This is a genomic window from Leucobacter fengyongliangi (genome assembly GCF_052386045.1).
In genome coordinates, this window is sequence record NZ_JBQTGS010000002.1 from 1 (window position 1) to 51370 (window position 51370).

General features: G+C 62.8%; 61 protein-coding genes and 1 pseudogene. 47 read left to right on the forward strand and 15 right to left on the reverse strand.

Going from position 1 to position 51370, the window contains the following annotated elements; genetic code table 11:
• Nucleotides 1-113 precede the first annotated feature (113 nt).
• Nucleotides 114-404, reverse strand: a pseudogene (locus ACTNFK_RS12700) (alpha/beta fold hydrolase); the annotation flags it as partial.
• A 107-nt stretch (nucleotides 405-511) separates the two neighbouring features.
• Nucleotides 512-1962 (reverse strand): IS3 family transposase gene (locus ACTNFK_RS12705; protein WP_223309011.1). Its coding sequence is split into 2 segments (ribosomal slippage): nucleotides 512-1587 and nucleotides 1587-1962, totalling 1452 coding nucleotides; the frame shifts between segments, so codons are not numbered across the junction.
• A 486-nt stretch (nucleotides 1963-2448) separates the two neighbouring features.
• Here ACTNFK_RS12705 and ACTNFK_RS12710 point away from each other — a divergent pair.
• Nucleotides 2449-3000 (forward strand): putative antibiotic biosynthesis monooxygenase, encoded by a 552-nt coding sequence (locus ACTNFK_RS12710; protein WP_190265273.1) that lies wholly within the window; start codon nucleotides 2449-2451, stop codon nucleotides 2998-3000.
• A 21-nt stretch (nucleotides 3001-3021) separates the two neighbouring features.
• On the opposite strand, the gene phtC is transcribed toward ACTNFK_RS12710, so the two are convergent.
• Nucleotides 3022-3756 carry a 3,4-dihydroxyphthalate decarboxylase gene (gene phtC, locus ACTNFK_RS12715; RefSeq protein ID WP_417512578.1) on the reverse strand — a complete coding sequence of 245 codons (735 nt, stop codon included), beginning with the start codon at nucleotides 3754-3756 and terminating at the stop codon, nucleotides 3022-3024.
• Nucleotides 3757-3922: 166 nt separating this feature from the next.
• On the opposite strand from phtC, the gene ACTNFK_RS12720 reads away from it, so the two are divergent.
• The 7 genes from ACTNFK_RS12720 (at nucleotide 3923) to ACTNFK_RS12750 (ending at nucleotide 9412) form a co-directional block, all read left to right on the forward strand.
• Complete coding sequence (locus tag ACTNFK_RS12720; RefSeq protein ID WP_417512579.1) at nucleotides 3923-5374, forward strand: aromatic ring-hydroxylating dioxygenase subunit alpha; 1452 nt, start codon at nucleotides 3923-3925, stop codon at nucleotides 5372-5374.
• Nucleotides 5371-5958 (forward strand): 3-phenylpropionate/cinnamic acid dioxygenase subunit beta, encoded by a 588-nt coding sequence (locus ACTNFK_RS12725; RefSeq protein ID WP_417512580.1) that lies wholly within the window; start codon nucleotides 5371-5373, stop codon nucleotides 5956-5958. Before ACTNFK_RS12720 ends, ACTNFK_RS12725 begins: the two co-directional genes overlap by 4 nt.
• Nucleotides 5955-6260, forward strand: coding sequence for a hypothetical protein (locus ACTNFK_RS12730; RefSeq protein ID WP_435937745.1), 306 nt, complete (start codon nucleotides 5955-5957; stop codon nucleotides 6258-6260). The genes ACTNFK_RS12725 and ACTNFK_RS12730 overlap by 4 nt, the downstream gene beginning before the upstream one ends.
• Before the next feature lie 16 nt (nucleotides 6261-6276).
• Complete coding sequence (locus ACTNFK_RS12735; RefSeq protein ID WP_417512581.1) at nucleotides 6277-6471, forward strand: ferredoxin; 195 nt, start codon at nucleotides 6277-6279, stop codon at nucleotides 6469-6471.
• Nucleotides 6471-7706, forward strand: a complete 1236-nt coding sequence (locus ACTNFK_RS12740) for an NAD(P)/FAD-dependent oxidoreductase (protein ID WP_417512582.1) — start codon at nucleotides 6471-6473, stop codon at nucleotides 7704-7706. Before ACTNFK_RS12735 ends, ACTNFK_RS12740 begins: the two co-directional genes overlap by 1 nt.
• A gap of 47 nt (nucleotides 7707-7753) precedes the next feature.
• Nucleotides 7754-8542 carry an IclR family transcriptional regulator gene (locus ACTNFK_RS12745; RefSeq protein ID WP_417512583.1) on the forward strand — a complete coding sequence of 263 codons (789 nt, stop codon included), beginning with the start codon at nucleotides 7754-7756 and terminating at the stop codon, nucleotides 8540-8542.
• A gap of 84 nt (nucleotides 8543-8626) precedes the next feature.
• The gene (locus ACTNFK_RS12750) at nucleotides 8627-9412 is read left to right on the forward strand and encodes an aldo/keto reductase (RefSeq protein WP_417512584.1); all 786 of its coding nucleotides are present in this window, start codon (nucleotides 8627-8629) and stop codon (nucleotides 9410-9412) included.
• A gap of 67 nt (nucleotides 9413-9479) precedes the next feature.
• Here ACTNFK_RS12750 and ACTNFK_RS12755 read toward each other — a convergent pair whose 3' ends face one another.
• Together ACTNFK_RS12755 and ACTNFK_RS12760 are read right to left on the reverse strand one after the other, a co-directional pair.
• The gene (locus ACTNFK_RS12755) at nucleotides 9480-10043 is read right to left on the reverse strand and encodes a cytochrome b/b6 domain-containing protein (RefSeq protein ID WP_417512585.1); all 564 of its coding nucleotides are present in this window, start codon (nucleotides 10041-10043) and stop codon (nucleotides 9480-9482) included.
• A gap of 21 nt (nucleotides 10044-10064) precedes the next feature.
• Nucleotides 10065-11515 (reverse strand): IS3 family transposase gene (locus ACTNFK_RS12760; RefSeq protein WP_223309011.1). Its coding sequence is split into 2 segments (ribosomal slippage): nucleotides 10065-11140 and nucleotides 11140-11515, totalling 1452 coding nucleotides; the frame shifts between segments, so codons are not numbered across the junction.
• Between the two features lie 236 nt (nucleotides 11516-11751).
• Here ACTNFK_RS12760 and ACTNFK_RS12765 point away from each other — a divergent pair.
• The 6 genes from ACTNFK_RS12765 to ACTNFK_RS12790 all read left to right on the forward strand — a co-directional run bounded on the left by ACTNFK_RS12765 (nucleotide 11752) and on the right by ACTNFK_RS12790 (nucleotide 14677).
• Entirely contained in the window at nucleotides 11752-12015 is a 264-nt protein-coding gene (locus ACTNFK_RS12765; RefSeq protein ID WP_047523849.1) for a hypothetical protein, read from the forward strand.
• Nucleotides 12016-12019: 4 nt separating this feature from the next.
• Nucleotides 12020-12355, forward strand: coding sequence for a ribbon-helix-helix domain-containing protein (locus ACTNFK_RS12770; RefSeq protein ID WP_047523845.1), 336 nt, complete (start codon nucleotides 12020-12022; stop codon nucleotides 12353-12355).
• A gap of 262 nt (nucleotides 12356-12617) precedes the next feature.
• Nucleotides 12618-12860 (forward strand): antitoxin VbhA family protein, encoded by a 243-nt coding sequence (locus ACTNFK_RS12775; protein WP_047523843.1) that lies wholly within the window; start codon nucleotides 12618-12620, stop codon nucleotides 12858-12860.
• Nucleotides 12860-13720 carry a Fic/DOC family protein gene (locus tag ACTNFK_RS12780; protein WP_047523841.1) on the forward strand — a complete coding sequence of 287 codons (861 nt, stop codon included), beginning with the start codon at nucleotides 12860-12862 and terminating at the stop codon, nucleotides 13718-13720. The genes ACTNFK_RS12775 and ACTNFK_RS12780 overlap by 1 nt, the downstream gene beginning before the upstream one ends.
• Nucleotides 13721-13722: 2 nt before the next feature.
• On the forward strand, nucleotides 13723-14292 hold the full coding sequence (locus ACTNFK_RS12785; RefSeq protein ID WP_231555071.1) for a recombinase family protein: 570 nt from the start codon (nucleotides 13723-13725) through the stop codon (nucleotides 14290-14292).
• Between the two features lie 187 nt (nucleotides 14293-14479).
• Nucleotides 14480-14677 (forward strand): hypothetical protein, encoded by a 198-nt coding sequence (locus ACTNFK_RS12790; protein WP_052193758.1) that lies wholly within the window; start codon nucleotides 14480-14482, stop codon nucleotides 14675-14677.
• Here the strand turns inward: ACTNFK_RS12790 and ACTNFK_RS12795 are convergent.
• Complete coding sequence (locus ACTNFK_RS12795) at nucleotides 14600-14932, reverse strand: hypothetical protein (protein WP_047523838.1); 333 nt, start codon at nucleotides 14930-14932, stop codon at nucleotides 14600-14602. The two genes, ACTNFK_RS12790 and ACTNFK_RS12795, sit on opposite strands and share 78 nt — an antisense overlap.
• A 266-nt stretch (nucleotides 14933-15198) precedes the next feature.
• Between ACTNFK_RS12795 and ACTNFK_RS12800 the strand changes: the two genes are divergently transcribed.
• The 4 genes from ACTNFK_RS12800 to ACTNFK_RS12815 are packed head-to-tail and all read left to right on the forward strand — an operon-like array spanning nucleotide 15199 to nucleotide 19867.
• Nucleotides 15199-15543, forward strand: a complete 345-nt coding sequence (locus ACTNFK_RS12800; protein WP_435937624.1) for a MobC family plasmid mobilization relaxosome protein — start codon at nucleotides 15199-15201, stop codon at nucleotides 15541-15543.
• A 4-nt stretch (nucleotides 15544-15547) separates the two neighbouring features.
• Complete coding sequence (locus tag ACTNFK_RS12805) at nucleotides 15548-17272, forward strand: relaxase/mobilization nuclease domain-containing protein (RefSeq protein ID WP_047523835.1); 1725 nt, start codon at nucleotides 15548-15550, stop codon at nucleotides 17270-17272.
• Nucleotides 17272-18150, forward strand: coding sequence for a DUF3801 domain-containing protein (locus ACTNFK_RS12810; RefSeq protein ID WP_047523833.1), 879 nt, complete (start codon nucleotides 17272-17274; stop codon nucleotides 18148-18150). The genes ACTNFK_RS12805 and ACTNFK_RS12810 overlap by 1 nt, the downstream gene beginning before the upstream one ends.
• 4 nt (nucleotides 18151-18154) lie before the next feature.
• A complete protein-coding gene (locus ACTNFK_RS12815; RefSeq protein ID WP_047523831.1) occupies nucleotides 18155-19867 on the forward strand; it encodes a VirD4-like conjugal transfer protein, CD1115 family in 1713 nt (570 codons plus the stop codon).
• Here ACTNFK_RS12815 and ACTNFK_RS12820 read toward each other — a convergent pair.
• Nucleotides 19864-20172 (reverse strand): hypothetical protein, encoded by a 309-nt coding sequence (locus ACTNFK_RS12820; protein WP_435937623.1) that lies wholly within the window; start codon nucleotides 20170-20172, stop codon nucleotides 19864-19866. The two genes, ACTNFK_RS12815 and ACTNFK_RS12820, sit on opposite strands and share 4 nt — an antisense overlap.
• An 83-nt stretch (nucleotides 20173-20255) precedes the next feature.
• Between ACTNFK_RS12820 and ACTNFK_RS12825 the strand changes: the two genes are divergently transcribed.
• The 26 genes from ACTNFK_RS12825 (at nucleotide 20256) to ACTNFK_RS12950 (ending at nucleotide 41987) form a co-directional block, all read left to right on the forward strand.
• Nucleotides 20256-20459, forward strand: coding sequence for a hypothetical protein (locus tag ACTNFK_RS12825; RefSeq protein ID WP_047523827.1), 204 nt, complete (start codon nucleotides 20256-20258; stop codon nucleotides 20457-20459).
• 12 nt (nucleotides 20460-20471) lie between these two features.
• Nucleotides 20472-21317, forward strand: a complete 846-nt coding sequence (locus tag ACTNFK_RS12830) for a VirB6/TrbL-like conjugal transfer protein, CD1112 family (RefSeq protein WP_081997066.1) — start codon at nucleotides 20472-20474, stop codon at nucleotides 21315-21317.
• Between the two features lie 3 nt (nucleotides 21318-21320).
• Complete coding sequence (locus ACTNFK_RS12835) at nucleotides 21321-21872, forward strand: PrgI family protein (RefSeq protein WP_435907659.1); 552 nt, start codon at nucleotides 21321-21323, stop codon at nucleotides 21870-21872.
• 67 nt (nucleotides 21873-21939) lie between these two features.
• Nucleotides 21940-24201: a VirB4-like conjugal transfer ATPase, CD1110 family gene (locus tag ACTNFK_RS12840; protein WP_086991025.1), complete on the forward strand. Its 2262-nt coding sequence runs from the start codon at nucleotides 21940-21942 to the stop codon at nucleotides 24199-24201.
• 6 nt (nucleotides 24202-24207) lie between these two features.
• On the forward strand, nucleotides 24208-25818 hold the full coding sequence (locus tag ACTNFK_RS12845) for a M23 family metallopeptidase (RefSeq protein WP_435907660.1): 1611 nt from the start codon (nucleotides 24208-24210) through the stop codon (nucleotides 25816-25818).
• Between the two features lie 13 nt (nucleotides 25819-25831).
• The gene (locus tag ACTNFK_RS12850; RefSeq protein ID WP_435907661.1) at nucleotides 25832-26452 is read left to right on the forward strand and encodes a hypothetical protein; all 621 of its coding nucleotides are present in this window, start codon (nucleotides 25832-25834) and stop codon (nucleotides 26450-26452) included.
• Nucleotides 26453-26463: 11 nt separating this feature from the next.
• The gene (locus ACTNFK_RS12855) at nucleotides 26464-27189 is read left to right on the forward strand and encodes an FHA domain-containing protein (RefSeq protein WP_435937622.1); all 726 of its coding nucleotides are present in this window, start codon (nucleotides 26464-26466) and stop codon (nucleotides 27187-27189) included.
• Nucleotides 27186-28442 carry a MinD/ParA family ATP-binding protein gene (locus tag ACTNFK_RS12860; RefSeq protein ID WP_435937621.1) on the forward strand — a complete coding sequence of 419 codons (1257 nt, stop codon included), beginning with the start codon at nucleotides 27186-27188 and terminating at the stop codon, nucleotides 28440-28442. Before ACTNFK_RS12855 ends, ACTNFK_RS12860 begins: the two co-directional genes overlap by 4 nt.
• Before the next feature lie 186 nt (nucleotides 28443-28628).
• Nucleotides 28629-28868, forward strand: a complete 240-nt coding sequence (locus ACTNFK_RS12865) for a hypothetical protein (RefSeq protein ID WP_330194013.1) — start codon at nucleotides 28629-28631, stop codon at nucleotides 28866-28868.
• A gap of 261 nt (nucleotides 28869-29129) precedes the next feature.
• Nucleotides 29130-31160 carry a bifunctional DNA primase/polymerase gene (locus ACTNFK_RS12870; protein WP_435937620.1) on the forward strand — a complete coding sequence of 677 codons (2031 nt, stop codon included), beginning with the start codon at nucleotides 29130-29132 and terminating at the stop codon, nucleotides 31158-31160.
• A gap of 406 nt (nucleotides 31161-31566) precedes the next feature.
• Entirely contained in the window at nucleotides 31567-31857 is a 291-nt protein-coding gene (locus tag ACTNFK_RS12875) for a hypothetical protein (RefSeq protein WP_435937619.1), read from the forward strand.
• A 42-nt stretch (nucleotides 31858-31899) separates the two neighbouring features.
• Nucleotides 31900-32313, forward strand: coding sequence for a hypothetical protein (locus ACTNFK_RS12880; RefSeq protein WP_435937618.1), 414 nt, complete (start codon nucleotides 31900-31902; stop codon nucleotides 32311-32313).
• 355 nt (nucleotides 32314-32668) lie between these two features.
• Nucleotides 32669-33574, forward strand: coding sequence for an ArdC family protein (locus tag ACTNFK_RS12885; protein ID WP_435937617.1), 906 nt, complete (start codon nucleotides 32669-32671; stop codon nucleotides 33572-33574).
• A 311-nt stretch (nucleotides 33575-33885) separates the two neighbouring features.
• The gene (locus ACTNFK_RS12890; RefSeq protein ID WP_047524888.1) at nucleotides 33886-34092 is read left to right on the forward strand and encodes a hypothetical protein; all 207 of its coding nucleotides are present in this window, start codon (nucleotides 33886-33888) and stop codon (nucleotides 34090-34092) included.
• A 32-nt stretch (nucleotides 34093-34124) separates the two neighbouring features.
• On the forward strand, nucleotides 34125-34385 hold the full coding sequence (locus tag ACTNFK_RS12895; RefSeq protein ID WP_435937616.1) for a hypothetical protein: 261 nt from the start codon (nucleotides 34125-34127) through the stop codon (nucleotides 34383-34385).
• Nucleotides 34386-34459: 74 nt separating this feature from the next.
• Nucleotides 34460-34663 (forward strand): hypothetical protein, encoded by a 204-nt coding sequence (locus ACTNFK_RS12900; RefSeq protein ID WP_190265267.1) that lies wholly within the window; start codon nucleotides 34460-34462, stop codon nucleotides 34661-34663.
• 363 nt (nucleotides 34664-35026) lie between these two features.
• Nucleotides 35027-35278, forward strand: a complete 252-nt coding sequence (gene nrdH / locus ACTNFK_RS12905) for a glutaredoxin-like protein NrdH (RefSeq protein WP_047523863.1) — start codon at nucleotides 35027-35029, stop codon at nucleotides 35276-35278.
• A gap of 29 nt (nucleotides 35279-35307) precedes the next feature.
• A complete protein-coding gene (locus ACTNFK_RS12910; RefSeq protein WP_047523862.1) occupies nucleotides 35308-35499 on the forward strand; it encodes a hypothetical protein in 192 nt (63 codons plus the stop codon).
• Complete coding sequence (locus ACTNFK_RS12915) at nucleotides 35496-36041, forward strand: thermonuclease family protein (RefSeq protein WP_190265268.1); 546 nt, start codon at nucleotides 35496-35498, stop codon at nucleotides 36039-36041. The genes ACTNFK_RS12910 and ACTNFK_RS12915 overlap by 4 nt, the downstream gene beginning before the upstream one ends.
• An 88-nt stretch (nucleotides 36042-36129) precedes the next feature.
• Nucleotides 36130-36489, forward strand: coding sequence for a single-stranded DNA-binding protein (locus ACTNFK_RS12920; RefSeq protein ID WP_086991045.1), 360 nt, complete (start codon nucleotides 36130-36132; stop codon nucleotides 36487-36489).
• Nucleotides 36490-36577: 88 nt separating this feature from the next.
• The gene (locus ACTNFK_RS12925) at nucleotides 36578-37369 is read left to right on the forward strand and encodes a ParA family protein (RefSeq protein ID WP_190265269.1); all 792 of its coding nucleotides are present in this window, start codon (nucleotides 36578-36580) and stop codon (nucleotides 37367-37369) included.
• Nucleotides 37362-37757: a ParB family protein gene (locus ACTNFK_RS12930; protein ID WP_190265270.1), complete on the forward strand. Its 396-nt coding sequence runs from the start codon at nucleotides 37362-37364 to the stop codon at nucleotides 37755-37757. Before ACTNFK_RS12925 ends, ACTNFK_RS12930 begins: the two co-directional genes overlap by 8 nt.
• Before the next feature lie 13 nt (nucleotides 37758-37770).
• Nucleotides 37771-38136 carry a hypothetical protein gene (locus tag ACTNFK_RS12935; protein WP_190265271.1) on the forward strand — a complete coding sequence of 122 codons (366 nt, stop codon included), beginning with the start codon at nucleotides 37771-37773 and terminating at the stop codon, nucleotides 38134-38136.
• Entirely contained in the window at nucleotides 38136-38321 is a 186-nt protein-coding gene (locus ACTNFK_RS12940) for a hypothetical protein (protein WP_064846211.1), read from the forward strand. Before ACTNFK_RS12935 ends, ACTNFK_RS12940 begins: the two co-directional genes overlap by 1 nt.
• Nucleotides 38322-38332: 11 nt before the next feature.
• Nucleotides 38333-38515, forward strand: a complete 183-nt coding sequence (locus ACTNFK_RS12945) for a hypothetical protein (RefSeq protein WP_047523852.1) — start codon at nucleotides 38333-38335, stop codon at nucleotides 38513-38515.
• A gap of 343 nt (nucleotides 38516-38858) precedes the next feature.
• Nucleotides 38859-41987, forward strand: coding sequence for a DUF5979 domain-containing protein (locus ACTNFK_RS12950; RefSeq protein ID WP_435937615.1), 3129 nt, complete (start codon nucleotides 38859-38861; stop codon nucleotides 41985-41987).
• A 223-nt stretch (nucleotides 41988-42210) separates the two neighbouring features.
• Here the strand turns inward: ACTNFK_RS12950 and ACTNFK_RS12955 are convergent, their stop codons facing one another.
• Nucleotides 42211-42405: a hypothetical protein gene (locus ACTNFK_RS12955; RefSeq protein ID WP_445117225.1), complete on the reverse strand. Its 195-nt coding sequence runs from the start codon at nucleotides 42403-42405 to the stop codon at nucleotides 42211-42213.
• Between the two features lie 152 nt (nucleotides 42406-42557).
• On the opposite strand from ACTNFK_RS12955, the gene ACTNFK_RS12960 reads away from it, so the two are divergent.
• Nucleotides 42558-43571 (forward strand): IS3 family transposase, encoded by a 1014-nt coding sequence (locus ACTNFK_RS12960; RefSeq protein ID WP_033105176.1) that lies wholly within the window; start codon nucleotides 42558-42560, stop codon nucleotides 43569-43571.
• A gap of 533 nt (nucleotides 43572-44104) precedes the next feature.
• On the opposite strand, the gene ACTNFK_RS12965 is transcribed toward ACTNFK_RS12960, so the two are convergent.
• From ACTNFK_RS12965 to ACTNFK_RS12975, 3 genes are all read right to left on the reverse strand, one after another.
• Nucleotides 44105-44263 carry a hypothetical protein gene (locus ACTNFK_RS12965; RefSeq protein WP_005054937.1) on the reverse strand — a complete coding sequence of 53 codons (159 nt, stop codon included), beginning with the start codon at nucleotides 44261-44263 and terminating at the stop codon, nucleotides 44105-44107.
• A 307-nt stretch (nucleotides 44264-44570) separates the two neighbouring features.
• Nucleotides 44571-45485: an alpha/beta fold hydrolase gene (locus ACTNFK_RS12970; RefSeq protein ID WP_445117226.1), complete on the reverse strand. Its 915-nt coding sequence runs from the start codon at nucleotides 45483-45485 to the stop codon at nucleotides 44571-44573.
• A gap of 16 nt (nucleotides 45486-45501) precedes the next feature.
• Nucleotides 45502-46224, reverse strand: a complete 723-nt coding sequence (locus tag ACTNFK_RS12975) for an alpha/beta fold hydrolase (protein ID WP_251448496.1) — start codon at nucleotides 46222-46224, stop codon at nucleotides 45502-45504.
• Between the two features lie 190 nt (nucleotides 46225-46414).
• Here ACTNFK_RS12975 and ACTNFK_RS12980 point away from each other — a divergent pair, with 190 nt between their 5' ends.
• Nucleotides 46415-47671 (forward strand): integrase catalytic domain-containing protein, encoded by a 1257-nt coding sequence (locus ACTNFK_RS12980; protein ID WP_435935689.1) that lies wholly within the window; start codon nucleotides 46415-46417, stop codon nucleotides 47669-47671.
• 96 nt (nucleotides 47672-47767) lie between these two features.
• Here ACTNFK_RS12980 and ACTNFK_RS12985 read toward each other — a convergent pair whose 3' ends face one another.
• On the reverse strand, nucleotides 47768-47962 hold the full coding sequence (locus tag ACTNFK_RS12985) for a hypothetical protein (RefSeq protein ID WP_445117225.1): 195 nt from the start codon (nucleotides 47960-47962) through the stop codon (nucleotides 47768-47770).
• 152 nt (nucleotides 47963-48114) lie between these two features.
• Between ACTNFK_RS12985 and ACTNFK_RS12990 the strand changes: the two genes are divergently transcribed.
• Nucleotides 48115-49128: an IS3 family transposase gene (locus ACTNFK_RS12990; protein WP_033105176.1), complete on the forward strand. Its 1014-nt coding sequence runs from the start codon at nucleotides 48115-48117 to the stop codon at nucleotides 49126-49128.
• A gap of 533 nt (nucleotides 49129-49661) precedes the next feature.
• On the opposite strand, the gene ACTNFK_RS12995 is transcribed toward ACTNFK_RS12990, so the two are convergent.
• The 3 genes from ACTNFK_RS12995 to ACTNFK_RS13005 form a co-directional block, all read right to left on the reverse strand.
• A complete protein-coding gene (locus ACTNFK_RS12995; RefSeq protein WP_005054937.1) occupies nucleotides 49662-49820 on the reverse strand; it encodes a hypothetical protein in 159 nt (52 codons plus the stop codon).
• Nucleotides 49821-50127: 307 nt separating this feature from the next.
• Entirely contained in the window at nucleotides 50128-51042 is a 915-nt protein-coding gene (locus ACTNFK_RS13000; RefSeq protein WP_445117227.1) for an alpha/beta fold hydrolase, read from the reverse strand.
• Between the two features lie 16 nt (nucleotides 51043-51058).
• On the reverse strand, nucleotides 51059-51343 hold the full coding sequence (locus ACTNFK_RS13005) for an alpha/beta fold hydrolase family protein (protein WP_445117228.1): 285 nt from the start codon (nucleotides 51341-51343) through the stop codon (nucleotides 51059-51061).
• Between the last annotated feature and the right edge of the window lie 27 nt (nucleotides 51344-51370).

A 51370-nucleotide genomic window follows, 5' to 3' on the forward strand; every position in this document is an offset into this window, starting at 1 on the left:
ATGACGACGGTGTTGTCATCGGTCTGACTCGCAAGCGCCTTCACCGCTGCGACCAACGGATCGGGTAGCACGTCGTTAATGGTCTCGCCGTCGCGCAGCACCCAGGCGTCGACGAAGACGACCCGGCCGATGCGCTCGGGCATCGCCTCGGCGACGAGCTGGATAAGCGGACCTCCGCCGCTATGACCGACGAGCACGATGTCGAGCTGGTTGAGCGCTCTTACCTGATCGATCAGATCGCGCGCCATCATGCTCATCGTGACGCCGGAGCGGTCCACGGCACCGTCTTCGAGACCGCGCAGCGTCGGCGCGAACACCTCATGTCCTTTGCCGCGCAATTCGTCGGCGACGCCGTCCCACGCCCAGCCGCCTTGCCATCCGCCGTGCACCAGTACGATCTGCATTGATCATCCTCTTCGCATAGTTATCTGCTGAGCAGAAATTGTTTCCAACCAGAAGACACAATAGCTTGCGCGGCGGAATTTGTCAAGGCGAGTGAGGCCGGTGGGTGTTAGGCGGCGAGTTGGATCTCGTCGGTTGGTGGCTGGTTGATCCACGCGGCCGGGTCTCGGTCGAGGATCTTCGGTCGCGTCTGTCGCGTCGTGAACCGTTCGGGGTGGGCGCGGCGGGCGGCCTCGAGTGTGGCGTCTCGGTCGCGGTCGATGGCGTCGGCGTGCCCGTAGTGCACGTCGGCGGGCGTGTGCATGCCGATGCCGGTGTGCCGGTGGTGGTGGTTGTAGGCGTGCACGAATTCGTCCAGGAACTGCCGTGCGTGGGCGAGGGAGACGAACCGGTCGGGGAAGACGGGCAGGTACTTCATCGTCTTGAACAGCGCTTCGGAGTAGGGGTTGTCATTGGACACGTGCGGTCGGGAGCGGGACGCGGTCACGCCGAGATCGGCGAGCAGGGTGCGGACGGTCTTCGACGTCATCGAGGGGCCGCCGTCGGAGTGCACGACCTCGGGGGTGCCGTGGATCCCGAACGCGTCGGTCATCATCTCCTTGGCGAGTAGGCCGTCCTCGCAGGCGTGCACGATGGCGCCGACGATGTAGCGGGAGAAGATGTCGATCATCACGTACGCGTCGTAGTACGTGCCTTTGACAGGGCCGGCGAGTTTCGTGATGTCCCAGGTATAGACCTGCCCGACGGCGGTCGCGATCAGCTCCGGCACCTTCCGCGGCGGATGGGTCGCGAGCCGGCGCCGCTCCCGTACCTGCGTGTGCTCGCGCAGCACCCGATACATGGTCGAGACCGAGCCCACGTATTCGCCGCGCTCGAGCAGGATGGGATAGATCTGCAACGGCGGCTTGTCGACGAACTCGTCACTGTTGAGCGTGGACAGCACCAGCGACCGCTCGACGCTCGAGAGCTTGTTCGCTGGGGCAGGACGAGCCGACGGCGGCTCGGGGTCCGGTCGGCGTGCGCGGGAGGCGGCGCGGGTCGCGGTCGCACGCGCCACGCCGGTCAGGGCTGCCGCCTGCCGGGTCGGCACGTCCGCGGCGGCCAGTTCGACGTAGGTGTTCATGAGCGCTTCCCGCGCCGCGGGTCGGTGTCCGCGCTCTCGGAGATCTGCCCCAAGAGCGCGTGCGCTTTTCCCATGATCTCCAACGCCGTCCGCGTCATCGACAACTCCACCTCGGCCTTCCGCAGTTGCGCCTTCAACCGGGCGTTCTCGGCCTGCGCGGCGCTGGGACGACCGACCGCTTCGCCGGGGTTCTTGCCCTCCAGCAGACCCGCGTCGCGCTGCTTGCGCCACTCCGAGATCAGCGACGAGTACAGGCCATGTCGGCGCAGGTATCCCGCGCCCTCACCCGTCTCGCACGCGACCTCGTACTCGGACAGGTACTGCAACTTCTGGCCCGGCGAGAACGAACGCCGACGCGTCGGCCCGTCCGGGATCGAGGGTGCGCTCACGACTCCATCATCGGCCGCGACGACCGCGACCGGGGAACTCAAACTCATCAGATTGGTGATCCTTCAACTCGCCCCACGAGGCGGACTTGCTATAAACCGGTGGACTCACTCAACCCTGACACGTAGGGGGGGGATTAGTCCTCAGAGTGATACACCGAATATCCAGTCGGCATCTTCGCCTGTGCCCCGGTTAGGCTGCCAGGTCTAACCTTCCCTGTAGTACGCGAGTGTCGCGCCATTGCAGATCTGCACTGACCCGGCCCCATGGCTCGAGCTCGCGCCCACAACTGGCCGGTTACAAACAGCACTTAAGCCCTGTCCGTGGTGGATACGAGTGCGCCCGTCGCACGATTCCCCCCAACGGCATATCTAGCAACTCATGCGTCCTGCTCCATCTTGTCTCCTGAGCCCGGACACCAGTGTCGACGATGCGTTATGGCACACCGAAGGACTCACGGTTTGAGCGCAGTCGACCGATCTCCTGGTTTCGGGTCTCGACCAATAGCTGAGTTATGCTATCCATGATTCGGCATCATGGACTCAAAAACTCTTCCCGTACTCGTCATCATCTCTCGACGCGCCTCTCCCGGCCGCGAATCAGAACTTCGTGACTGGGCTGACGAGCTCTGTCGACGGGCCGCGCGATTTCCCGGCTACATCACATCGAGTGTGCGCGACACTCAACAGAAGTCCGTAACGACGGTAATCGTTGAATTGGGTTTCAGCTCGGCCTATCAGCTCATCGCTTGGGAGGAGAGTGAAGAACGTCTCGGACATCTCGACACGGCAGACGAACTCACCCAGGGAAACCCCATACCGCTGACGATAGAAGGACTCGAAGGTTTCGCCGACACGATGCGTGCCGGCGAAAGAAAAGCTCCCCGATGGCATACGGCTCTTGCGGTCTGGATCGCCCTCTATCCACCCGCCGTTCTCTCGGCATACCTTTTGAGTCCGAAACTCCACGCCCTGGCGATACCGGTGCAACTCCTCATCACCACACCGCTCACAGTGGCGACCGTTATCTGGGTGACGCTACCACTCGTGGACCGGCTTCGCGTGGCAATAAGGAGGCGTCGGCCCTGACCTGGATCGAGCGATCTGATATCAGCGGATCAAACGATTGTCATGTTCAAGAGCGGCAAGGTGAAACCGCCATACGTTGTCGTCATTGAAGGCCGATCCTAGGTCAGGAAGATCACGCAAGTCGTCTTCGTCAATATCCGGAGCGGCCGCCCCGGCGGCCATCACCCGCAACTGAATCTGGGCAAGAGAATCTATATTGATGGCCCGGATGACCGCTTCAGGAACGGTGCGGCCAACGGTCGTTAATCCGTGTCCTTTCAGTAGGCAGACAGGTTTGTCCGCCATGGTTGCCACCATGGCGTCGGCACGCTCAGCATTCCTGATTAGCGCGGAACTCGGGTGGATCGGGATCCCCATCCGCGCCATGCGCATGGCCGGGATATTGAAGGATCCGACGATGGGTCGCAGCGCCTCCCCCGTCAAGGTGAATGCCACGATCGCCGGCGGGTGAGCATGCACAACCGCCCGCACTTCGGGGTTGCGCGTCAACACACCAAGGTGCAGAGGAAGTTCATTGGGAGCGGAGTACCCCTGTGGCAAGTCATGAGCCCCGTCCATTCCGACGCTGTGGATGTCACTCACCTCAGTGAAGGCTAGACCACGTTCCTGCGGACCACGACAGCGCACAAGCACCGTTTCATCGTCGATTCGAAGACTGACATGGCCGAGAATGTCGTCGACGAGTCCCCGTTGTGCGAGCACTCGACATGCGTTAGCAACGAGGGTGCGTTCCTGTAACAGATGGGCAGAGACCATGCTAACTCCCTTTCAGAGGCCTGTTCATGTCCGAGAATAACAGAGATAGATTCTGACTTGCAGAGTAATCCGTTTAGACGGCGTCTTGCACTTCGGTGACGGAGGGGGTATATTTCTGCCAGGCAGATAGCTTCTCTTTCATTGGCCGCGATCGCAGGGAGCCCACATGGAACACAACTCCACCATTTACGATGAAATAAGGGCGGGGATGATCCCTGCCCACATTTACAACGATGAAGCGGTCTTTCAGAAAGAAAAATCGAACCTCTTCAGTCGTGCGTGGCTCTTCGTGGCTCACGAGTCAGAGATCCCGCAACCTGGCGACTACGTAGTACGCAAAGTTCTCGATGACTCGTTCATCGTTGTTCGGGATGAGAAGGGAGAGATCAAAGCGCACTTCAATATGTGCCTCCATCGCGGCATGCAGGTCTGCCGGGCAGAGATGGGCAATGCTTCGCATTTCCGGTGCCCATATCACGGCTGGTCCTACCGCAATGACGGCCGAATCATCGGACTTCCGTTCCATCAGGAAGCCTATGGCGGGGAAGAAGGTTTCAGCCGTAAAGGTGCGACGTTGTTGCCAGCACCAAGCCTCGACAGCTACAACGGCCTGATCTTCATCAGCATGGATCCTGATGCTCCCCCACTGCTCGAGTACCTTGGTGACTTCACCTTCTACCTCGACTACTACACAAAGCAGTCCTCCAGTGGGATCGAACTGCGGGGGCCACAACGGTGGCGTGTCAACGCGAACTGGAAAATCGGCGCGGAGAACTTCGCTGGCGATATGTACCACACCCCTCAGACCCATACCTCGGTAGTGGAGATCGGTCTCTTCCGCGAGCCAAAGGCGGAGAAGCGAAAAGACGGCAATACCTATTGGGCTGGCAACGGCGGTGGCACCACCTACAAACTCCCACCAGGAAACGTCGAGGAAAAGCTTAGATACGTCGGCTACCCACAGGAGATGGTGGACCGGATGAAGGAGGTGTGGACACAGGAGCAACTCGACGTCATCGGAGAGAACGGCTTCATGATTTCGGCCGCCTCCGCTTTCCCTAACATGAGCTTCGTGCACAACTGGCCCGTGGTTGAAGATGGCGAAGACGTTCTACCATTCATCTCCATTCGCACCTGGCAGCCGATCAGCGAGAACGAGACCGAAGTGCTCTCCTGGTTCGCTGTCGACGCTGAAGCTCCGGAGGAGTTCAAGGAACTTTCATACAAGGCGTATCTGATGTGCTTCGGCTCCACGGGCATGTTCGAGCAAGATGACGTAGAAAATTGGGTCTCACTGACCAACACGGCCAAGGGCTCAATGGCCCGCCGGCTGCTCCTTAATGGACGGATGGGCATGCTGAAGGACGGCTCACCGGTCGTCGCCCCCCTCACCTCGGAGGAGTTCGCAGGCCCCGGCGAAGCCCATGTCGGCTATGGCGAGTACAACCAGCGCCACCTACTGAACCGCTGGGCGGACTACCTCGAGGATGAACCCACCGAGCCCTCACGTCCGACGGTGGTCGGACTCATCCGAACGACCCCGTCGGCACTGGCTGCAGAACAAGCACTCGCTGCAGAACAAGCGGCAGACTCGGACCCGAAGCGGGCGTCATTATGACTCTCATCGGAGCGGACCTTTCGGCGCAAGCGGTTCTCGGCAAGAATGCCACCAAAGCCAGCAAAGTGGGAGCGTCACTATCGTTCGGTGACCCTCGCCATCTTGAGTTGTCCAGGTGGCTGGTCGATGAGGCCTACACGCTCGATGACCAGCGGTACGAAGACTGGCTCGAGACACTCACAGACGATATCCATTATTTAATGCCCGTGCGTGTCACAACGGCACTGGGTGCCGGCTACTCCACAAGCCCCAAGATGGCGCACTGGGATGAGAACAAGTACTCTCTCAGTCGCAGGGTGGCACGGTTCCTCACCGAACACGCCTGGACCGAGGATCCTCCCTCGCGTCTGCGGCACTACATCACGAACGTCCGGGCGTTCGAGACCGATGTCGAAGGAGAGCTCATCGCCGATTCGGCCGTTCTGCTCTTCCGGAGCCGGGGTGACACCAACCCGGCCTCAACAATCTCCGCGCAGCGCGAGGACGTTTTTCGGTTCGTGGATGGTCAGTATCAACTAGCTCGCCGGGTGATCATGATCGATGAATCAGTGCTTCGTACTCAGAACTTGGCGATCTTCCTATGACACTCGAGTGGGAGGGTGCTGAACAGGATCGTCTGGCGGCAATCGAAGCTGCGGAACACCGGCAGCGCTTGATAGCGAGAACGCGGGGGATACCGTTGGTGATCGCGAATGAGTTCTCGGAAATCAGAGTGTCACACGTCGAAACTCGCAACGGTTCAAGACTGCTCATCGAGTCCCCGAAGTCGGGCCAGTGGGTCGCGCTCGACCCTCTCGAGTTGGAAGCACTGACCTGGCAGACGACGCAAACTTTCTCGGAGATGATCGCGTCGCCATTCGAACCGATGTTCCCCGAGACCCATTGAACTAGGAGAACAACACATGGCGACCATCAAAGCCAACCTAGGTGCCTGCCAGGGCTACGCCAACTGTGTCATCGGCGCCGAAGACTACTTCGATATCGACGATGACGGAATAGTCGTAGTGCTGAAAGCCGAGGTGCCAGAATCAGACCGCAAAAGGGTCGAAGAGGCAGCCCGGAGCTGCCCGGTTTCCGCACTCATGGTAGTCGACTAATGCCCACCGTAGTCATCGTGGGCGCCTCAGTTGGCGGGATCAAGACAGCGCAGTCGCTGCGACTCGAAGGATATTCCGGTGAGATCATCTTGATCGACTCAGAGAGCGTCCCCGCCTATGATAAGCCGCCCCTCTCGAAGGCTTACCTTCAGTCCGGCGCGGCTCCGCACGAAATAGCGCTGCTCAGACCGGATGAGATCGCAGGCCTCTCCGCCGAATTCAAGCTCGGGTCTCCGGCGGTGGGGATGGACACCGAGGCACGCACTGTGACCCTTGAGTCGGGCGAAGCCGTCCGCTACGACGCTCTAGTCATCGCGACCGGGGCGCGAGCACGCCGCTCCCCATGGGGAGATGGTCCTGGCATCCATGTACTTCGGACCATGGCCGATGCGGACCGTCTCCGCAACGAGCTCCGGCCTGGACGGCGCCTATTGATCATCGGTGCCGGATTCATCGGCGCAGAGGTGGCATCGACGGCTCTCAACCATGGCGTCGTCGTCACAATGGTTGATCCCCATCCCGCACCGATGTCTCGCGTCCTCAACGAGGCCGTAGGAAACATATTCGCCACCAAACACCGGAAGGAGGGCGTCTCCACCGTTTTCGGCCACACCGTATCGAGCGTGACCAGAGCCGGAGACACATTCGAGGTTGAATTGAGCAACGGCGAACTACTATGGGCGGATAGCGTGCTCGTCGGAATCGGCGCGGTTGTCAACACCGAATGGCTCGCGTCGTCACATCTAGTCTTAGAAAACGGTGTGCTTTGCGGTCCCACATTAAACGCGATCGGAGCCGATCGCGTCTTTGCCGTTGGCGACATCGCGCGTTGGACGAGCGCAACGAACAATGAGGTGCTGCGGCTGGAGCACTGGACTAATGCCGTCGATCAAGCCAAGACGGTCGCACACAACATCGTGCATCCTGACGACCTCGTCGAATATGAGACGGTCGAGTACGTATGGAGCGACCAGTTCGACTGGAAAATCCAGGTGGTGGGGAGAACCGGTGCCTCCGACTTCGATATTCTCGGTGATCCTGCCGACGGCAAATTCGCAGTGTTGTATACAGCCGCAGATTCAACCTTGATGGGCGCAGTAGTGGTGAACTGGCCGCGCGCGCTCATTGCATGCCGTCGGGCTGTCGCCAATCGACGAGTTACAGACGACGTCAGCACGGAGTTGTCGGCCAATCTTTCCGCCTCCCGCGTCTCGCTTTCAGCTACGGCGCGCTAGATCGACCGGGGTGGATAGTGCGCGACCGAGCCAGTACAGTTTCTGAGGTGCAGAAATATGTGACGAAGCCCTCCTCCGAAGGAACACCACCCCAGTATCCAATCGAATCGGTCGACAACGCACTGAAATTGATCTTGCTCCTCGGAGAGGAATCGGAGATCCGACTAACAGATGCGAGCACCCATCTGGGAGTAGCCTCCTCAACAGCACACCGGATTCTCGCGATGCTGTCATGGCGAGGCTTCGTCCGTCAGAATCCCAGCACCAAAATGTACGGCCCTGGCCCTGCACTAACGACAGTTGCCTTCTCAGTGCTCCGCCGAATGGACATACCGCGCATCGCACAGCCAGTCCTCGACGATTTAAGCACCCTTCTAGGCGAGACGAGCCACATCGGAACGCTGGAAGGAAGCCGTGTACGCTTCCTGGCGGTTTCCGAACCCGCGGCCGCAGTACGCGTTGCATCCCGAATCGGAACAAACCTGCCAGCACACTGCACCTCGACCGGAAAAGCCCTTCTGGCAACTCTCAGCGAGGAACAGCTGCACAGGCTGTACCCGAACGAGGCGCTCGATCAGGTGACTGCGCACTCCGTGTCCACGAGGAACGAGTTGGAGCGACAGCTCGAGAAGGTGCGACGGGACGGGTACGCCACGAATCGCGAAGAAAGCGAGAACGGCGTCGCATCGGTGGCCGTCGCCGTGCCCAGCTCGAACGGTGCGACGCTCGCAGTGAACGTATCGGCACCTGTGCATCGTCTTCCTACCGCCAAGTTCCGCGCATTCAGCCGTGTCCTGAAGGAAGCGGTCTCTAGTTTGTCCGAAATGCTCGGGTAAACGGCTTGATAGTCGCTGCCAAGAAAGGGCATCGTGATTTCTTCTGAGAGAATCCCTCTCCTCCACGGCCACTCCATTCCTCGCGTGGGCCTCGGCACCTGGCCGCTGCTGGGTGAGGAGTGCGAGGAAATGGTCTCTACCGCGTTGGCGAGTGGATACCGGATGATCGATACTTCCCATAAATATGCCAATGAAGACGCAGTAGGTCGAGGTATCCACCGGTCCGCTGTGCCGCGGGACGAGATCTTTGTGACCAGTAAATTCAACAAAGAGGACCACAGCGTCGACGGCGTGCACCGAGCGTATGAAGAAAGCCTCAAGCGTCTCGGGCTGGAATACCTCGACCTCTTCCTCTGCCACTGGCCGGTACCGTGGGAAGACCGATATGTTGATGCCTGGAAGGGACTCGTTTCTCTAGTCGAGCAAGGCCTGGTGAAGGCGATCGGTGTGTCGAATTTTAAACCTGACCACATCGATCGAATCGTGGCAGCGACGGGTTATGTGCCCGATGTAAACCAGATCCAGCTCAGTGTCGATCTCGCACGCGCAGAGACCCGAAAATATCACTCTAGGCACGGCATCCTGACAGAGAGTTGGAGCCCGTTGGGGCGCGGCGCCCAGCTCCGTGAACTACCCCAGATCGTCGAGTTGGCAGAGAAACTCAAACGTTCCCCCGCCCAAATTTTGCTCCGCTGGCATGTGCAGCAGGGAATCGTGCCGATCCCCAGATCATCAAACGCCGATCAAATGCAACAGAACATCGCATTGTTCGATTTCGAGATCCCTGAGACGGATCTGGTTCAGCTCGAAGGTTTGGATCGAGGCGAAGCGGCCGCCCGCGACTCCAATGAACCCGAGAACGGACACTAACCCAGCCCTCTCCGGTTGAACGGCGAGAGGAGTATTGGGCCGCGATGGGTGAGCGCATCCGTTGCCATCAGCGCGCAGACACCGTTCCGAACAGCTTCGCGATCGGAGCCAACACCATGGGTCGGGCCGCAACCCAGGCTGCGGCGATCACCACGAGGGCTGCGACAAGGAACCAGAACCCGGTCCAGTTATCGGCATACGCATTCGGGTCGACAGACCCCTGCGCGGCGAACATGTGGTTCAGGTTGCGCAGAGCGCCGGTCGCAAACACGAGGAAAACGTGCACGGCGATGAAGGCAACGAAGTAGAGCATCACCGGGAAGTGCAGCGCACGCGCCCACTCGATCGGGTAGGCCTTATTGAGCTTCTCAGCGTTCTTTGGCCACATGCCACTCATCCGGAACCCGGTAACGGCGGCGAGGGGAGCGGCAAGGAAGATCGTCACGAAGTAGGCGATCTGCTGGATCGAGTTGTAGTTGACCCAGCCGTTCTCGGTCGGCCAATCCAACGAGATGTACTGCAGCACCGCGGAGAGCGCGTTGGGGAAGACTTCCCAGCTGGTGGGGATCACCCGCATCCACTGTCCGGTGACGAACAGCAGCACGATGAAGACGACACCGGAATTTGTCAAGGCGAGTGAGGCCGGTGGGTGTTAGGCGGCGAGTTGGATCTCGTCGGTTGGTGGCTGGTTGATCCACGCGGCCGGGTCTCGGTCGAGGATCTTCGGTCGCGTCTGTCGCGTCGTGAACCGTTCGGGGTGGGCGCGGCGGGCGGCCTCGAGTGTGGCGTCTCGGTCGCGGTCGATGGCGTCGGCGTGCCCGTAGTGCACGTCGGCGGGCGTGTGCATGCCGATGCCGGTGTGCCGGTGGTGGTGGTTGTAGGCGTGCACGAATTCGTCCAGGAACTGCCGTGCGTGGGCGAGGGAGACGAACCGGTCGGGGAAGACGGGCAGGTACTTCATCGTCTTGAACAGCGCTTCGGAGTAGGGGTTGTCATTGGACACGTGCGGTCGGGAGCGGGACGCGGTCACGCCGAGATCGGCGAGCAGTGTGCGGACGGTCTTCGACGTCATCGAGGGGCCGCCGTCGGAGTGCACGACCTCGGGGGTGCCGTGGATCCCGAACGCGTCGGTCATCATCTCCTTGGCGAGTAGGCCGTCCTCGCAGGCGTGCACGATGGCGCCGACGATGTAGCGGGAGAAGATGTCGATCATCACGTACGCGTCGTAGTACGTGCCTTTGACAGGGCCGGCGAGTTTCGTGATGTCCCAGGTATAGACCTGCCCGACGGCGGTCGCGATCAGCTCCGGCACCTTCCGCGGCGGATGGGTCGCGAGCCGGCGCCGCTCCCGTACCTGCGTGTGCTCGCGCAGCACCCGATACATGGTCGAGACCGAGCCCACGTATTCGCCGCGCTCGAGCAGGATGGGATAGATCTGCAACGGCGGCTTGTCGACGAACTCGTCACTGTTGAGCGTGGACAGCACCAGCGACCGCTCGACGCTCGAGAGCTTGTTCGCTGGGGCAGGACGAGCCGACGGCGGCTCGGGGTCCGGTCGGCGTGCGCGGGAGGCGGCGCGGGTCGCGGTCGCACGCGCCACGCCGGTCAGGGCTGCCGCCTGCCGGGTCGGCACGTCCGCGGCGGCCAGTTCGACGTAGGTGTTCATGAGCGCTTCCCGCGCCGCGGGTCGGTGTCCGCGCTCTCGGAGATCTGCCCCAAGAGCGCGTGCGCTTTTCCCATGATCTCCAACGCCGTCCGCGTCATCGACAACTCCACCTCGGCCTTCCGCAGTTGCGCCTTCAACCGGGCGTTCTCGGCCTGCGCGGCGCTGGGACGACCGACCGCTTCGCCGGGGTTCTTGCCCTCCAGCAGACCCGCGTCGCGCTGCTTGCGCCACTCCGAGATCAGCGACGAGTACAGGCCATGTCGGCGCAGGTATCCCGCGCCCTCACCCGTCTCGCACGCGACCTCGTACTCGGACAGGTACTGCAACTTCTGGCCCGGCGAGAACGAACGCCGACGCGTCGGCCCGTCCGGGATCGAGGGTGCGCTCACGACTCCATCATCGGCCGCGACGACCGCGACCGGGGAACTCAAACTCATCAGATTGGTGATCCTTCAACTCGCCCCACGAGGCGGACTTGCTATAAACCGGTGGACTCACTCAACCCTGACACGTAGGGGCGCCTCACCAGGGGGCAGGAATCCTTCACATGGTTCTTGCCCCCTCATCTGTTTAATGCCGCTGATACACCCGGGCAGCTTTATGCGCGGCTAGCGGCAGCCAACGGTAAATGGGGCTACTGTTATGTAGCCGCATTTTGTGCTACCCTTTAGTTATGGGAGTTCAGTTCACGAGTAGCGCCGACAAGCACGGCATTCCGCGCGAAGATTCGCTCTACGCGATCATGCACGCGGAGGTATCGGCCGAAGTTGATGGGGAGCCGGGCGAAGTCACGATGGTCTATGTCGGGCACCCGCACGGTCAGACTGATCGCTACATCGAAGTTATCGCCGCGCACCGTCCACCGCGAACCATTGTGATCTTTCATGCGATGCCACTGAGTGATCTGTTCCGACACCTACTCAACGAAGGGAAGTAGCACCATGAGCACCAACTACGAAAAGCTGGCGGCGCGCGCCGAGCGCGGCGACTTCAAGGTAAAGCCTGGCACCGTGCGCCGAGGATCGGAGGCGACCGCCGAGGCGCAGCGTAGTCTCATTGAGGCCACGGGCGCGACGAGTGTGGACGAGCTGACCCGCATTGTGCTCGGGCGGCCGAGCGTCGGCGCGAAGGCCGGAGCATCGCCCGTGGTGCGTGCCCGCGTGCCGCAGGCGCTCAAGGATCGCGTGACCGCAATTGCCGAGCGCGAGCACCGCAAGGAATCTGACGTGGTGCGCGAAGCCCTCGCCGCCTACGTCGAGGTGCGGGCTGTGCGCTGATATGGACGAGGGTAAGCCGCTGCCGTGGGGCACACGTCGCGGTCCGTTCGGGCTGGTCGTAGACGGCCCGAGCTACCCGAAGTGACACTGCCCGTAAACGGTCGTTTTCGGGCAGCCCGCCGAGGCAGCCCGCCGAGGCAGCGACACGCCGCTATCTGACCGACCGAAACCTATGACCGAAACCAACCCCGACCCGAAACCCGCCCTATACCGTTTGCGGGCAGGCCGGTAAAATCAGGAGTACACTAGGAGGTGCAGCATTATGTCGCAACCATCATTTGACGTAGAGGCCCGCTGGCCCGAGCTGTTCGACCAGCTCGACGCTGACAAGCGCCGAGCCGTTGTGCGCTCGCTCGCGGCAGGCTGGCATGAGGGATGGGAGCCGAACCGAGAAGACGTGGCCGACCTCATCGACTACACGCGCGGCGCGCTGACGTTCGAGGATTACCAGGCACGCTCGGCCGACAAGGCGGCGCGCATCGCCGGAGCGGCCGCCGCGCTCTGATGCCGCAGCAGTTCGACTCGTGGGCGTCATACTTCTACCCGGAAACTTACGACGCTCAGACCGGCCACGGTGTGCTGCGCAACGTGCCCGGTATCCGAGACTTCGAGGCGCTGCGCAGCTACGACTATCGCATGTCGTTCGCTCGGCGCACTGAGCTTGAGCTGCGCCCCGAGCTTGTGGCTCGCACGTTCGACGGCGAGCACATGAAGGCCCTGCACGGCCATATCTTTCAAGACGTTTTTGAGTGGAGCGGTTCTTACCGGACTGTGAACATGGCGAAGGGTGGCACGGCCCCGTTCGCTGACGCTCACAACGGCGCGATAGACGCCTATCTGACCGACGTTCGTTCGATGGTCGAGCGCACCGATTGGGCGCAGCTCGACCACGGAGCGTTCGCGGAACGCTCGGCCGAAATCTTCTCCCACGTCAACCAGGCTCATCCGTTCAGGGAGGGCAACGGTAGGACGACCAAGGTGTTCATGGAACACATCGCGGAGCGGTCGCCGTACACGCTTGAGTTCGAGCGTGTGCCCGAGGAAGTCTGGAACCTGGCATCGGCCGCCACGCGGCCGCCGATGGGGGAGTACACCCCGAATCATCGGCCTATGGTGCCCGTGTTCGAGCACGCGGCCGTGCCGCGCTCGAACGTGCTCATGCACGAGGGCGGCCGCGTCACAGGCGACGCAGCGCCCGAGAAGCCGATGACGCTCGGAGAGCGCATCGAGCGCAAGATGAACGAGCTGCGCGAAGCTCGGCCGAGCAAGCCGAAGCACGCAGCAGATCGCGGCCCGGATACGCCCGAGCTGGGTGACGGTACGAAGCCGAAGCCGCCCGAGCGTGGCCCGAGCTTAGGACGATAACCGTGAAGCTCGGATACACCCGTGTCAGCACCCGCGAGCAGAATGCAGACTCGCAGATCGCCCGCCTCGAACAGGCAGGTTGCGAACGAATTTTCGTTGATGTTGGCTATTCAAGTCGCGTTGAGGATCGCCCCGACTGGATCGAGTGCCGCAAGATTCAACGCCCCGGTGATGAGCTGGTGATTCCCTCGCTCGACCGCGTAGCAGGCACCGACAGCATCGCTATCTCGGTCATCCGTGACCACGCAGCGCGAGGCGTGAAGCTGCGCAGCCTCGATGAACCGTGGATGGACATAGACCCGTCAACAGCGATGGGTGAAGCCATGCTCAAGATCATGGCGACGCTCGCGCAGCTCCGCGTCGATATGATCCGCGAGAACACCCGGCGAGGCGTCGAGCACGCACGCTCCCAGGGTCGCATCGGCGGCCGCCCGACCGTCATGACACCCGAGCGAATCGCAATGGCGAAGACCATGCGGGAGGCTGACCCGCCGATGAGCTACGCGCAAATCGCGCTCGCACTCGGCGTCGGCCGCAGCTCGGTAAGCCGTGCCCTGTCGAAGCCCGAGTAGCCCCGCTACTCGCAGTGATGCTTACCCCGATATGAAGCCCGCAGCGTAGGCCTGGCGAGGGTCAAGGGTGCGGCGAAGCCGCATCGTGCAGCGACGCAAAGCGCCCTTGAGGCTCGCCAGGCCGGAGCTAATCTCATATCATCGGGGGAAGCCCTCACACACAAAACCGCGAGCGAAAGGAGACACTATGCAGATCATGGCAGTCGTCCTCATCGTCGTCGCGGTTCTGGTGATCGCACTTGTTATCAAGCTCGTGTTGTTCGGCGCGGGTGCGATCATCCGCGGCATCATCTGGCTCGTGCAAGCCCTACTGATCGGTATTGGCCGCGCTGTAGTTTGGCTCGTGTTCGGCGTGCGCCGACTGTACTGGCGACTGCGCCGCTGACGCCGACGCTGCGCGACGTTGCGCGGCCGGAATGAGCGTCGAGCGCTCACCCTTGCTCAGAGCAAAGACCTTCGCAATATCGGCGCGTGTGAGGTCACCGGCGTCAAGAATCTCGGCGGCCGTATCCGCAGCCTTGACGCTCGCGGCGCGTGCATCCTCAAGTGCTTTGCCGAACGTGCTCAGACGCTTGCGCTTGGCCTTCAGCCGCGCTTCATCCTCTTTGAGCAGATCGTCAATGTTCCGTTCAGTAGACATGCTGACTCCCTTTTCTGAGCCAGCCCGGCAGGGCTGGCGCTGACAGAGCCGACCGCGCGCAGCGCGGCCGACTCTCATTCTGCTACGCAGAGGATCGGCTGCGCCGATACCCCTACGCTACCCAGTCTAGCGACTGTGCAGCTTCGGGGGTAGGATGGACTCACGGAGGGTAGCAAGCATAGCAAGTGGTAACCACTTGCGGCTTGTCCGTCCGGTAGGACTGACAATAACGGGCTTGCAGCCCGAACCCGCTAGTAGGAGAGAGCATGACGAACCCGGAGCCACGCAGAGCACGGCCGGTTCGCAAGCTCATTTCATTTTCTGACTCTGAGTGGGTGACGGTTGAGCGCCGCATGTCTCTCGCGGAGGCGTCGAGCTTCGATGAGTTCGCGCGGCGAACGATCCTCGACGGTGAAGTGAAGGTGCGAAAGATCGCGTTCGATCCTGCACCGCTCGGTGCCGAGCTTGCGAGGATCGGCAACAACATCAACCAGATCGCGAGGCAGGCGAACACTGAGAACGTCGCGACGCTGGATGAAGTGAAGTACACGCGCCAGCTCGTGCGCGAGATTCAAGCTCTGATCGAGCAGGCAGCGAAAGCGGTGGAGTGAGCACATGGCCGTTGTGAAGATGGGGCAGATCAAGTCAACACCCGCGAAGGCGTTGGCTTACATCTCGCGCCCTGACGCAACGGCTGACGGTGTGTGGGTTTCGACCAACGCAGATACGATCATTGACCCGTCTGACTTCAAGGCCGTTGCTCGGCAGTTCGAGCAGACCGCGCAGCGCGTCGGCGTCTCGAAGGCTCGCGAAGGTAGCGTGCTCGCGCATCATGTGATCCAGTCGTTCGACCCGAAAGACGGCGTAGACACTGCTACCGCGCATCGACTCGGCGTGCAGCTCGCGGAGCAGATCACGGGCGGATCGCACGAGTACATGATTGCAACGCACCTCGATAAGGGGCACGTTCACAACCACATCATCTTGAACGCAGTGAACCGCGAAACCGGCCGACGGTTCCGTGTTCAGAAGAGCACCATCGGCAACATTCGCGACATGAGCGATGAGCTATGCAGAGCGCAAGGCTTGAGCGTTCTACCGAAGCCCGAGCGCGCAAGCGGGCGGTCAATGGCAGACATTTACCGCGTGCTCAAGGGGGAGAGCGGCAAGCAGTTCATACGCACCGAGATTGACAAAGCAGCCATTCGGGCGACGAGCTGGACAGAGTTTCAAGCGATCCTCGGCCGCGCAGGCGTCGAAGTATCGACACGCGGCGGCCGCTCGGGCACACTCTCATTCCGCGAAATCTCGATGCCTCGACCGGTGCGCGATTACCGACTGGGCGCGGCGTACTCCGAAGCGTCAATCATGGCTCGACTCACGCGCCAGGTTGTCAACCAGATCGGTGTCGATGTGTCGATGGTGACGAAAGAGACACGCGACACGATGACCGTGATTGTTCCGGGCACGAAGCGCGAGCTACACCTGACCGTTGCCAAGACTCAGATCGTTCGGCATGGTCGAGCGCTGCGCATCTATGTACCTGCAAACGATGAGCACCGGCTATCCGATGCACGCGGCAACCTGGCAAAGACGGTGCCCACTATCGGCCTGTACAAGTGGTTCTCGGAACCTGATCTAGTGGGTGCAACGCACTACGCGAAGAACGCGCAGCTCGGCGGAAACCTGACGAAGTGGCAGACCGGCCTCAGCGAACTTCGCACCCTCGAAGCTCGCGTGAACGCGAAGGCTCGATGGATGAGTGACAGCGGGCGCAGCGGCCCCGATGCCGCTATCGAACGCGCACGCGCGTTCGTTGCCGAGCGTCACTTCGCGTACCAGACAACGCTTGTAGCAGCAGCCGAACTCATGGTGACCCCCGCAGGTGACCCCGCACAGCTCGCAGGCCTACAAGCACAACTCCGCATCATGGAACGTGAGATTGACGGAGCCAAGAGCGACATTCACGCACTGACGCAACTAACGAAGGAGGAAGCGAAGATGTCTGTATCAGATCGAATTCATGCGCAGTCGAACGCTGCACGAGAGGGCAGCGAACGAGCGCAGCAGCAGCGCCAGCGAGAGCAGGCAGCGCAGCGACTCAGCCGCGATGTTGCAGCGGGCGATGCCGAGACGCACGCACAGCGCGCCGCACGCGCTGACGAACGCTCGGCCGATGCGGTCACGCTCGATGACGCAGAGCAGGATCGCGACGGCGGCACACGCTCGATGACACTGCAAGACCGCCTCGAAATGGAAGCGAACAAGCTGCGCGCACGCAACGAAGATCGCCAGCGACCGGACGCACCGACACGCAACAACGATGGAAGGACACGATAATGGTTGACCTCGTAGACAAGGGTGAAGCCGAGCTGCAACAGCTCACACAGAAGGTCACCATGACCACATCGAGCGCCAGCATGAAGGCCTCGCTATGGGTTGGAAAGGGAGTAGCGGCCGCGCCGTTCAAAGCGGTCACCGCGATCTACCGTTCAATTCAGAAGAACGTCAACAAGCAGCGCGAGAGCGGGCAGGTTTCACTCAAAGATTTCAGCAAGATCGCGGAGGGCAAGCGCGATCTAGTGAACATCGACGACCGGGCAGTGTCGAAGGAGCTAGAGCGCGAGCTGCGCCGTCACGGCGTTGTGTGGAGCGTTGAGACGCACCGCGACGGCTCGCGCACCTTCCACGTTCAGGGGAAGGATGCCGAGCTGATCCAGCACGCTCTAACGGTCGCGGCCGAGCGCGTCGATGAGAAGCTGGCGCGCAACGCGCCTGAGCTGCAACAGGGCGCAGCGCAGCAGGAGCAGCAGCAGACCGTCGAGCCGACGCTGAGCAGCGACGACCAGACACAGGTGCCCGTACACGGCACTGACGAGCTGCGCGAGGATGCACCGCGCGTCGAGAGTGCCGAGCTGAGCGAGACACGCACGCGCACCGACGACGCTGCGCCTGAGCGCGTGACGACGCAGCCAGACGAAGCGGTGACAGATCGCGGCGGCCACAGCATCGAGCGTGAACCAGCGCTCACACGCAGTGAGCAGCGGCCCGAGCAAACCGCACGCGACCGCACGCGCGCTCACGCAGCCGAGAAGATCGACAAGGACGTGAAGCAGCGCAAGGCGGAGATAGATTCGAGTAAGACGCGCACGAAGAAGCGCACGCCGAGTCGCAATGCCAGCGACGACGCGCCCACGCCGAAGGCGAACCGGAGGTAGAACGATGAGCCAAGGATTCACCAAGGGCAAGGTCATTGGAGCGCTCATCGGCGGCGGGATCGTTTTCTATCTCGGTAACCGTGCAACGCACTTCACCATGACCGAATACGCCGCGGGCACGCCGGTCAACGAGATTCCGAAGCAGTTCCTACCCGCGCTCGGTGCCTCGCTGTTCCAGCTCGACTTCGATCAAGCTGCACTCATCGGCGGCACCGTGGCCGCCGTGCTGTTCCTACTCATCGTGCTCTACGGCATGAGCGGGAAGAAGAACACGAGGCAGGGCGAGGAACAGGGATCGGCCGCGTGGGCAACCGCGCGCGACATGAAGCCGCTGACCACGAAGAACCCCGCCGAGCGCTTGCAGCTCACCGCGACCGAAGGACTCGCGCTCGATCCGTACAAGACCCGCCGCAACCTCAACGTGTGCGTGCTCGGAGCATCGGGCACGGGCAAGACACGAGGGTATGTCTTGCCGAACCTTTCGACCATCGAAGGGTGGAGCTTCGCTGTCACCGACCCCAAGGGCGAGATTTACCGCACGATGCGCAAGCCCCTCGAAGCGAAGGGGCTGCGCGTTCGCACGTTCAACCTGGTCGATCTTCGCCAGTCCAATCGCTTCAACCCGCTCGCCTACATCAACGACACCGAACCAGAAACCGGCGTCGCTCAGCTCACCGAAACGATCATGGCGAACACCAGCGGCAAGGAGAGCCGCGGTGACGGGTTCTGGGAGCGAGCAGAGCGCGCTCTACTCACCGCGCTCATCGCCTACGTCTGGGCGACGACGACGGAGGAAAGCGGCCAGATGCACTTGCCGTCCGTGGTTGACCTGCACAAGGCGATGGAGGGTAGCGAGAGCAACCCTGACGAGTTCAACAGTGACACCGACCTCAAGATGGAGGCCGCGCGCAAGATCGTTGAAGAGTGGAAGGCAGACCCCGCCGCGTTCGGTGCAGAAGACGAGGCCGTGATGAAGATGCTCGACTTCGCCGCACGTCAGTACCGCGTCTATCAGCAAGGCCCGGCAGAGACGCGCCTGAGCGTCGTTATCTCGCTCGGCGTGCGCCTCGCGCCGCTCGACATGCACGACGTGCGCGAGATTCTTTCCAGTGACGACATTGGGCTAGATCGCGTCGGCCGAGAGCCAACGGCGCTGTTCTTGCAGCTCCCAGATACACACGTCACGTTCCGATTCCTCGCTGCAATGTTCTGGCAGTCGCTGTTCGCGGAGAACGTCTACATCGCTGACCACAACGAGGGCGGCACGCTCGACGTGCCGCTGCACTGTTTCCTCGATGAGTTCGCCAACATCGGCAAGATTCCGAGCTTTGAAGTGCTCATGGCTACGATCCGCTCGCGCGGGATCAGCGCCAGCATCATCGTGCAGGCCTTCTCGCAGGGCAAGGCCATATGGCGCGATGACTGGAACGCGATTGTTGGCAACTGTGACTCGCTTCTGTTCCTGGGCGGCCGCGACCAGGAGACGAACGAGTGGCTATCCAAGCAGCTCGGAGACGAGACGATCACGATGGACGAGTTCTCGCAGACCTACGGCGTCACCGGCTCACGCACGAAGGCTCAGCGCACGTTGAAGCGTGCGCTGTTGACAGCCGACGAGATTGGGCGCATGTCGAACGACGAGGCTATTTTGCTGATTCGAGGCCTCAAGCCGTTCAAGTCGCGCAAGGCCGCGATAAAAACGACGGCAGGAGTCTAGCTAGATGCCTCTGAAATCAAGGTGGAGAGCCGCGCGAACAGCGCGGGCGTCTCAGGGGCGAGTCGGAACTGCACCGGCCGCCCCTGACGCGGCTCAGCCGCGGTCGGTGAGGCTAAGAGTAGCCCGCCCGCTTCTAGGGCGTTCAGATCGCGTGTCAGCGACGATGCGTGCTCTGGCGCGGCCTCCCTGAGCTGCGGTGCAGTGAACGGCCCGCCAAGCCGCGCTGCACGCAGCAACAGCTCGAAGCGGCGAGGGTTCAGGTGCGAGAGCGCCCGCGCCTCAGCCTCCGAAAGTTCACCCCGCATACTCACCATTTCTACCATATCGACAAAACGACTAACTTCTCGTAAAGTATATTACGAGAAGTCGGAAACCCAAAGGAGACACCATGGACCTGCTCAACCAGATTCTCGACCTGTTCACCACCTTCGCGATCATCGGCGGCGGCCTGTGGCTGGTCTGGGGAGCGATCGTCACGGGCGGCGCGCTCAAGGATCAGAACGGCCCGCAGATTCAGACGGGCGTGTGGCAGATCATCGGCGGCGGCCTCATCATCGCGGCCGCCGCGTTGTTCAAGGTCATCGTCGCCTAGTAAGGCACCGCAATGGATATCACTGACTGGCTGGTAGCCATGCTCAACCACCTCAGTCAAGGGGCGGGGTCGGCTACCAACGACTTGTTGCTGTCGCCGGAGGTCTATAACGCAGACCTCTATTCGGCAGCGCTCACGATCCACAGCACAGCGGTGAAGCCCGTCACATCCATCGTGCTCAGCATCATGTTCGTTCTGATGCTCGCGACCACGAGCACGAGGGCTGAGGGTGACCGCGAGCTGGGCGTGCGGATCGTCGCCGCAACCATGTTCAAGATCGCTCTGGTGTTCGTGGTCGCACAGAACGCAGTGCTGCTGCTGGAAGCAATCGCATCTATCGCTACCTCGATCACGAACACCGCGAACTCGGTGGACGTGGGCACAGGCGGCGGAGACGCCGCCCTGATGGGCGATGCGATGCGCGACGACCTCGATGACCTCGGCAACATGGAGAAGTTCGGCATGATCGTCATTCTTTTCTTGCCGTGGGTGGTGCAGAAGATCGCCGCGGTGATCGCCATTGTGCTTGTGTTCATCCGGTTCTTGCAGATGTACATGCTCACCGCGTTCGCGAGCCTGCCGCTCGCGTTCCTCGGGCACGACGACACCAAGAGCATCGGCATTGGCTATCTCAAAGGCTTCGCGAGCGTCGCGTTCACGGGCGTCATCATCGTTGTCGCCGTGAAGATGTATCAAGCCCTACTCGGGGGCTGGCTCGGCAATATCGGCAGCTACGACGGCGATATGGTCGGCTTCATCTTTGGCAACTTCGGCCAATTCTTCGTCGCGCCTATCGTGCTCATCTTCCTACTGTTCGGTGCAAATGGCCTCGCCAAGAAGGTCATCGGAGAGGGCTAAGTCATGGCACTTGAAATGAAGGTCTACAAGGAGATCGCCGCCTACGAACCCAAACCGATGTTTGGGCGCACCTGGCGACAGATCGCCGCACTCGCGTTCATGGTTGGCATCGGCGGCGGCGCGTTCGCCGGAGTCACCGTAGGACTCATGGGCATCGGTCAGACGATGGAACAAGCAACGACGGTCGGCATGTACGTCATGTTCCCGTTGCTCATCCCAGCAGCCATATGGGGCTGGTGGAGACCTATGGGCCTCAAACCCGAGCAGTATCTCGGATTCTTCCTCCGCCACCACCTGATGAGAAAGACGATTAGCTATGCAGACACCTTCGAACCCCAGCCCGGTAACGACTCCGCAGGAGAACCCGTACCTGTCGCGCCCGGCGAACCTGCCGAGCCGACCAGCCGAAACCGAAGCGCCAAGCAGCGCCGAGCCGCAGCACGGAAGCTCCGCAAAACGATCACGGAACACCCGCAAGCAGAAGCAGCGCGCCGCCGCCCAGGCAAAGCCCGGAGAGCGCCGCAACCGCAAGGCCCGGAAGTCTGGCAGCGATAACGCTGGCCCCACCGGCTACAAGGCCGCGCCGAAGCGCACGCGCGACATACTGGGCTACGAAGCGATTATGCCCAGCGGCGTCGCCTGGCTCGGTGAAGATGAATGGTCGATGACACTGGGCATCAGCGACATCAACTATGTCGCAGCCGCCGAAGACCAGCAGACGAGCATCGTTGACCGCTGGGCGCGATTCCTGAACAGCTACGGTGCAGGCACCCGCGTACAGGAAACCATCGTGAACCGCGTGCTCGATGACGCCGACGTGAGCCAGCTTGTGCAAAAGCCGCTGCGAGGCGACGAGTTCGATTTCTTCCGCACCGACTTCAACCGAATCGTGCGCGACAAGCTCGCGGCCGCCAGCGGTAACACGGTCACGGAGAAGTACCTGACCGTTACCGTGCAAGAAACCGACCTCGAAAAGGCTGAAACGACCCTCACGCGCATCTTCCACGAGGCCGAGGCAGCGCTGCAAGGCATGGACGGGTGCCAGGTGCACCGGCTCAACCGAGCCGAGCGCCTCGAAGTGTTCAGCCACATTCTGCGACCACACGAGCTGTTCACATTCAACGAAGACGAGTTCGAGCCGAACCGCAAGCTCTCAACGGCCGATTTCGTCGCGCCCTGGGAGATTGACGCCAAGGACAAGAACGGCCCGCTCATCTTCCGCAACGGCTCGGGAGACACCTACCACACCGTGCTTTGGATGCGCGATTACCCCGTGTGGCTCTCGGATCGACTCATCTCAGAGCTGACCGAAATCAAGTGCGACCTGACTATCTCGCTGCACCTTGAACCCCTCGAACAGGTCGAGGGCATGAGCCTTGTGCAGCGGCAGATCGCAGAGCTTGAAATGCAGAAGATCACCGAGCAGAAGCGCGCGACCAAGCAGGGCATCGACAAAGAAATGATCCCGCGCGCGGTCAAGGACAATCTCGAAGAGGCCCAAGGCCTCCGCGATGAGCTGCGCAGCTCGAACCAAAAGCTGTTCTCAACGGTGATGGTCATGGGAGTGAGCGCCACGTCACGCGAGAAGATGGAACAGAACGTGAAGCGCGTGATGACCGTGATTCGCAAGCAGAGCTGCACCGCCGAGGTCGCAACCTACATGCAGCTCGACGGCCTGACGACCGAGCTACCTATCGGCCGCCGCCGTATTCCCATGCGGCGCACGCTGACCACGGCCGGAGCCGCAATCATCGTGCCCTTCACCACGCAAGAGCTGTTCGTTCCCGGTGGCAACTGGTACGGCGTGAACGCACAGAGCAGCAACGCGCTCGTGGCTGACCGCACCCGTACCACTAACGGCAACGGCTTCATTCTCGGCACCAGTGGCTCGGGTAAGTCGCAGAGCGGCAAGATGGAGATTACGAACGTGCTCCTGAGCCGCCCAGACGATGACGTAATCGTGATCGACCCCGAGCACGAGTACGAACCGCTCATCGAGGCATTCGGCGGCGAAGTCATCCGTATTCACGCGGGCAGTGAGCAGCGCGTGAACCCGATGGATATTGAGCTCAACTTCACGACCGGCGAAGATGACCCGATCAACGCCAAGTGCGAGTTCGTGCTGACCATGCTCGAAGCGCTCGTGGGCGGCAAGGCTGGACTGACGCCCGAGCAGCGTTCAGTCGCAGACCGCAGCACCCTCACGCTCTACAGGAAGCACGCCGCCGAAGGCGGGCCAATGCCTACCCTGGTGGAGCTGCGCGAAGCACTCGCACAGAGCGGCGAAGACGCAGGCCGCGAGCTGGCGCGAATGCTCGAAATCTACACGATTGGTTCGCTCGGCGGCTTCTCGAACCGCACGAACGTCAACCCGGCAAACCGGCTTGTGTCGTGGGATATTTCCAAGCTCGGTAACGAGCTGCGCACGTTCGGCATGATGGTCATTCTCGATCAGATTTGGAACCGCGTAGCTCGCAACCGCGCCGAGGGCCGCCGCACCTGGCTCTACATTGACGAGTTCCACCTGCTGTTCTCGAACAAGTACAGCGCGGATTACTTCCGCGGCCTGTACAAGCGTGCGCGCAAGTGGGGGCTGATCCCCACCGGCATCACGCAGAACATCGAAGAGCTGCTGGCAAACCAGGACGCACGCCTGATGCTCGCTAACTGTGACTTCCTGCTGCTGCTGGGCCAGAACGCAACTGACGCCGACAGTTTGTGCGAGCTGCTGCACTTCTCCGAAGAGCAGCGCCGATTCTTCACGAACGTACAACCAGGCCACGGCCTCATGCGCTCAGGTAATGCGGTGATCCCGATGGACGGTCGCATCCCGACCGATTCAGCACTGTACAAGCTGTTCTCAACGTCATTCGGAGAGAGGTAACCCCCAATGAAAGGCCTTCGCAGCTCCAACCCGCAGGGTGAAGCATCCGACAACCTCGCGCGGCTCTCGCTCAATAAGCGCTCGGTGCAGATCATCGGCGGCGATGATCCCACGGACGCGCCCACCGGCACGAGCGGCGGGGCGCTCGGCCGCGGAATGCGCGGCACTGCGAAGGCCGCAGGCAAAGCAGGCGCGGGAGCTGCGAAGGGCGCGGGCGACAGTGTTGTGAAGGGCACCGCGCTTGCGGCCACCACCGCCAAGACGGCTGACGGCGACGAGGACGCGGTAGACCTCGCTACCCGCGAGGGAGAGAATGTGGCTCTCGCAGGCGCGAAGCGAGGCACCGCCGCCACAGCCAAGACCGCGGGCCGAGGCGTGCGCTCGGGCGGCCAGCTCGCCGGGAAGGCCGTCAAGGGCGGCATCGTTGCGTCGCAGAAGCGCGCCGCGGCCGCGAAGGCCGCCAAGACCACCGCGAGCACAGGCACGTCGATCACCCGGTTTGCCGCAGCGCAGGCACGCGCGGCCGCCGCCGCAGCGAACGCGCTGCGCACCATCGTCGCGGCCGTTGCGGCCGTCGCCACTTCGACACCGATCATCACGATTGTGTCGGCAGTGCTCGCCGTGGTGCTGCTCATCATTGCCCTACTGGCATTCTTCGCACCCGCCAGTGCGGCCGCGTGCAGCTTCAACACAGGCGGCCGTATCGACCCCAGCAAGGTACCCGCCACCAGCATTTCGGGCTACGGCCATGAGCAACTAGTGAACGCCGCACACATCATCCAGGCCGCCCAAGATCGCGGCCTGAGCGTGCGCGATCAGACCATCGGCGTCATGACCGCTATGGGTGAGTCGAGCTTGCAGGTACTCGAGTACGGCGACGCCGCAGGCCCGGATAGCCGAGGCTTGTTCCAACAGCGCGACAACTGGGGCACACTCGAAGACCGGCTCGACCCCTACATTTCAGCGGGCAAGTTCTTCGACGCCATGATTCAGAAGGTGCCCGAGGCCGAGCGTCAGAGCCTCGCCCCGACGCTCGTAGCTCACAAGGTGCAGGTCAACCAAGACCCGTTCCACTACGAGATTTACTGGGTGCCCGCAACCGCCGTGGTCGCTGCACTGTCAGGCCTAGATTCGAGCCTGCTTAGCGGCAGCGGGAGCTGCGAAACGATCCCAGGCATTCCCGGCGAAATCGGCCTCGACGGATGGGCGCGGCCCGGCAACGGCCCCATCAACGGAGGCTTTGGGCCTCGCGAAGTCATCCAGACCCCGGCCGGGCCGACACAGCCATTCCACTACGGCCTTGACCTTGAAGCCGGAGGATGCGGCGGCCCCGTCTGGGCAGCCCGAGACGGCGAAGTAAGCCGCGTATTCGACGGCGGCGGCGGCGGAATGATTATCGAGATTGACCACGGCGAAGGCCTCGTGACTTGGTACGTCCACAGCTACACAAACGAAATCATGGTTTCAGCAGGGCAGAAGGTCAAAGCCGGAGAACAAATCGCGCTCACCGGCAGCTCGGGCTACAGCACCGGCTGTCACCTGCACTTCGAGGTGCACCTGAACGGCACCGCCGTTGATCCCCTCCCCATCCTCACCGCCGCTGGCTTTACGTTCTAAGGAGCACCACACCATGATTGACCGCAAGCGCCTCACGCTCATCATCATCGGCTGCATCGCAGCAGCCGCGATTCTCGCAGGCCTCATCGTGTGGCTGGTACTCGCCAACCAGAACAACGATGAGGACGACGCGCAGCCCGACACATCGAGCCAGATCGAAGAGACGCCCACCATCACGTTCACCGAGGAACAGCAGCAAACCGTCTTCGACGTTGCCCGCCTCGCCGCTGCATGGAACGGCACCGCCAACCCGGAAACGACGCAGCAGCGCTATATCGAGGCCGGAATGAGTGAAAGCCTTGCACGCGATTACCTGCCTGTTTGGGCGGGGTATTTCGGTACTAACGAAATCTCACAGATCAAGGTCAACAACGTCGGCAGCGTGCCCGCTTCAATCGAATACGGCGAAGGCAACGAACACCGCGAACCGGGCACCGGGCAATTCCGCGTCGGCGTCTCAGTGAACTACGAGGGCACCTATCACAACGGCTCCACCACCGTGCCTATCGGCAACAACACCGCTATCTGGTACTTCATCCTCGATGAGCGCACCGGCACCGTTGTTGACATTGAACAGCCGATGCTTGGTGACCTCGACCTGCCCGCCCCGTCATTGCCCGAGTCCGAAGAGTAAGAAGATCCGCTATGTCCATTGAATCGTTCGTCGGCCGAGACGGCTCAGCTCGCATCGTTATCGACGGCCACGAAACAAAGTTTCGTGCCCCTTCGCTCGCGGAGGCCCGCGACAAGGTACGAGACATGGCAATAGCGCACGCCGTGGAGACGGGCCAAGCCCAGCACTTCATCGCCTATGACCCTGACGCCAACTGGCAGTTTTACGTCTACCCAGAAGGCACGATTTCGCTGATGCCCACGCCGGTCATCGCCCCGAAGCCGCGCCCCAACCCGATCCCCGAGGCATACCACGCCGCCCCCGCCGAGGAAGAAACGGTGATCGACCACACCATCGTCGTACCGCGCAAGGCAGCGCGGCCGACTCTGCTCGTGCACGTCGAAGGCGCAGGCGCGCTGCGCGCTGAACCGCCCATCGTGCTCGGCCGCAGGCCCAAAGAGATTGCAGGGCACACAAGCGTCACGCTTGTCAGCCCTGGCCGTGAGTGCTCGCGCACGCACGCCCTGGTCGACGTCGATGACGAATGCCGCTTGATCGTCACCGATCAAGACGCAGCAAATGGCACTGAGGCCGATGGAACGCCCCTCGCACCACACACGCCGACCGTTGTTCCCAACGGTGTGCGCTTGCAGCTCGGAGACGCCGCCGTGCGAATTGAGGCGTACCCACCGAATCAGTCACCCGGAGGCAGCGCCACGGCAACGGCTGTCGCATCACACAAGGAGGAAGCATCATGACCGCTCATGCCACTACCGAAAAGGACGGCTCAGCAATCGTCACGCTCAACGGGCAGCCCCAGAAGGTCATCGGGGCAAGCCTCGAAGACGCCCGCCGCAAGGTCGCAAGTATTGTGGTGGATCACGCGGCCGCGACCGGCGAGGTAGTCGAGTTCATCACGACCGAACCAGACGGCACTTGGGAAATGATCGTGCATCCTGACGGCACGATCCACGAGAAGCCCGAGCCGGTCGCATCGCCCTATCTTCGCCCGAGCACCGAGACGATCACGGCCGCCACGCCTGTAGACGAGGACACCGCAGAACGGGCGCCGCAGACAATCGTCACCCGTCGCGCGATGCGCGAATCGTTCTTGAAGAGCACTCGCATTGAGGAACCCGCGATGAAGGGCTGGCGAGGCACCGCAACCCGGCTCGGGCTGCGCCTCTCCCCTGGCCCGGCCGAGAAGGCCGAGCGCGATGACACATTCGCCGTGGCGCAGCACTGGCCCGGGCCGCGCACCATCGCCGTTGTGAACGGCAAGGGTGGAGCGAGCAAGACGCCTACGACCGTGCTGCTCAGCGCGATCTTCGCCCGCTTCGGTGGTGCTGGCGTACTGGCTTGGGATGCCAACCAGACGCGCGGCACGCTCGGCTGGCGCACCGAACAAGGCCCGCACGAATCAACCGTGCTCGACCTCCTGCCCGCCGCAACCGAATTGCTCGGCACGGGCGCTCAGTCGGCCGACCTGGCACGGTACGTTCACCACCAGACCGCCGACCGCTTTGACGTGCTGCGCTCTCAGCCACTCGCACTTGCATCAGAACAGCGCCTCAGCGCCGAAGACGTTGACGCAATCTGGAACGTCGCCCGCAAGTATTACCGGCTCGTGTTCATCGACACCGGCAACGATGAGAGCGATGCAATGTGGGGCCGCCTGGTCGATCACGCCGACCAGATCGTCGTGGCCACGACCACACGCGACGACCACGCAGAAGCAGGCGCACTGCTGCTCGAAGCACTCGCAGACCGCAGCGAACGTTCGGCGCAGCTCGCTCAGCACGCCGTCGTCGTCGTCTCGCAGGCAGACCCGCGAGCTACGAGCGCGAACATCAGCACCGTCGTCAACGGCTTTACCAGCCTCGCACGCGAGGTCGCCACAATCCCCCACGACCCCCAGATGGTCGAGGGCTGGCTGAACGTCGCGGCACTGCGCCCCGCGACTCAGCGCGCATGGCTCGGTGCGGCGGCCGCCGTTGCACGCGGCCTGTAGCCCCACCAGCACTGAGGGCCGGTAACGCTAACGCGCTACCGGCCCTCAGTCTTTGTAGGAACCCCTGCCGCCGGCTGCGCGATCGCCAGGAGGGTTTCTACAAAGAACAGCGACTACCGACGACACGCCAAGCAATCAACGTGTCTTTGGTGGCGCTACTTCTACATCTACCTGTAGTGTGGTGGCATGACCGTTAGGCGAGCACCACGAGGATCACGCATCGCGCCCGTGCGCGCAGCGTGGTCAATCGAGCTGCACCGCAAAGAGCGCTTCGACCAGATCGCGCGCAACTCCGGTGTGACTTCAAGCGTGTTCCTCGAACTGGTAATCGACCACTTGGAAACGGAGCTGAGCGACCGCGGCGTGCCGAACTGGATGCCTCAGCCTGAACCAAACGAAGGAGAGCTACCCATCGACACCGCATAAATGAGCGATACCCCAGCTCGGGGAGCTGGGGTATCGGAGAAGTCATTACCTGAGCCGTATGAAGTTTGGCGACCGAATCGGATCAGGTGGAGCAAAAATCGCGGAGCTTACCAGGAGGTAACTCATACGGCTTTCGCGTGCCTACCAGGAGGTGACCTAGGAGGTGACACCATCATAGCAACAGACCGCAACAAATGCGCGACCCAACTCTCAGTTGCCGACGCATGGGCGATCACCGCAGCGATCAGCCCCCGCCCTACCGTGCGCGTCGCAGCCGTCAACGAGGACGGCAGCACGCTCAACAGCTACCCGCCGCAGTACATCACGCCGGTCACCGCGGCCGCGCCTGAGCGGCCCTGGGCGATCTACCTCACCGACCGCGAGCACGCCTACCGGCTGCTCTGCTTCGACCTGGACGGAAAGACGCCCGAGGCGGCCGAGGCCGCCGAGCAAGACACGGCCGCGCTCGCGCGGCTCCTCATCGACGCGGGCCTTGCCCCCGTCGTCTGCCAGTCTGGCCCGCAGGGCGGCCGTCATATCTGGATCGCGCTACGCGAGGGAGTCGCGGCCGAGCTGGTACACCGGCTCGCACGGCTCGCCAAGGTGCTGCACACGACGCTCGACCTCTCCCCCATCATGAACCCCGCGGCCGGATGCGTGCGCCCACCAGGTGCACCACACCGCCACGGCGGCAGCTCGACCGTCATCGACGGCAATCTGGACTCGCTCACGCGCCCCAGTGGCACCACGGCAGCCGTATCGGCCGCCGTTGAGCGCCTGGCCCAGCTCGTCAATGATCGGGCCGCTACGGAGCGCACAGACACGTTCTCGGCCGACACCGCCCAGGACGACCGCAAACACCCCCACATTCCCGGCACCAAGCGCCCCCTAGCGCCCGCAGCGGACGCAGCGCTGCGCACCAATGCCGCCGCAGACGACGCTAGCGCCGTGCTCTGGCGCGTGCTGACCGGCGCGGCCGCCGCGCACTGGCACTACAGCGACGTAGCCCGCGTGCTCGACACAGCCCCCGGCCTGGAACACGCACGCACCCGCAACGAAGACGGCCGCCGCATCGCACGTCGGCCTGACGAACGCGCGCGCGTGCTGCGCCGCCAATGGGATCGCGCCGTCGCCTACATCGCCAGCGGCCGCCGCATCGTCGGCCGCGATGAGACGTTCGACGCACGCGCCGACGCTATCGCCGCGCATGTACTCGCCGTACAGAGCCGCGCAGACGCCGCCCCCGGCAGATGGAACCGCGGAGGCGGCCCCGCTGACCGTCGCGTGCTCGATGCGCTGAGCATCCTTGCCCTGCAAGCCCTCAGCGCCGATCTGGAGGCCGATACCCGACGCCTGGCACTCATGGCAGGCATCGGCCGTGAAACGGCGCGCACAGCGCTGCTGCGCCTCGCAGAAGACGACTGGATCGTTCGCACCAACGAGGCCGAAGGCCGCAGCGCCGCACACTGGAAAATCGGCCCTCACGTCGTTATCCACAGCAACCCAGTAGATGCCCGGTCACAAGTCGCCCACCGCCCCCCCGGCAGCGGCGCAGCCGCACGAAACGCGCTGCTGCTCGAACTCACAAACCGGCTGGACGATGCGGCACATGACCTCTTCACTCTCGGAGCACTCGGGCTACACGCTGGGAACGTCTATGCACGCTGCACTCACGATCCTCTCTCACTCGGAGAACTCGCCCAGCTCACCGGATCAGACGCAGCTCACACGGTACAGACACTCACCCGGCTCATCGAAGCTGACGTGCTGCTGCTCAGCCGCGACGGCTGGCACAAGCCCGCCGCCGACCGCCGCGACGCAGCGGCCGACGCCTGCGGCGTCACCGGACGCCTGGCAGCTCGCGCCGAGCGCTACGCCGTCGAGCGCGAACTGTGGGCCTGGTGGTGCGCCGAGCTGGACTGGATGAACACGCCCCGAGCTGAACGCCCGAAGCGCCCCGCACCAGGTCAACTCGTGCTCGTACCTGACCTTGGCCCAGCCCCTCGCCCGATTCATCCCCGCACCGCCAACGGCCGCGCCGACTACCGCGCCGCCCGCTGCATCATCACCGGCACTACTCCCCCAGCTCGGCCGCGACCCGTGCCCGTATCCGACGCCGAACGCATCATCATGGATGTACTCGGCGCAAAGCCGATTGGGACAATGCCGTTCCCCCGTTCCCACGACGAGACGCAACCAGACCCCCTCGAAGGCAAAGCGCAGCGCAGCGGAGCGCGGCAGCCCTATCGTGAGCGAACCGACCGCACGACGACCGTTCGCTTTGTCGGATGACGCACATGCCGCCACCTGACGGAGCAGGCGGCAGCCTGTGGACACCGACGCAGAGCCTCACCTGCCCACAATGTGCACAGCCCAGCTATCGCGGGGCTGGCCTGCACACAGTATGGACAGCCAAGCAGTAACACGAGGGTCGCACCGCGACCCAGACAAAGCAGTGCAGCTCTTCGAGCTGCACCATGTGACGGCCGCAAGCGGCCGCAGTGCTTGAACGCTTCGCGTTTTTTACCTTGAAGCCTGGCGGCATTCTACGTTCGCTCAACCTGCGCGCAAGTGCTTTCGCGGCATATCCTCGCTCGCTGCGCTCACTCCGGTATTCCACGGTCACTTGCACTTCGGCGTCGCTCTCTGCGAAAGGCGTAAACGCCTTCAAGGCAAAAAAACGTGAGGGAGAGAGAACATGGCAACCACCTACATCTGCAAGAGCTGCGCCGGACTGGCACCCGTTGGAATCGGCTACGCGGCCGAGGGCACCGACGCCGAGGCGCAGCAGTGCGCCGAGCGGATCGCGTGCGAGTGCGGCCAGAGCCGAACCGCGAACGCTTGGGCCGTGCTCAACTGCCCATGCACCCGCATTCTTGGCCTGTACTCGACCGAGGAAGCAGCGACGACCGCCGCCGAATTGTTCGGCTCGTGCAGCTTCGCCTACCGGCTGGACGACGCCGAGCGTGACCGGCTCATCGCCGCCTAAATAGACCTATAAACCCTATAAGACCTAACGAAAGGTAAGACCATGAAGCCCACCCGAGTTATCCCGTTCGACACCGCACACATCGCCGGAGCTGACGAGTTCCACCGCTCGACCGCTGAACAGTTCCGCCAGGCAATCGGCCCCGGCGTGTTCATGTCGCTTGGTGCAAGTCAGCTCGTAGCAGTGCCCGGCCGCTACGACCGCGGCGGCCTACTGTTCACCGCCCGCATCCTTCCATTCACGCGAACCGGCGACCGCTACGCGGCCGCTCGCAACATGGCCGTGCTCGTGAGCACGACCCCGCTCGATGAAATCGAAATCGAGGTGCGCGAGTACGCCCGCGGCATCGAGCACGCGAAGATCGAAGGCGTCTACATTGACCAGCTCGCCCGCGTCCTGCTCGCCCTGGACTACGACGGCACCGAGGCACTGAACCCCCGCTACTGGCAGCAGTAGCAGCCGCAGCCCGCCGCCAGCTAGGCGGCGGGCGAAGGGGTCACCCCCTCGCGCTCCCCCCCCCCCCCCGGTCGCATCCGCGACCGGGGCCGCCGACAGAGGGCGGCCATGCGTCGGCCGCTGCGCGGCCGCCCTCATTTCAGCTATCGCATTTTCTTGCCGTGAAGCCTTCGGCAGCATACGTTCGCTCCACCTATGCGCAAGTGCTTTCGCGGCATATCCTCGCTCGCTGCGCTCGCTCCGGTATTCCACGGTCACTTGCACTCCGGCTGCGCTCTCTGCGCGGCACATTCGTGCCTTCACGGCAAAAAAACGTGAGGGGTAGTTGGTAGTCCGAGACACCGGGAGGTTCATCATGGCACGCACGATCAAGACCCAGAAGACCGCAGAGCAGCGCCGCGCAGAGGCCGACGCCCTGCACGAGTCCATCGCTCAGCAGGTGGAGCAGCTACGCGACTCCGACGCCTGGCAGCGATTCCTCGACTTCGCCCGCGCGTTTCACTCCTACAGCTTGAACAATGTGCTGTTGATCCTCTCGCAGATGCCGACCGCGACCCGCGTAGCCGGGTTCCGCAAGTGGCAGCAGCTCGGCCGCCAGGTGCGCAAGGGAGAGCGCAGCCTGAAAATCTTCGGGTTCCGTGAGCGTAAGGCCAAGGCCGACGAAGAGAACGAAGACGGCACACTCGACCAGCTCGACACAGGCGAGCGCGTCGTGCGCTACTTCCCGATGCTCAGCGTGTTCGACATGAGCCAGACCGACCCCACCGAGGAATGGATCGACCCGAACCCCGCGCAGCGCCTCGACGGAAACGACGAGGCCGGAATCTACGCCGCCACCGCCGACTACCTCACCGCCCAGGGCTGGACAGTCACCCGCGAGACGATCCCAGGCGAAACCAACGGATATACCACGACAGACGGCACCAAGCGCGTAGTCGTAGACGCAGCGCTCAGCGATGCGCAGGCCGCTAAGACGATCCTGCACGAGGCCGCGCACGTCATCCTGCACAGCGCGGAGGATCACGCCGAGTACGTCGCGCACCGAGGCTTGAAAGAGTGCGAGGCGGAAAGCGTCGCCTACATCGTCGCCGGGATCATCGGCCTTGACACGAGCGCCTACAGCGTCGGCTACGTGGCCGGATGGATCGGAGACGACACCGACACCATCAAGCAGACCGCCGCAAACGTGCTGCGCGCTGCGCACACCATCGCAGACGCGATCACCGAGGCCGACGAAGAGCAGGAAGCCAAGGCCGCCTAAATAGGCCTATAAGACCTATAAGGGTGCCCGAGCAGCCCGCCGCCAGCCAGGCGGCGGGCGAGGGGGTGCCCTCGCGCTCCCCCACCACATCGACGGCCGCAAGCGGCCGCAGTGCTTGAACGCTTCGCGTTTCTTGCCGTGAAGCCTGGCGGCACACTACATTCGCTCCACCTGCGCGCAAGTGCTTTCGCGGCATATCCTCGCTCGCTGCGCTCGCTCCGGTATTCCACGGTCACTTGCACTCCGGCATCGCTCATTACGAAGGCGTAAACGCCTTCACGGCAAAAAAACGAGAGGGAGAGAGAGACACCATGCAGAGCATCAGCACCATCACGACCATCGTTCCCATCGTGGATGACACCGAGATTCCGCGGCAGCTTCGCAAGCTCGCAGAGCGCGACGAAGACCTGATGAGCTACGCGCGCAGCGGCTACAGGCTCGCAAGCACCGTGGCGATCACCGGCCCTGAGTTCGTCACGTTCGTAGACACGCTGACCCGTGACCCCGAGCACAGCTAAATAGACCTATTAGACCCAAAGGAGATAAAAGTATGTTCAAGTTCCGCTCGCAGCTCACTGCCGCCCAATGGGCGACGATCCGCGACCTATGCCTGCACGAGCGGCAGCGCCCAGCGGCGCAGCGGCAGGCATTCGGCAGCATTGAAATCATCGTCATCGAGGACGACTTGACCGTGGAGAGCATCACCGTGCACCCGGACGGCCGCGCCGAGAAGTCGGTACTCAACGGCATCGGTGAGGGCTGGACAGAAAGGGAGCTCGATCAGTCCGAAATGGAGTGGATCGAAGCCTAGACACCATTAGACCTATTAGGTACAATAGACCTATAAACCCCATAACCCCGAAACCGAACCGAGAGGTTGCACTCATGACCATCACCGCCGAGCACCTGACCATCACTCTCGAAGACGGCCGCGAGCTGACCGGCCGAACCCCCGTCGAGCTGGCGCACAAGTGGGCCGAGGCCGAGCACGGCGAAGAGTGGCAGCAGCTCAGCGCCGCAAAGCAGAGCATCGAAATCACCGCTGCGTTCGATGCGCTCAACAGGGCAGCGCAGGAGTACAGCGAATGAGTGCCCGCCGCCCGCGGCCGTTCGGCCGCGGGCACCAGGCGGCAGCGCCGGGGCGCTGCACCGGCCGCATCCGCGACCGGGGCCGCCGACAGAGGGCGGCCATGCGTCGGCCGCTGCGCGGCCGCCCATCTTTCAAATCGTATTTTGCCGTGAAGCCTGCGGCATTCTACGTTCGCTCCACCTACACGCAAGTGCTTTCGCGGCATATCCTCGCGTCTCTCGCTGGCGCTCGGCCGCTCCGGTATTCCACGATCACTTGCCCTCCGGCTGCGCTCGCTACGAAGGCACATGGTGCCTTCACGGCAAAAAACGTGGGGGGAGTGTCAGAGGGAACCGAGGCACTGGGCAGGAAAGGAACCGATCATGAGCTTTACAGTCACCGTCTACAGCAAGCCGAGCTGCGTGCAGTGCAACGCGACCTATCGGGCGCTCGATAACAAGGGCATCAACTACCAGGTGATCGACGTGACCGCCGACGATGCGGCCGCCGAGTACGTCAAGGGGCTGGGCTACATGCAGGCACCCGTCGTCGTCACCGATGACGAGCACTGGTCAGGCTTTCGACCCGACAAGATCGAAGCGCTCTCGCAGCGACTCACTGACACCGCGGAATAGACCCATAAGACCCATAAGGGGGAAATATCATGCTGACCAAAGAAGAGCGCGCCGCGTGGATCGCGAAGCGCGAGGCCGAGCACCAGAAGATCAAAGACCGCATCCGTGCAGCCGGGATCAAGTACCCGCTGGGCTGGGATGAAATGGGATCGAGTGAGAAAGATATGTGGGAAGACCGCATGATCCGCTCTATCGACCGGCTCGAAGGGAAGAGCAAGTGAGGGCGGGCGCGCTGCGCACGATCCTTGCAGGCGCGCTGCGCACGATCCTTGCAGGCGTGCTCGCAATCGGAAGCGCCACCGGCCTACAGAGCTGCACCGAGACGAGCGCAGCCGACGCCGAGCTGCTGCCCGCTGAGAGCGCACAAGTGATCGCCGTAGTGGACGGCGACACCATCGACGTGCAGACGGCCGGGGGAGAGGCGCGCGTGCGCCTCATCGGCCTCGATACACCCGAAATCAACCGTGACGGCGGGCAGGATGACTGCTACGCGCAAGAGGCGCGCGACGAGCTGAACACAATGGTCTACGGGCAGGCGGTCGAGCTGCGCGCCGATCCTACTCAGGATGACACCGACCGCTACGGGCGACTGCTGCGCCACGTCTACATCGACGGGCAGAGCGCAGCCGTCGTGCTGCTCGAAGCAGGAGCCGCGCACGAGTACACCTACGATGCGCCCTACGTCGGCCAGGCCGAGCACCGCGACGCAGAGCGCGCAGCGCAGGCCGACGCGCTGGGAATGTGGGGGAGCTGCACCGGATAATCTGCGAAACCATAGACACGACTAGACCTATTAGGTACAATAGACCTATAAACCCCATAACCCCGAAACCGAACCGAGAGGAAAGATCATGACCACCTTCATCAGCTTCACCGGGAACCTGGCAAAGGCACCCGAGCTGCGCACCGACAAGAACGGCCGCCCCTACACCTTCGCTCGCGTCATCCGCACGGATCGCGTGAACAAGGGCGGTGAGTTCGAGGACGGCGGCACCGAGGGCTACGACGTTGCAGTCTGGGGAGCCGACGCCGAAGCGCTGTGCGACCTCGCTGAGCGTTGCGGGAACGTGCGCGTGAACGTCGCGGGCGAAGAGCTGCTGGACACCTACACGAACGACGAGGGCAACACCCGCACCGTTCGCAAGGTGCTCGATGCGGAAGTGACCGTGAGCCTTCGCGGCCAGACCGTCACCGTCGAGCGCCGGAACTAGACCGCCGAGATAGTGGGCTGCCAAGGTGCAGCCCACTATCTGCCCCCAATAGGGGTATTAGTACCATTAGACCTGAAAGAAGGGCACCATGATTCTTGCGTATTGCAACCAGAAGGGCGGAGTGGGGAAGTCCACCACCGTCTACCACCACGCCCGCGCCGCGATCCTCGCAGGACAGAGCGTGCTGGTGATCGACGCCGACCCGCAGGGGAACATCACCAGCGTTCTCACCGAAGACATGCAAGAGGGCGACGTCGGAGTGGCAGACGCGCTCAGTAGCCGCAGCGAAGACACGCTGGCCGACGTGCTCGTGCCCGGTATCTGGGAAGGCCTTACAGTCGCGCCGACCGTGGGCGACAACCTGGCCGACGTGCGAAACGAACTCGTTATCTCATCGGAGCCGGGCCGCGAATCGCGGCTGCGCGCGCAGCTCGCCGCGATCCAGGCCGAATATGACCTGGTGCTCATCGACTGTGGCCCCGCTATCGACCCGCTGACGATCAGCGCACTCACGGCCGCCGAGGCAGTCGTGATCGTCTCACAGTCGAAGCTGTGGAGCGTCAACGGCCTCGCGAAGCTCATGACCACCGTGGGCCAGGTGCGCGAGCACTATAACCCGCAGCTCACGGTCGCCGGTCTGGTGCTCAACGCCCACGAGGCGCACACACTCGCAGGTGGCTACTGGGCCGACGAGCTGACGGCGGCCGCCGAGGCCGCACAGCTCCCGATTCTTACCCCACCCGTGCCGAAGCGGCAGGCAATCGCAGATGCCACCGAGACGGCCCGCGGCTTGGACGAAGGCGACGCGCAGTCGCGCGACCTCGCCGTGATCTACGCCGCACACATCGACCAGCTCATGAAGGGAACTGCTCATGTCTAAGAAACCCGAACGCCGACGCTCACAACTCGGCGGCCTGTCGCCCGTAGCGCCGATGAGCGGCCGCGTTGAGACGGCACAGCCGGCCCCTGAGAGAACAGCACCCGCAGCGGCCGCGCCCGCTGCGCCAGAGCGCACCGTGACGGCCGCCAGCTCGAAGCCTGGCACCCGCACGAAGATGGGCTATTACGCGGCCCCGGAGGATAGCGAACGCATCCGGGCAGCGTTCATTGCAGCGAGGAACGCAGGGCGGCCGTATCGGTCACTCTCTGACTTCCAGCTTGAGGCAATTCTCGACAAGGTAGTTCAGCTCGAAGCCGAGCTGAACGGCGGCCGACCGTTCGAGGGCGCACCCGCGCACAGCCTGTCACCCGGCCGCCCGATGGAGTAGGGGAGTAACCACAATGGCAATCAACGAGGAACAGCGGCAGCTCGAAATCGCCGCCGAGGTCGAAGAGCTGGCGCGTGCGCTCGCGCACTCAACCCGTGACGTACCGCACCCGCGCGACTCATACCGGCTGCTCGGTGAGCTGGGCGCGACTATCGACCACCTGGCGCAGGTGATCGACCAGCTCGGCAAGTGGCACAGCCGCACCGAGGACGGCACACACTACGACGGCGAAGACGGCGACGGCACCGGCAGCGCCCGTGCGGCCGCTGACGAGATGACCACCGCAGCAAACATGCTCAGACTGGCATCGAGTCACGTTCATCGGGCACACGGCCATAACGGCGTCGTGCGTTGGTATCAGGAGCCGCAGGAGAACTGATGAGCGCGCTACAGATCATCTACTATGTCGGGATCGTCGTAGGCATCGCCATGTTCGTTGCATCATGGCTGATCCGCCGTAAGCAGATCACCGAAGGCCCGCTGGCCCGAGCTGAGAAACCGTTGATGCTCGGGGGAGCGGCCGTCACGTTAGCCTTCGCGCTGCTCGGTTTCGCCACGATATGAGAGGGGCAGCTATGACTCAGAGCGATCAGATGAGCGACGCGGAGCTGGCGCGTGAGATGAGTCGACTTGAGGCGGCGATAGCCGCCGCTGCGAGTGACGAAGAGCTGCAGCACTGCAATACGTTGTTGAGCGAAGTGCGCTTTGAGCTGATGAAGCGCGGCCACATCGCACAAGGTGGAGGCTGCACCCAATAACTCACTCCAACAACGATGATTTGGAGCATGTGCGGAGCACAGTGACCTCAACGTGAAGCCCGACACCGTGCACCACAGTTAACTATTTATCGCTTCCCGGTTGCGAGCTTCGGTGGCTAGATGTGAAGCAGCTGTGTGTTGTTGTATCTTGTATGGTGGGGGATTTTACATGCCGTTGCTTCCCCGTCAAGTAGGGGTCGCTTCCTGCGTGTCGTGGTACGCGACTGTACGAACAGATAAGTAATAGTTCATGAGCAAGGAGTCATTTTGAAGTCTGAGAACACCGCCCTGGCGTGGCCTGGGCTGACTAAACGGGGGGGGGGCACTTCTAACAGCTCTGCTGTTGCTGGTTACGACGCTGTTCGCGTTTTCACCTGTTTCGCCTGCCGCTGCCGCTGACGGTAGTCAGGTACAGATCGATAATATTGCGATCCAGTATGACGGCGATGAAGGAGTCATCGAGGATTGGTCCTATCAGAGGATCGACGTCGATTGGAGCATCCCGGGTGAGGCAGAAACCCCGGTTACGCTGACCATTGACCTCCCGGACGGTTTCTACGGCAACCCCGAGACTTTCCCCGTCAACGGGCCTGACGGCCCCGCAGGTGAGTGCGTTGTCACGCGAACGCAGGTAACCTGCACGATTGATGATGCGTTCATCGAGGCTAACCCGCACGGGGTGTCAGGTGATTTCTTCTTCGAGGCGCGCACCGAGAACGATAACCGTGAAGACGTCAACCAGACCATTGATATTGGTGGGTTCGAGAACGAGGTAGTCGTCACGCCGAGCCGTAACTGGTGCACCGAGGACTGCGAATTTGGTGAGTTCTGGGATGGCAAGTGGGGTTCATACAACACGGCCACTGATGAGATCACCTTCACTGTGCAGGTGAAGGGCGGCAACACCGGTATCCCCGCGGGCAACACCGTCACTGTCACCGACCTGCTCGACGAAGACTCTTACGAACTCATTGTTGATGACGAGTACCCGCGTGTGCGCGAGGCCGGGCTGTTGCAGTACGACCGGTGGGGCAATGAGGTCGTCGGCGGTTGGCAGACCTACCCCACAAGTGACGTCACTTGGAGTAATGGTGATCTGACAGCCACGTTTGAATCCCGCGAGGGGCGCGGTGCAGACTGGAATAACCACGACGAGATCGCACCGCCCGCACAGGGAAGTCAGCGCGGCACCGACGGTAGCTTCTACCAGGTGCAGTGGAAGGTGAAAGCTCTCACTGGTGGCGAACTACAAGACAACGGCGACCGTGTTTTCCGCAACGCAGCCGAATGGGATATTAACGGTGAAGAATCCGGTAACGTCAACGGCAGCGCAACACGCTACAACCGAGGCGGCAATGTCGTTGGCACGAACTACGGCAAGTTCCAGGTCACGAAAGAGCTGACCGGCGACACCACCTTGAACCCAGCGTTCACGGTGAACTACACCGTCACCGAGCCGGGGCAGGAACCTGTCGAGAAATCGTTCACACTGCACTCGGGCGAGACCTTCACGAGTCAGGAGTTCTTCCGCGGCTCTGTGGTGGAGCTGACCGAGGTGCAGCCGACCGACCCAGCAAACGTCAACTGGGCGACACCGGTGTTCCTCGACGCTGACGGTAACCCTGCTGACACACTCACGTTCACAGCGGACGGTAACGGAAAGCTGGGTGCGGTCACTGAGATACGCTTGCTAAACGGAGCAACCCTGCAAAAGGGCGACTTCTCCGCACAGAAGAACGTGGTGAACGAGGACGGTGTGCCGCTGGCCGACGATCTCGAGTTCGCATTGGACTACAGCTACCCCGCTGATGCTGAAAAGGGTTTCGCTGCGGGTTATGGAACGCTAACGCTGCCGATCTCGGGGGAGAGCGTGACAAGCGACGCACTGCCTGTTGGTGCGGTACTCACACTGTCTGAACCGAACCTCCCGAACGTGCCTGGTGCAACCTGGGGTGAACCGGTCATCGACCCTGCGACGCTCACCATTGGTGACAGCACCGATCCGGTGACGGTCTCGGTGAGGAACACGATCACGCAAGATGTGGGCGGCTTCTCGATCACCAAGGCAGTTATCGGTGACGGTACGGAACTTGTGCCCGAAGATGCCGTGTTCACGGTGACGTACGAGTACGACGCGATCAACGGGTTCCCTGCCGGTTCCGGTCAGATCGAGTTTGGTGCTGGTGAAACCGAAACCGTCAACGGCATTCCCGCTGGTGCGACGGTCACCCTGACTGAACTCTCGTTGGATGACCCGACCGGCGGCACCTGGGGTGAGCCGGAGTTCAGCGAGTCGTCTTTCACAGTCGTGAAGGACACGGTTGTCAGCATTGATCTGGACAACCCGATTTCGTGGAACAACGGTGACTTCTCCGTGCTCAAGGCGGTCACCGGAGACGGTGCCGACCTCGTGAGCGAGGACGCCCTGTTCACCGTGGACTACAGCTACACGCTCCCCGAAGGTCTCGGAGCTGACCCCGCGACCGGTACGGGCACCCTGACCGTTGCCAACAACGGCGAGGCCATTGTTAGTGATCCGCTGCCCTACGGCACCGAGGTGACGATCTCCGAGGCCGCCCCGACCGAGGTCGCGGGCGGTACCTGGCTCGGCTACGAGTTCGACAACCCGACCTTCACCATCGGTGATAAGACCACATTCGAGGTCGTACTGACCAACGAGATCGAACGCGATCTTGGTGGTTTCGCAGTGACCAAGGCGGTCGAGGGATCGGGTGCCGATCTGATCGGTGAGGACACCGAATTCACGGTGAACTATTCCTACCCGGCCGGTGACTGGTACGAGGCGGGCGAAGGGTCGCTGACGGTCACCAAGGGTGGCACCGCCACGGTTGACGGCCTCCCCGAGGGCGCGGTCGTGACGCTGGAAGAAGTGCTTCCGGTTGACCCGGAGAACGGCACTTGGGTATCGGCGTCGTTCCCTGACGGCAACGTCGTCACGGTCGGCAAAAACCAGACCGCTGAGGTGGCCCTGGTGAACGAGATCGCGCTCGGCGAGGGCGGCTTCAGCATCCAGAAACTCATTGACGGCAGCGGCAAGAACCTTGTGGCTAATGGTGCAGTGTTCGTGGTGCACTACGAGTACAAGGCCGGGGTTGGTTTCGAGGCGGGCGAAGGCTCCCTCGAAGTGGTCGCGGACGGCACCCCGGTTACCGTTGACGGCCTGCCCGCTGGTGCAGAGGTTCAACTGACCGAGCAGACCCCTGCCGGTGTTGACGGCGCGACCTGGACAGGTCACGAATTCAGCACCGATACGGTCGGAGTCGGCAAGTCCGACGTGGTGGAAATCTCGCTGACGAACACTATCGAGAAGGACGAAGTTCCGGTCGAGAAGGGCGGCGATCTCGCCTCCACCGGTAGTGCTGGGCTGGGCATCATGGGTGCTGCGGCACTGGCGTTACTCCTTGCCGGTGTAGCCACCGTACTCCTGGCCGCACGCCGTCGGCGTAGCTAAGTGAGCAGTCAGGTGGGAGGCGTACACGCCTCCCACCTGACTGGCTACCTCGAAATTTGTATCAGGAAACGTTTAGGACGGATTTCTCTGATTCTGAGCACCCTGCCCTCATGAACGACGGTTTCATTTCCCCGATGGACGTCGGCTGACAGGCGGGGAGAGGCGTGTACGCATCCCCCTTTGCGAGCGCGGAATTTGTCAAGGCGAGTGAGGCCGGTGGGTGTTAGGCGGCGAGTTGGATCTCGTCGGTTGGTGGCTGGTTGATCCACGCGGCCGGGTCTCGGTCGAGGATCTTCGGTCGCGTCTGTCGCGTCGTGAACCGTTCGGGGTGGGCGCGGCGGGCGGCCTCGAGTGTGGCGTCTCGGTCGCGGTCGATGGCGTCGGCGTGCCCGTAGTGCACGTCGGCGGGCGTGTGCATGCCGAGAACGCCCGGTTGAAGGCGCAACTGCGGAAGGCCGAGGTGGAGTTGTCGATGACGCGGACGGCGTTGGAGATCATGGGAAAAGCGCACGCGCTCTTGGGGCAGATCTCCGAGAGCGCGGACACCGACCCGCGGCGCGGGAAGCGCTCATGAACACCTACGTCGAACTGGCCGCCGCGGACGTGCCGACCCGGCAGGCGGCAGCCCTGACCGGCGTGGCGCGTGCGACCGCGACCCGCGCCGCCTCCCGCGCACGCCGACCGGACCCCGAGCCGCCGTCGGCTCGTCCTGCCCCAGCGAACAAGCTCTCGAGCGTCGAGCGGTCGCTGGTGCTGTCCACGCTCAACAGTGACGAGTTCGTCGACAAGCCGCCGTTGCAGATCTATCCCATCCTGCTCGAGCGCGGCGAATACGTGGGCTCGGTCTCGACCATGTATCGGGTGCTGCGCGAGCACACGCAGGTACGGGAGCGGCGCCGGCTCGCGACCCATCCGCCGCGGAAGGTGCCGGAGCTGATCGCGACCGCCGTCGGGCAGGTCTATACCTGGGACATCACGAAACTCGCCGGCCCTGTCAAAGGCACGTACTACGACGCGTACGTGATGATCGACATCTTCTCCCGCTACATCGTCGGCGCCATCGTGCACGCCTGCGAGGACGGCCTACTCGCCAAGGAGATGATGACCGACGCGTTCGGGATCCACGGCACCCCCGAGGTCGTGCACTCCGACGGCGGCCCCTCGATGACGTCGAAGACCGTCCGCACCCTGCTCGCCGATCTCGGCGTGACCGCGTCCCGCTCCCGACCGCACGTGTCCAATGACAACCCCTACTCCGAAGCGCTGTTCAAGACGATGAAGTACCTGCCCGTCTTCCCCGACCGGTTCGTCTCCCTCGCCCACGCACGGCAGTTCCTGGACGAATTCGTGCACGCCTACAACCACCACCACCGGCACACCGGCATCGGCATGCACACGCCCGCCGACGTGCACTACGGGCACGCCGACGCCATCGACCGCGACCGAGACGCCACACTCGAGGCCGCCCGCCGCGCCCACCCCGAACGGTTCACGACGCGACAGACGCGACCGAAGATCCTCGACCGAGACCCGGCCGCGTGGATCAACCAGCCACCAACCGACGAGATCCAACTCGCCGCCTAACACCCACCGGCCTCACTCGCCTTGACAAATTCCGGACCGCCGAAGGTATCGACCTCAATTTCGTCCCGCTGCCCGTGGAGGAGATCTTCTATAGGCAGGTCACGTATCGGGAGTTCGACGTTTCTGAAATGAGCCTGTCGTCCTATGTGCTCACACTCAACGATGAGAGCCCGCCGTTTATCGCGTTGCCTGCGTTCCCGTCTCGCTACGCCATCCTTCTTCTCTTTCGTCGAACGTCACCGCAACACCGTGTCGCTGGGGTTCGTGAAATCTTCTTCCGGAAGCGAAACCCAGGTACTGCGCCATGAGGAACTCGCCGCAGCGATGCACAGGCGTTCGACAGTTCGGTCGCACGAACCGATCGTTTGTTAACGGACGGCACTGTACGTCGATCGAAAGTCGCGCCGACACCCCCTGCGAATTCGCGTCGCGGGATAGTTTGCCAGGATCCGGCGATCAGCGTGGTGCGCATCAAGGAGGTGCGCAGCGGCCTCAGCACGAGGAGCCTGCCCGCGAGGCCGACCACCCCGCCCCTAGGAACGGTAGGAGTGCGACGTCGGGGCGAGCTGGGGGCCACCCCCCGAGACCGAAAGTAGCACCGCAGCGACGATAAGCGCCACGCCAACCAGGGTGGTCGTCAGCTCCCCGACCAACGAACCGATCCATCCGCGTTCCTGGAGGTCTCGGAACATCCTTATGCTCAGCCCGAACGTTCCGTTCGAGCTGCGAACCGATCGTCTCGATGCGTCGTGGCAGACGCCTCAGCTGTCCACCGATGACCTGGAGTTGCACGCGGCCGTCGGCGAACATCTCCCTTGAGTCCATCGCCAGACGTATGAAATGAGGAGTTCGAGCAAGGGCCCGATCGACCAAGTCGTAGTCGGCAACGAGCTGGCACAGCGTTCCCTCGAGTGACACGAAGGAAACGACTGGCGTTCTCCTCCGCTGTTGGGGACGTCGGGTCGGCTGAAATAATGGCCGGGACGATACGGTGGCGAGTCAGAGCGCCGTGATCCACCGCGCGATCTCGTCAGCGAGCTCGTCGCTATTGTCTTCGACCATCAGCATGTGGCCGTTCCCAGCGAGAACAGGCAGTTCGGACGACCAGAAGGTGACGGCGGCGCCCTGATCGGTGAGCCAGGCCACGATGTCCTGATCCAGCTGCGAGGGGTGGTCGGTATCGGCTCCACCCGTGAAGACGAGAATCGGCTTGTTCGTGAACGCGTCGGTCGGCCCGATCCTCATTTGGCTCCCACCGATGTTCTGACGCTGATAAAGCATCCGGGCCGGGATCGGCCGAAGGGTGCGGCGGAACACCTCGATGCACTCGCGGGGGAACCGCCGGCTGGGTCCGATGGCCTTGTCGTTCACGAAGGCGCTTGTGGGTTCCCAGAAACCCATCTTCGGGATGGTCCAGTCGATGGCCGCTCCACGGATGGAGACCTCCTGGTCGGACTCCCTCACGATCTCGGGCACCGCCTGTACATTTCCAGGCGGGCCCGGAGCGACGGCTACGAGCCCGTCGATGAGATCGCCATGCGTCTCTAGGAGGCGGAAGCCAATCGGACCTGCCATTGAGTGCACGACCAGCACGACGTTCCGGCCGAGACCAGAGAGGAACACGCCCATCCCTCGGCACACGCTCTCATAGTCCAGCCGCGCAGACGCCGCACGATCATCGACGTGTTGGGCCGCCTCATAGGACAACCCCAGCCAGTCCACCACCAGCACACCGTAGCCAAGCGATACGAATCGTGCCGCCCAGCCCTGTCGGCCGTCGGGCGTCTCGAGATAGTACTCGTTCGAGGCACCACCCCCGTGCACGAGGACGATCCACCGAGCAGGCGCACCCGACGGCGCCAGTTCGGTGTACGAGATCGGCGCGACGTCGTCTGGGCGTGAAATCGAATCCATAGCTTCCCCAGGCCTGTTAGGCAATGACGGCGTCGAGGGCCCGTGCGAGCCTCTCCGGATGCGTGAGCATCACCAAATGGCTTCCGTCGATCTCGATCGTGCGCGGACTATCAAGCCGCCCGGCCGCGGCCTGGTAGATCTCAGCGGGAACGGCCTGGTCCTGAGCGAGGAACACATAACTTGACGGGATGCTGCTCGCCCAGAACCGGTCGAGGCGGATCGGCTCATCGGACCAGCCTGCCGGCGATGGGACGAGCCTCGGCTCGAGCGCGGCGAGCTGCTGCTGCTCGAACGGGGACATGTCCTGCATCATCGCGGCCCAGAGCTCAGGCGGCATGACCATGGTGTTGTCGTCGGACTGACTCGCAAGCGCCTTCATCGCTGCGACCAACGGATCGGGGAACACGTCGTTAATGCTCTCGCCGTCGCGCAGCACCCAGGCGTCGACGAAGACGACCCGGCCGATGCGCTCGGGCATCGCCTCAGCGACGAGTTGGATGAGCGGACCTCCGCCGCTATGACCGACGAGCACGATGTCGAGCTGGGTGAGCTCTCTTACCTGATCGATCAGATCGCGCGCCATCATGCTCATCGTGACGCCGGAGCGGTCCACGTCACCGTCTTCGAGACCGCGCAGCGTCGGCGCGATCACCTCGTGCCCCATTCTGCGCAATTCGTCGGCGACGCCGTCCCACGCCCAGCCGCCTACCCATCCGCCGTGCACCAGTACGATCTGCATTGATCATCCTCTTCGCATATTTATCTGCTGAGCAGAACTTGTTCCTAACTAGAAGAAACAATAGCTTGCGCGGCGGAATTTGTCAAGGCGACGACGTGCCTCACCTAATATGCCCGCGAAACACTTCCGGTGCATCACGTAAAAATGCCCGCGAAACGGAATCATCAGTTTCATGGGAAGTGGGCTATCAATGCGTGCCAGACACGAGATCACACGAAAGTTCGCGAAGCAGTATGCCGCAGCGGCCAAGAAGGAGAAGAGCCGTCTCCTTGACGAGGTATGCGCGATCACGGGCTGGTCCAGAGACAACGCGCGCAGACAGTTACAAGCTGCGCTGAAACCGCGTCGGGTAGGGGCCCGGCAACGTAAGCCGCGCCCGCTGAAGTACTCACATGACGCGTTGAAAGTGCTGCAGAAAGTGTGGGCGTTCGCGGGCGGGATCAGCGGGAAATACTTGGCCGCGTCAATGGAACTCCAACTCATGCTGCTGGAAGCGCACGGCGAACTGGTCCCAGGCCGGGGCAGGTACAGTCACCACGTCGCGGACGAGTTGCTGGCAATGTCACCGGCCACGATCGACCGCTACCTCGCTCCAGCCCGCGCGAGGGACCCACTCCGCGGGATCGCCACCACCACGCCAGGCCCGCTGCTGCGGAACTCGATCACGATCAGGAAAGCCGGTGACGAGATCGAGGCCGTACCCGGGTTCTTCGAGGGCGACACCGTCGCACACTGCGGGCCCGTCTTGAAGGGTGAGTTCTGTCGCAGTGTTGATCTCACCGACATGCACACCGGTTGGACGTACACGCGCTCGATCCGGAACAACGCACACCTGCACATTCGTGACGCCCTCGACCGATTCATCAGCGAAGTGCCGTTCGAGGTGACCGGGGTGGATTTTGATAACGGGTCCGAGTTCATCAACTACGACGTCATCGGTTGGGCTGCAGAACTTGACATCTACTTCACGAGGTCCCGGCCGTACAAGAAGAATGATCAGGCCACGATCGAGTCGAAAAACAATCAGATCGTGCGCCGGTACGCGTTCTACTGGAGGTACGACACCGCGCCTCTGCTGAAGCTATTGAACGAGTTATGGCCACTGGTGAACGATCGCCATAATTTCCTCACCCCCACGAAGAAACCCATCGGTTGGGCGACCGATCAAAGGGGGCGCCGTAAACGTGTCTACGATGAGCTCGCGACACCATTCGACCGGCTCCAGCGTTCCGGTGTGCTCAGCGCCGAGACAACCGCCGAGTTGACCGGGTACCGTGACAGCTTGAACCCGGCCCACATCGCTCGCGAGATCGACCGAATCCAGCAGCGCCTCACCTACCTCGCGGCCGAGAAGACTCGCACGCTCGAAGCGATCGAACTCGCGAAAGCACCAAACGCGGCAGCCGGGGTCAAGCCGGCCCGCGCGAGCAGGAAACAGGCAAGCTAAGCTCGAGAATTACGCGGGCATTCTTATGTGAGTCACCGGTGGTGTTTCGCGGGCATATTTATATGAGGTTCCTCGGGCGAGTGAGGCCGGTGGGTGTTAGGCGGCGAGTTGGATCTCGTCGGTTGGTGGCTGGTTGATCCACGCGGCCGGGTCTCGGTCGAGGATCTTCGGTCGCGTCTGTCGCGTCGTGAACCGTTCGGGGTGGGCGCGGCGGGCGGCCTCGAGTGTGGCGTCTCGGTCGCGGTCGATGGCGTCGGCGTGCCCGTAGTGCACGTCGGCGGGCGTGTGCATGCCGAGAACGCCCGGTTGAAGGCGCAACTGCGGAAGGCCGAGGTGGAGTTGTCGATGACGCGGACGGCGTTGGAGATCATGGGAAAAGCGCACGCGCTCTTGGGGCAGATCTCCGAGAGCGCGGACACCGACCCGCGGCGCGGGAAGCGCTCATGAACACCTACGTCGAACTGGCCGCCGCGGACGTGCCGACCCGGCAGGCGGCAGCCCTGACCGGCGTGGCGCGTGCGACCGCGACCCGCGCCGCCTCCCGCGCACGCCGACCGGACCCCGAGCCGCCGTCGGCTCGTCCTGCCCCAGCGAACAAGCTCTCGAGCGTCGAGCGGTCGCTGGTGCTGTCCACGCTCAACAGTGACGAGTTCGTCGACAAGCCGCCGTTGCAGATCTATCCCATCCTGCTCGAGCGCGGCGAATACGTGGGCTCGGTCTCGACCATGTATCGGGTGCTGCGCGAGCACACGCAGGTACGGGAGCGGCGCCGGCTCGCGACCCATCCGCCGCGGAAGGTGCCGGAGCTGATCGCGACCGCCGTCGGGCAGGTCTATACCTGGGACATCACGAAACTCGCCGGCCCTGTCAAAGGCACGTACTACGACGCGTACGTGATGATCGACATCTTCTCCCGCTACATCGTCGGCGCCATCGTGCACGCCTGCGAGGACGGCCTACTCGCCAAGGAGATGATGACCGACGCGTTCGGGATCCACGGCACCCCCGAGGTCGTGCACTCCGACGGCGGCCCCTCGATGACGTCGAAGACCGTCCGCACCCTGCTCGCCGATCTCGGCGTGACCGCGTCCCGCTCCCGACCGCACGTGTCCAATGACAACCCCTACTCCGAAGCGCTGTTCAAGACGATGAAGTACCTGCCCGTCTTCCCCGACCGGTTCGTCTCCCTCGCCCACGCACGGCAGTTCCTGGACGAATTCGTGCACGCCTACAACCACCACCACCGGCACACCGGCATCGGCATGCACACGCCCGCCGACGTGCACTACGGGCACGCCGACGCCATCGACCGCGACCGAGACGCCACACTCGAGGCCGCCCGCCGCGCCCACCCCGAACGGTTCACGACGCGACAGACGCGACCGAAGATCCTCGACCGAGACCCGGCCGCGTGGATCAACCAGCCACCAACCGACGAGATCCAACTCGCCGCCTAACACCCACCGGCCTCACTCGCCTTGACAAATTCCGGACCGCCGAAGGTATCGACCTCAATTTCGTCCCGCTGCCCGTGGAGGAGATCTTCTATAGGCAGGTCACGTATCGGGAGTTCGACGTTTCTGAAATGAGCCTGTCGTCCTATGTGCTCACACTCAACGATGAGAGCCCGCCGTTTATCGCGTTGCCTGCGTTCCCGTCTCGCTACGCCATCCTTCTTCTCTTTCGTCGAACGTCACCGCAACACCGTGTCGCTGGGGTTCGTGAAATCTTCTTCCGGAAGCGAAACCCAGGTACTGCGCCATGAGGAACTCGCCGCAGCGATGCACAGGCGTTCGACAGTTCGGTCGCACGAACCGATCGTTTGTTAACGGACGGCACTGTACGTCGATCGAAAGTCGCGCCGACACCCCCTGCGAATTCGCGTCGCGGGATAGTTTGCCAGGATCCGGCGATCAGCGTGGTGCGCATCAAGGAGGTGCGCAGCGGCCTCAGCACGAGGAGCCTGCCCGCGAGGCCGACCACCCCGCCCCTAGGAACGGTAGGAGTGCGACGTCGGGGCGAGCTGGGGGCCACCCCCCGAGACCGAAAGTAGCACCGCAGCGACGATAAGCGCCACGCCAACCAGGGTGGTCGTCAGCTCCCCGACCAACGAACCGATCCATCCGCGTTCCTGGAGGTCTCGGAACATCCTTATGCTCAGCCCGAACGTTCCGTTCGAGCTGCGAACCGATCGTCTCGATGCGTCGTGGCAGACGCCTCAGCTGTCCACCGATGACCTGGAGTTGCACGCGGCCGTCGGCGAACATCTCCCTTGAGTCCATCGCCAGACGTATGAAATGAGGAGTTCGAGCAAGGGCCCGATCGACCAAGTCGTAGTCGGCAACGAGCTGGCACAGCGTTCCCTCGAGTGACACGAAGGAAACGACTGGCGTTCTCCTCCGCTGTTGGGGACGTCGGGTCGGCTGAAATAATGGCCGGGACGATACGGTGGCGAGTCAGAGCGCCGTGATCCACCGCGCGATCTCGTCAGCGAGCTCGTCGCTATTGTCTTCGACCATCAGCATGTGGCCGTTCCCAGCGAGAACAGGCAGTTCGGACGACCAGAAGGTGACGGCGGCGCCCTGATCGGTGAGCCAGGCCACGATGTCCTGATCCAGCTGCGAGGGGTGGTCGGTATCGGCTCCACCCGTGAAGACGAGAATCGGCTTGTTCGTGAACGCGTCGGTCGGCCCGATCCTCATTTGGCTCCCACCGATGTTCTGACGCTGATAAAGCATCCGGGCCGGGATCGGCCGAAGGGTGCGGCGGAACACCTCGATGCACTCGCGGGGGAACCGCGGCCCGGGTCCGATGAGCTTGTCGTTCACGAAGGCGCCGGTGGGTTCCCAGAAGCCGGTCTTCGGGATGGTCCAGTCGATGACGGTTCCACGGATGGAGACCTCCTGGTCGGACTCCCTCACGATCCCGGGCACCGTCTGCACATTTCCAGGCGGGCCCGGAGCGACAGCTACGAGCCCGTCGATGAGATCGCCATGCGTCTCTAGGAGGCGGAAGCCAATCGGACCTGCCATTGAGTGCACGACCAGCACGACGTTCCGGCCGAGACCAGAGAGGAACGCACCCATCCCTCGGCACACGCTCTCATAGTCCAGCCGCGCAGACGCCGCACGATCATCGACGTGTTGGGCCGCCTCATAGGACAACCCCAGCCAGTCCACCACCAGCACACCGTAGCCAAGCGATGCTAATCGTGCCGCCCAGCCCTGTCGGCCGTCGGGCGTCTCGAGATAGCACTCCTTCGAGACACCACCCCCGTGCACGAGGACGATCCACCGAGCAGGCGCACCCGACGGCGCCAGTTCGGTGTACAAGATCGGCGCGACGTCGGCTGGGTGTGAAATGGATTCCATGGCTTCCCCAGGCCTGTTAGACAATAACGGCGTCGAGGGCCCGTGCGAGCCTCTCCGGATGCGTGAGCATCACTTGATGGCTTCCCTCGATCTCGATCGTGCGCGGACTATCAAGCCGCCCGGCCGCGGCCTGGTAGATCTCAGCGGGAACGGCCTGGTCCTGGGCAAGGAATACGTAACCTGACGGGATGCTGCTCGCCCAGAACTGGTCGAGGCGGATCGGCTCATCGAACCAGCCGGCCGGCGTTGGGACGAGCCTCGGCTCGAGCGCAGCGAGCTGCTCCGGGGTGGCGTCCTGCATGAATGACGCGGCCCAGAGCTCAGGCGG

Coding starts and splice junctions, on each gene's coding strand:
- ACTNFK_RS12710 (WP_190265273.1), top strand. CDS start 2,449: ATGGACTCAAAAACTCTTCCCGTACTCGTCATCATCTCTCGACGCGCC.
- phtC (WP_417512578.1), bottom strand. CDS start 3,756: ATGGTCTCTGCCCATCTGTTACAGGAACGCACCCTCGTTGCTAACGCA.
- ACTNFK_RS12720 (WP_417512579.1), top strand. CDS start 3,923: ATGGAACACAACTCCACCATTTACGATGAAATAAGGGCGGGGATGATC.
- ACTNFK_RS12725 (WP_417512580.1), top strand. CDS start 5,371: ATGACTCTCATCGGAGCGGACCTTTCGGCGCAAGCGGTTCTCGGCAAG.
- ACTNFK_RS12730 (WP_435937745.1), top strand. CDS start 5,955: ATGACACTCGAGTGGGAGGGTGCTGAACAGGATCGTCTGGCGGCAATC.
- ACTNFK_RS12735 (WP_417512581.1), top strand. CDS start 6,277: ATGGCGACCATCAAAGCCAACCTAGGTGCCTGCCAGGGCTACGCCAAC.
- ACTNFK_RS12740 (WP_417512582.1), top strand. CDS start 6,471: ATGCCCACCGTAGTCATCGTGGGCGCCTCAGTTGGCGGGATCAAGACA.
- ACTNFK_RS12765 (WP_047523849.1), top strand. CDS start 11,752: ATGGGAGTTCAGTTCACGAGTAGCGCCGACAAGCACGGCATTCCGCGC.
- ACTNFK_RS12770 (WP_047523845.1), top strand. CDS start 12,020: ATGAGCACCAACTACGAAAAGCTGGCGGCGCGCGCCGAGCGCGGCGAC.
- ACTNFK_RS12775 (WP_047523843.1), top strand. CDS start 12,618: ATGTCGCAACCATCATTTGACGTAGAGGCCCGCTGGCCCGAGCTGTTC.
- ACTNFK_RS12780 (WP_047523841.1), top strand. CDS start 12,860: ATGCCGCAGCAGTTCGACTCGTGGGCGTCATACTTCTACCCGGAAACT.
- ACTNFK_RS12790 (WP_052193758.1), top strand. CDS start 14,480: ATGCAGATCATGGCAGTCGTCCTCATCGTCGTCGCGGTTCTGGTGATC.
- ACTNFK_RS12795 (WP_047523838.1), bottom strand. CDS start 14,932: ATGTCTACTGAACGGAACATTGACGATCTGCTCAAAGAGGATGAAGCG.
- ACTNFK_RS12800 (WP_435937624.1), top strand. CDS start 15,199: ATGACGAACCCGGAGCCACGCAGAGCACGGCCGGTTCGCAAGCTCATT.
- ACTNFK_RS12805 (WP_047523835.1), top strand. CDS start 15,548: ATGGCCGTTGTGAAGATGGGGCAGATCAAGTCAACACCCGCGAAGGCG.
- ACTNFK_RS12810 (WP_047523833.1), top strand. CDS start 17,272: ATGGTTGACCTCGTAGACAAGGGTGAAGCCGAGCTGCAACAGCTCACA.
- ACTNFK_RS12815 (WP_047523831.1), top strand. CDS start 18,155: ATGAGCCAAGGATTCACCAAGGGCAAGGTCATTGGAGCGCTCATCGGC.
- ACTNFK_RS12820 (WP_435937623.1), bottom strand. CDS start 20,172: ATGCGGGGTGAACTTTCGGAGGCTGAGGCGCGGGCGCTCTCGCACCTG.
- ACTNFK_RS12825 (WP_047523827.1), top strand. CDS start 20,256: ATGGACCTGCTCAACCAGATTCTCGACCTGTTCACCACCTTCGCGATC.
- ACTNFK_RS12830 (WP_081997066.1), top strand. CDS start 20,472: ATGGATATCACTGACTGGCTGGTAGCCATGCTCAACCACCTCAGTCAA.
- ACTNFK_RS12835 (WP_435907659.1), top strand. CDS start 21,321: ATGGCACTTGAAATGAAGGTCTACAAGGAGATCGCCGCCTACGAACCC.
- ACTNFK_RS12840 (WP_086991025.1), top strand. CDS start 21,940: ATGCCCAGCGGCGTCGCCTGGCTCGGTGAAGATGAATGGTCGATGACA.
- ACTNFK_RS12845 (WP_435907660.1), top strand. CDS start 24,208: ATGAAAGGCCTTCGCAGCTCCAACCCGCAGGGTGAAGCATCCGACAAC.
- ACTNFK_RS12850 (WP_435907661.1), top strand. CDS start 25,832: ATGATTGACCGCAAGCGCCTCACGCTCATCATCATCGGCTGCATCGCA.
- ACTNFK_RS12855 (WP_435937622.1), top strand. CDS start 26,464: ATGTCCATTGAATCGTTCGTCGGCCGAGACGGCTCAGCTCGCATCGTT.
- ACTNFK_RS12860 (WP_435937621.1), top strand. CDS start 27,186: ATGACCGCTCATGCCACTACCGAAAAGGACGGCTCAGCAATCGTCACG.
- ACTNFK_RS12865 (WP_330194013.1), top strand. CDS start 28,629: ATGACCGTTAGGCGAGCACCACGAGGATCACGCATCGCGCCCGTGCGC.
- ACTNFK_RS12875 (WP_435937619.1), top strand. CDS start 31,567: ATGGCAACCACCTACATCTGCAAGAGCTGCGCCGGACTGGCACCCGTT.
- ACTNFK_RS12880 (WP_435937618.1), top strand. CDS start 31,900: ATGAAGCCCACCCGAGTTATCCCGTTCGACACCGCACACATCGCCGGA.
- ACTNFK_RS12885 (WP_435937617.1), top strand. CDS start 32,669: ATGGCACGCACGATCAAGACCCAGAAGACCGCAGAGCAGCGCCGCGCA.
- ACTNFK_RS12890 (WP_047524888.1), top strand. CDS start 33,886: ATGCAGAGCATCAGCACCATCACGACCATCGTTCCCATCGTGGATGAC.
- ACTNFK_RS12895 (WP_435937616.1), top strand. CDS start 34,125: ATGTTCAAGTTCCGCTCGCAGCTCACTGCCGCCCAATGGGCGACGATC.
- ACTNFK_RS12900 (WP_190265267.1), top strand. CDS start 34,460: ATGACCATCACCGCCGAGCACCTGACCATCACTCTCGAAGACGGCCGC.
- nrdH (WP_047523863.1), top strand. CDS start 35,027: ATGAGCTTTACAGTCACCGTCTACAGCAAGCCGAGCTGCGTGCAGTGC.
- ACTNFK_RS12910 (WP_047523862.1), top strand. CDS start 35,308: ATGCTGACCAAAGAAGAGCGCGCCGCGTGGATCGCGAAGCGCGAGGCC.
- ACTNFK_RS12920 (WP_086991045.1), top strand. CDS start 36,130: ATGACCACCTTCATCAGCTTCACCGGGAACCTGGCAAAGGCACCCGAG.
- ACTNFK_RS12925 (WP_190265269.1), top strand. CDS start 36,578: ATGATTCTTGCGTATTGCAACCAGAAGGGCGGAGTGGGGAAGTCCACC.
- ACTNFK_RS12930 (WP_190265270.1), top strand. CDS start 37,362: ATGTCTAAGAAACCCGAACGCCGACGCTCACAACTCGGCGGCCTGTCG.
- ACTNFK_RS12935 (WP_190265271.1), top strand. CDS start 37,771: ATGGCAATCAACGAGGAACAGCGGCAGCTCGAAATCGCCGCCGAGGTC.
- ACTNFK_RS12940 (WP_064846211.1), top strand. CDS start 38,136: ATGAGCGCGCTACAGATCATCTACTATGTCGGGATCGTCGTAGGCATC.
- ACTNFK_RS12945 (WP_047523852.1), top strand. CDS start 38,333: ATGACTCAGAGCGATCAGATGAGCGACGCGGAGCTGGCGCGTGAGATG.
- ACTNFK_RS12955 (WP_445117225.1), bottom strand. CDS start 42,405: ATGCACACGCCCGCCGACGTGCACTACGGGCACGCCGACGCCATCGAC.
- ACTNFK_RS12960 (WP_033105176.1), top strand. CDS start 42,558: ATGAACACCTACGTCGAACTGGCCGCCGCGGACGTGCCGACCCGGCAG.
- ACTNFK_RS12965 (WP_005054937.1), bottom strand. CDS start 44,263: ATGTTCCGAGACCTCCAGGAACGCGGATGGATCGGTTCGTTGGTCGGG.
- ACTNFK_RS12970 (WP_445117226.1), bottom strand. CDS start 45,485: ATGGATTCGATTTCACGCCCAGACGACGTCGCGCCGATCTCGTACACC.
- ACTNFK_RS12975 (WP_251448496.1), bottom strand. CDS start 46,224: ATGCAGATCGTACTGGTGCACGGCGGATGGGTAGGCGGCTGGGCGTGG.
- ACTNFK_RS12980 (WP_435935689.1), top strand. CDS start 46,415: ATGCGTGCCAGACACGAGATCACACGAAAGTTCGCGAAGCAGTATGCC.
- ACTNFK_RS12985 (WP_445117225.1), bottom strand. CDS start 47,962: ATGCACACGCCCGCCGACGTGCACTACGGGCACGCCGACGCCATCGAC.
- ACTNFK_RS12990 (WP_033105176.1), top strand. CDS start 48,115: ATGAACACCTACGTCGAACTGGCCGCCGCGGACGTGCCGACCCGGCAG.
- ACTNFK_RS12995 (WP_005054937.1), bottom strand. CDS start 49,820: ATGTTCCGAGACCTCCAGGAACGCGGATGGATCGGTTCGTTGGTCGGG.
- ACTNFK_RS13000 (WP_445117227.1), bottom strand. CDS start 51,042: ATGGAATCCATTTCACACCCAGCCGACGTCGCGCCGATCTTGTACACC.
- ACTNFK_RS13005 (WP_445117228.1), bottom strand. CDS start 51,343: ATGCAGGACGCCACCCCGGAGCAGCTCGCTGCGCTCGAGCCGAGGCTC.